Origin of the sequence: Sphingobium sp. EP60837, from assembly GCF_001658005.1 — a bacterium.
GTDB classification, from domain to species: Bacteria; Pseudomonadota; Alphaproteobacteria; order Sphingomonadales; family Sphingomonadaceae; genus Sphingobium; species Sphingobium tyrosinilyticum.
The window spans coordinates 2,166,995-2,221,492 of sequence record NZ_CP015986.1; the positions used below are offsets into that span (position 1 = coordinate 2,166,995).

Annotated in this window: 57 protein-coding genes (2 of these 57 only partly in view); 33 read left to right on the forward strand and 24 right to left on the reverse strand. The window is 63.3% G+C overall.

Going from position 1 to position 54,498, the window contains the following annotated elements:
• Together EP837_RS10505 and EP837_RS10510 are read right to left on the reverse strand one after the other, a co-directional pair.
• Window positions 1–906: the 5' portion of a LacI family DNA-binding transcriptional regulator gene (locus tag EP837_RS10505; RefSeq protein ID WP_066529189.1), read on the reverse strand. It extends 84 nt beyond the left edge of the window; the window shows 906 of its 990 coding nt (coding positions 1–906); it begins with the start codon at window positions 904–906; its stop codon lies off the left edge, out of view.
• 271 nt (window positions 907–1,177) lie between these two features.
• A complete protein-coding gene (locus tag EP837_RS10510) occupies window positions 1,178–1,837 on the reverse strand; it encodes a protein-L-isoaspartate(D-aspartate) O-methyltransferase (protein WP_066529194.1) in 660 nt (219 codons plus the stop codon).
• A 222-nt stretch (window positions 1,838–2,059) separates the two neighbouring features.
• Between EP837_RS10510 and EP837_RS10515 the strand changes: the two genes are divergently transcribed.
• The gene (locus tag EP837_RS10515) at window positions 2,060–4,720 is read left to right on the forward strand and encodes a GAF domain-containing protein (RefSeq protein WP_066527211.1); all 2,661 of its coding nucleotides are present in this window, start codon (window positions 2,060–2,062) and stop codon (window positions 4,718–4,720) included.
• A gap of 41 nt (window positions 4,721–4,761) precedes the next feature.
• Here the strand turns inward: EP837_RS10515 and EP837_RS10520 are convergent, their stop codons facing one another.
• Both EP837_RS10520 and EP837_RS10525 read right to left on the reverse strand, forming a co-directional pair.
• Window positions 4,762–5,508, reverse strand: coding sequence for a FadR/GntR family transcriptional regulator (locus EP837_RS10520; RefSeq protein ID WP_066529196.1), 747 nt, complete (start codon window positions 5,506–5,508; stop codon window positions 4,762–4,764).
• A 99-nt stretch (window positions 5,509–5,607) separates the two neighbouring features.
• Window positions 5,608–7,410, reverse strand: a complete 1,803-nt coding sequence (locus EP837_RS10525) for an IlvD/Edd family dehydratase (protein ID WP_066527212.1) — start codon at window positions 7,408–7,410, stop codon at window positions 5,608–5,610.
• Between the two features lie 138 nt (window positions 7,411–7,548).
• Between EP837_RS10525 and EP837_RS10530 the strand changes: the two genes are divergently transcribed.
• Window positions 7,549–8,451, forward strand: a complete 903-nt coding sequence (locus EP837_RS10530) for a 2-dehydro-3-deoxygalactonokinase (RefSeq protein ID WP_066527215.1) — start codon at window positions 7,549–7,551, stop codon at window positions 8,449–8,451.
• Entirely contained in the window at window positions 8,448–9,074 is a 627-nt protein-coding gene (locus tag EP837_RS10535) for a 2-dehydro-3-deoxy-6-phosphogalactonate aldolase (protein WP_066527218.1), read from the forward strand. Before EP837_RS10530 ends, EP837_RS10535 begins: the two co-directional genes overlap by 4 nt.
• A gap of 154 nt (window positions 9,075–9,228) precedes the next feature.
• On the opposite strand, the gene EP837_RS10540 is transcribed toward EP837_RS10535, so the two are convergent.
• Window positions 9,229–11,262: a hybrid sensor histidine kinase/response regulator gene (locus EP837_RS10540; RefSeq protein WP_066527219.1), complete on the reverse strand. Its 2,034-nt coding sequence runs from the start codon at window positions 11,260–11,262 to the stop codon at window positions 9,229–9,231.
• 141 nt (window positions 11,263–11,403) lie between these two features.
• Between EP837_RS10540 and EP837_RS10545 the strand changes: the two genes are divergently transcribed.
• The 5 genes from EP837_RS10545 to EP837_RS10565 all read left to right on the forward strand — a co-directional run bounded on the left by EP837_RS10545 (window position 11,404) and on the right by EP837_RS10565 (window position 14,231).
• A complete protein-coding gene (locus EP837_RS10545; RefSeq protein ID WP_066527222.1) occupies window positions 11,404–12,450 on the forward strand; it encodes a COX15/CtaA family protein in 1,047 nt (348 codons plus the stop codon).
• A complete protein-coding gene (gene cutA, locus EP837_RS10550; protein ID WP_066527223.1) occupies window positions 12,447–12,767 on the forward strand; it encodes a divalent-cation tolerance protein CutA in 321 nt (106 codons plus the stop codon). Before EP837_RS10545 ends, cutA begins: the two co-directional genes overlap by 4 nt.
• A gap of 131 nt (window positions 12,768–12,898) precedes the next feature.
• Window positions 12,899–13,378: a 50S ribosomal protein L13 gene (gene rplM, locus EP837_RS10555; RefSeq protein WP_082919614.1), complete on the forward strand. Its 480-nt coding sequence runs from the start codon at window positions 12,899–12,901 to the stop codon at window positions 13,376–13,378.
• Window positions 13,378–13,905, forward strand: a complete 528-nt coding sequence (gene rpsI / locus EP837_RS10560) for a 30S ribosomal protein S9 (protein WP_082919615.1) — start codon at window positions 13,378–13,380, stop codon at window positions 13,903–13,905. The genes rplM and rpsI overlap by 1 nt, the downstream gene beginning before the upstream one ends.
• A 143-nt stretch (window positions 13,906–14,048) precedes the next feature.
• Entirely contained in the window at window positions 14,049–14,231 is a 183-nt protein-coding gene (locus EP837_RS10565; RefSeq protein WP_066527225.1) for a general stress protein CsbD, read from the forward strand.
• A 49-nt stretch (window positions 14,232–14,280) separates the two neighbouring features.
• Here the strand turns inward: EP837_RS10565 and EP837_RS10570 are convergent, their stop codons facing one another.
• Window positions 14,281–15,687 carry an alanine/glycine:cation symporter family protein gene (locus tag EP837_RS10570; RefSeq protein ID WP_066527228.1) on the reverse strand — a complete coding sequence of 469 codons (1,407 nt, stop codon included), beginning with the start codon at window positions 15,685–15,687 and terminating at the stop codon, window positions 14,281–14,283.
• Between the two features lie 89 nt (window positions 15,688–15,776).
• Here EP837_RS10570 and glmM point away from each other — a divergent pair, with 89 nt between their 5' ends.
• The 5 genes from glmM (at window position 15,777) to EP837_RS10595 (ending at window position 19,566) form a co-directional block, all read left to right on the forward strand.
• Window positions 15,777–17,117, forward strand: coding sequence for a phosphoglucosamine mutase (glmM, locus tag EP837_RS10575; RefSeq protein ID WP_066527230.1), 1,341 nt, complete (start codon window positions 15,777–15,779; stop codon window positions 17,115–17,117).
• Window positions 17,118–17,222: 105 nt separating this feature from the next.
• Window positions 17,223–17,447 carry a DUF1272 domain-containing protein gene (locus EP837_RS10580; protein WP_066527232.1) on the forward strand — a complete coding sequence of 75 codons (225 nt, stop codon included), beginning with the start codon at window positions 17,223–17,225 and terminating at the stop codon, window positions 17,445–17,447.
• Window positions 17,444–18,205, forward strand: a complete 762-nt coding sequence (thiD, locus tag EP837_RS10585) for a bifunctional hydroxymethylpyrimidine kinase/phosphomethylpyrimidine kinase (protein ID WP_066527234.1) — start codon at window positions 17,444–17,446, stop codon at window positions 18,203–18,205. Before EP837_RS10580 ends, thiD begins: the two co-directional genes overlap by 4 nt.
• Window positions 18,198–18,797 carry a ribonuclease HII gene (locus EP837_RS10590; protein WP_066527236.1) on the forward strand — a complete coding sequence of 200 codons (600 nt, stop codon included), beginning with the start codon at window positions 18,198–18,200 and terminating at the stop codon, window positions 18,795–18,797. Before thiD ends, EP837_RS10590 begins: the two co-directional genes overlap by 8 nt.
• Before the next feature lie 139 nt (window positions 18,798–18,936).
• Window positions 18,937–19,566, forward strand: a complete 630-nt coding sequence (locus EP837_RS10595; protein ID WP_066527239.1) for a L,D-transpeptidase family protein — start codon at window positions 18,937–18,939, stop codon at window positions 19,564–19,566.
• Window positions 19,567–20,231: 665 nt separating this feature from the next.
• Here the strand turns inward: EP837_RS10595 and ahpF are convergent.
• From ahpF to EP837_RS10615, 4 genes are all read right to left on the reverse strand, one after another.
• Window positions 20,232–21,815, reverse strand: a complete 1,584-nt coding sequence (ahpF, locus tag EP837_RS10600; RefSeq protein ID WP_066527241.1) for an alkyl hydroperoxide reductase subunit F — start codon at window positions 21,813–21,815, stop codon at window positions 20,232–20,234.
• A gap of 166 nt (window positions 21,816–21,981) precedes the next feature.
• A complete protein-coding gene (gene ahpC, locus EP837_RS10605) occupies window positions 21,982–22,545 on the reverse strand; it encodes an alkyl hydroperoxide reductase subunit C (RefSeq protein WP_066527243.1) in 564 nt (187 codons plus the stop codon).
• Between the two features lie 106 nt (window positions 22,546–22,651).
• The gene (gene betI, locus EP837_RS10610) at window positions 22,652–23,326 is read right to left on the reverse strand and encodes a transcriptional regulator BetI (protein WP_066527248.1); all 675 of its coding nucleotides are present in this window, start codon (window positions 23,324–23,326) and stop codon (window positions 22,652–22,654) included.
• Window positions 23,327–23,462: 136 nt separating this feature from the next.
• Window positions 23,463–23,807 (reverse strand): ArsR/SmtB family transcription factor, encoded by a 345-nt coding sequence (locus EP837_RS10615; RefSeq protein ID WP_066527250.1) that lies wholly within the window; start codon window positions 23,805–23,807, stop codon window positions 23,463–23,465.
• Window positions 23,808–24,094: 287 nt separating this feature from the next.
• Between EP837_RS10615 and EP837_RS10620 the strand changes: the two genes are divergently transcribed.
• Complete coding sequence (locus EP837_RS10620) at window positions 24,095–25,219, forward strand: site-specific DNA-methyltransferase (protein ID WP_066527253.1); 1,125 nt, start codon at window positions 24,095–24,097, stop codon at window positions 25,217–25,219.
• 96 nt (window positions 25,220–25,315) lie between these two features.
• Window positions 25,316–26,443, forward strand: coding sequence for a dihydropteroate synthase (gene folP / locus EP837_RS10625; RefSeq protein ID WP_066527257.1), 1,128 nt, complete (start codon window positions 25,316–25,318; stop codon window positions 26,441–26,443).
• A gap of 19 nt (window positions 26,444–26,462) precedes the next feature.
• Here folP and EP837_RS10630 read toward each other — a convergent pair whose 3' ends face one another.
• Together EP837_RS10630 and EP837_RS10635 are read right to left on the reverse strand one after the other, a co-directional pair.
• Window positions 26,463–27,092 (reverse strand): hypothetical protein, encoded by a 630-nt coding sequence (locus EP837_RS10630; RefSeq protein WP_066529207.1) that lies wholly within the window; start codon window positions 27,090–27,092, stop codon window positions 26,463–26,465.
• An 88-nt stretch (window positions 27,093–27,180) separates the two neighbouring features.
• A complete protein-coding gene (locus EP837_RS10635; RefSeq protein ID WP_066527259.1) occupies window positions 27,181–28,629 on the reverse strand; it encodes a sigma-54-dependent transcriptional regulator in 1,449 nt (482 codons plus the stop codon).
• A 155-nt stretch (window positions 28,630–28,784) separates the two neighbouring features.
• On the opposite strand from EP837_RS10635, the gene EP837_RS10640 reads away from it, so the two are divergent.
• From EP837_RS10640 to EP837_RS10660, 4 genes are all read left to right on the forward strand, one after another.
• A complete protein-coding gene (locus tag EP837_RS10640) occupies window positions 28,785–28,910 on the forward strand; it encodes an aa3-type cytochrome c oxidase subunit IV (protein WP_066527261.1) in 126 nt (41 codons plus the stop codon).
• A gap of 25 nt (window positions 28,911–28,935) precedes the next feature.
• On the forward strand, window positions 28,936–30,054 hold the full coding sequence (locus tag EP837_RS10645; RefSeq protein WP_066529209.1) for an NAD(P) transhydrogenase subunit alpha: 1,119 nt from the start codon (window positions 28,936–28,938) through the stop codon (window positions 30,052–30,054).
• Window positions 30,055–30,469: 415 nt separating this feature from the next.
• Window positions 30,470–31,123 carry a hypothetical protein gene (locus EP837_RS10655; protein ID WP_066527265.1) on the forward strand — a complete coding sequence of 218 codons (654 nt, stop codon included), beginning with the start codon at window positions 30,470–30,472 and terminating at the stop codon, window positions 31,121–31,123.
• A 57-nt stretch (window positions 31,124–31,180) separates the two neighbouring features.
• Window positions 31,181–31,873: an aspartate/glutamate racemase family protein gene (locus EP837_RS10660; RefSeq protein WP_066527271.1), complete on the forward strand. Its 693-nt coding sequence runs from the start codon at window positions 31,181–31,183 to the stop codon at window positions 31,871–31,873.
• Window positions 31,874–31,955: 82 nt separating this feature from the next.
• Here the strand turns inward: EP837_RS10660 and EP837_RS10665 are convergent, their stop codons facing one another.
• Genes EP837_RS10665 through EP837_RS10695 form a run of 7 tightly spaced genes read right to left on the reverse strand, consistent with a single transcriptional unit; the run spans window position 31,956 to window position 39,023 of the window.
• Window positions 31,956–32,945 (reverse strand): type II secretion system F family protein, encoded by a 990-nt coding sequence (locus tag EP837_RS10665; RefSeq protein WP_066527273.1) that lies wholly within the window; start codon window positions 32,943–32,945, stop codon window positions 31,956–31,958.
• 16 nt (window positions 32,946–32,961) lie between these two features.
• Window positions 32,962–33,957, reverse strand: coding sequence for a type II secretion system F family protein (locus EP837_RS10670; RefSeq protein WP_066527274.1), 996 nt, complete (start codon window positions 33,955–33,957; stop codon window positions 32,962–32,964).
• Window positions 33,958–34,015: 58 nt separating this feature from the next.
• On the reverse strand, window positions 34,016–35,299 hold the full coding sequence (locus EP837_RS10675) for a pilus assembly protein CpaE (protein ID WP_066527275.1): 1,284 nt from the start codon (window positions 35,297–35,299) through the stop codon (window positions 34,016–34,018).
• Between the two features lie 2 nt (window positions 35,300–35,301).
• Window positions 35,302–35,943, reverse strand: coding sequence for a CpaD family pilus assembly lipoprotein (locus tag EP837_RS10680; protein ID WP_066527276.1), 642 nt, complete (start codon window positions 35,941–35,943; stop codon window positions 35,302–35,304).
• Window positions 35,944–35,960: 17 nt separating this feature from the next.
• A complete protein-coding gene (locus EP837_RS10685) occupies window positions 35,961–37,481 on the reverse strand; it encodes a type II and III secretion system protein family protein (protein ID WP_066527278.1) in 1,521 nt (506 codons plus the stop codon).
• 1 nt (window position 37,482) lies between these two features.
• Entirely contained in the window at window positions 37,483–38,499 is a 1,017-nt protein-coding gene (gene cpaB / locus EP837_RS10690) for a Flp pilus assembly protein CpaB (protein WP_066527279.1), read from the reverse strand.
• A gap of 50 nt (window positions 38,500–38,549) precedes the next feature.
• Window positions 38,550–39,023 carry an A24 family peptidase gene (locus EP837_RS10695; protein WP_066527280.1) on the reverse strand — a complete coding sequence of 158 codons (474 nt, stop codon included), beginning with the start codon at window positions 39,021–39,023 and terminating at the stop codon, window positions 38,550–38,552.
• 49 nt (window positions 39,024–39,072) lie between these two features.
• Between EP837_RS10695 and EP837_RS10700 the strand changes: the two genes are divergently transcribed.
• The 3 genes from EP837_RS10700 (at window position 39,073) to EP837_RS10710 (ending at window position 41,784) form a co-directional block, all read left to right on the forward strand.
• Entirely contained in the window at window positions 39,073–40,029 is a 957-nt protein-coding gene (locus EP837_RS10700) for an alpha/beta fold hydrolase (RefSeq protein ID WP_066527283.1), read from the forward strand.
• Window positions 40,026–41,129, forward strand: coding sequence for an NAD(P)/FAD-dependent oxidoreductase (locus EP837_RS10705; protein ID WP_066527285.1), 1,104 nt, complete (start codon window positions 40,026–40,028; stop codon window positions 41,127–41,129). The genes EP837_RS10700 and EP837_RS10705 overlap by 4 nt, the downstream gene beginning before the upstream one ends.
• A 289-nt stretch (window positions 41,130–41,418) precedes the next feature.
• On the forward strand, window positions 41,419–41,784 hold the full coding sequence (locus tag EP837_RS10710; RefSeq protein ID WP_066527290.1) for a UrcA family protein: 366 nt from the start codon (window positions 41,419–41,421) through the stop codon (window positions 41,782–41,784).
• Window positions 41,785–41,820: 36 nt separating this feature from the next.
• On the opposite strand, the gene rnhA is transcribed toward EP837_RS10710, so the two are convergent.
• From rnhA to ispH, 3 genes are all read right to left on the reverse strand, one after another.
• Entirely contained in the window at window positions 41,821–42,267 is a 447-nt protein-coding gene (rnhA, locus tag EP837_RS10715; RefSeq protein ID WP_066527292.1) for a ribonuclease HI, read from the reverse strand.
• Window positions 42,268–42,340: 73 nt separating this feature from the next.
• On the reverse strand, window positions 42,341–43,315 hold the full coding sequence (thrB, locus tag EP837_RS10720; RefSeq protein WP_066527294.1) for a homoserine kinase: 975 nt from the start codon (window positions 43,313–43,315) through the stop codon (window positions 42,341–42,343).
• Between the two features lie 4 nt (window positions 43,316–43,319).
• Window positions 43,320–44,267: a 4-hydroxy-3-methylbut-2-enyl diphosphate reductase gene (gene ispH, locus EP837_RS10725; protein ID WP_066527300.1), complete on the reverse strand. Its 948-nt coding sequence runs from the start codon at window positions 44,265–44,267 to the stop codon at window positions 43,320–43,322.
• Between the two features lie 154 nt (window positions 44,268–44,421).
• Between ispH and EP837_RS10730 the strand changes: the two genes are divergently transcribed.
• The 9 genes from EP837_RS10730 (at window position 44,422) to tatC (ending at window position 51,725) form a co-directional block, all read left to right on the forward strand.
• On the forward strand, window positions 44,422–45,030 hold the full coding sequence (locus EP837_RS10730; protein WP_066527303.1) for a hypothetical protein: 609 nt from the start codon (window positions 44,422–44,424) through the stop codon (window positions 45,028–45,030).
• Between the two features lie 159 nt (window positions 45,031–45,189).
• Complete coding sequence (gene argS, locus EP837_RS10735) at window positions 45,190–46,917, forward strand: arginine--tRNA ligase (RefSeq protein WP_066527305.1); 1,728 nt, start codon at window positions 45,190–45,192, stop codon at window positions 46,915–46,917.
• Window positions 46,918–46,937: 20 nt separating this feature from the next.
• The gene (locus EP837_RS10740; protein WP_066527307.1) at window positions 46,938–47,648 is read left to right on the forward strand and encodes an SPOR domain-containing protein; all 711 of its coding nucleotides are present in this window, start codon (window positions 46,938–46,940) and stop codon (window positions 47,646–47,648) included.
• Window positions 47,649–47,758: 110 nt separating this feature from the next.
• A complete protein-coding gene (gene nagZ, locus EP837_RS10745; protein ID WP_066527315.1) occupies window positions 47,759–48,772 on the forward strand; it encodes a beta-N-acetylhexosaminidase in 1,014 nt (337 codons plus the stop codon).
• A gap of 67 nt (window positions 48,773–48,839) precedes the next feature.
• The gene (locus EP837_RS10750) at window positions 48,840–49,622 is read left to right on the forward strand and encodes a segregation and condensation protein A (protein WP_066527317.1); all 783 of its coding nucleotides are present in this window, start codon (window positions 48,840–48,842) and stop codon (window positions 49,620–49,622) included.
• A complete protein-coding gene (scpB, locus tag EP837_RS10755; protein WP_066527319.1) occupies window positions 49,619–50,212 on the forward strand; it encodes an SMC-Scp complex subunit ScpB in 594 nt (197 codons plus the stop codon). Before EP837_RS10750 ends, scpB begins: the two co-directional genes overlap by 4 nt.
• A gap of 29 nt (window positions 50,213–50,241) precedes the next feature.
• Window positions 50,242–50,481: a twin-arginine translocase TatA/TatE family subunit gene (locus EP837_RS10760; protein WP_066527325.1), complete on the forward strand. Its 240-nt coding sequence runs from the start codon at window positions 50,242–50,244 to the stop codon at window positions 50,479–50,481.
• 30 nt (window positions 50,482–50,511) lie between these two features.
• The gene (gene tatB, locus EP837_RS10765) at window positions 50,512–50,943 is read left to right on the forward strand and encodes a Sec-independent protein translocase protein TatB (protein WP_066527332.1); all 432 of its coding nucleotides are present in this window, start codon (window positions 50,512–50,514) and stop codon (window positions 50,941–50,943) included.
• Window positions 50,940–51,725 (forward strand): twin-arginine translocase subunit TatC, encoded by a 786-nt coding sequence (gene tatC / locus EP837_RS10770; protein ID WP_066527334.1) that lies wholly within the window; start codon window positions 50,940–50,942, stop codon window positions 51,723–51,725. The genes tatB and tatC overlap by 4 nt, the downstream gene beginning before the upstream one ends.
• A 53-nt stretch (window positions 51,726–51,778) precedes the next feature.
• Here tatC and EP837_RS10775 read toward each other — a convergent pair whose 3' ends face one another.
• Together EP837_RS10775 and EP837_RS10780 are read right to left on the reverse strand one after the other, a co-directional pair.
• Window positions 51,779–51,907: an entericidin A/B family lipoprotein gene (locus EP837_RS10775; RefSeq protein ID WP_066527336.1), complete on the reverse strand. Its 129-nt coding sequence runs from the start codon at window positions 51,905–51,907 to the stop codon at window positions 51,779–51,781.
• Window positions 51,908–52,248: 341 nt separating this feature from the next.
• The gene (locus EP837_RS10780; RefSeq protein ID WP_066529214.1) at window positions 52,249–53,178 is read right to left on the reverse strand and encodes a cell wall hydrolase; all 930 of its coding nucleotides are present in this window, start codon (window positions 53,176–53,178) and stop codon (window positions 52,249–52,251) included.
• A gap of 161 nt (window positions 53,179–53,339) precedes the next feature.
• On the opposite strand from EP837_RS10780, the gene EP837_RS10785 reads away from it, so the two are divergent.
• Both EP837_RS10785 and EP837_RS10790 read left to right on the forward strand, forming a co-directional pair.
• Window positions 53,340–54,335, forward strand: coding sequence for a cysteine synthase A (locus tag EP837_RS10785; RefSeq protein WP_066529219.1), 996 nt, complete (start codon window positions 53,340–53,342; stop codon window positions 54,333–54,335).
• 41 nt (window positions 54,336–54,376) lie between these two features.
• Window positions 54,377–54,498, forward strand: the 5' portion of a protein-coding gene (locus EP837_RS10790; protein ID WP_066529216.1) for a hypothetical protein. The gene runs 184 nt beyond the window's last position; only the first 122 of its 306 coding nucleotides appear in the window; it begins with the start codon at window positions 54,377–54,379; the stop codon falls past the right edge of the window.

The following is a 54,498-nucleotide window of genomic DNA, read 5'->3' on the forward strand; positions in this document are numbered from 1 at the left end:
GTCGATCACAGCCGCCCCCATTTCGGCGAGCGGCTGGCGCACCGTGGTAAGCGGCGGCCAAGCGGTGAAGCTAGCCGGCGTGTCGTCAAATCCGACCACGGACAAATGTTGCGGCACATTCAACCCCCGGCGGCGCGCCAGCGCCAGAAGGCCAAGCGCCATATCGTCATTGGTCGCGAAGACAGCCGTCGGTGGCTTCGTTAGGCCGAGCAGATGCTCGCCCGCCGCGATGCCGGACGCATAGTCGAACCCACCCTCAACGAACAGGCTCTCCTCGCGAGGAAGGCCCGCAGCCGCGAGGCCGTCGCGGAAGCCATCGACCCGGCAGGCGGCTGCGCCATGGCTAGGCGGCGGCGTGATAATGCCGATGCGCCGATGACCGAGCGCGATGAGATGATCGGCTACCATCCGGCCTGCAGCCCGTTCGGGCGTGGGAATGTTGAGGCCCTGCGCGCTCACCGAACCGGCGATCAGGGCGCAGGGCAGTTTCCGCTCGGACAGCCACTGCAGCACTGCCGGATCGTCCGACAGCGGCGGGGCCAGGAACACGCCGTCGGGGCGCAGCGCGGCCACAAGCCCTTCCAGAATCTCGAACCGCGCCTCACCCTCCAGCGGGATCAGCTCGACCACCAGATGATAGCCGAGGTCCCGGCACCGGTTCACCGCGCCCGCCTGGATACCACTGATATAGCTGGCCACGGGGTTGTTGTAGAGGAAAGCGATCATGAAGGACCGCCCGCCTGCCAGCCGCCGGGCCGACTGATTGGGCCGATAATCCAGCTGACGGATCGCTGCCGTCACCCGTTCCCGCAGTTCCGCACTGACATTGGGCGCCTTGTTCACCACCCGCGAGACGGTTTTGATCGAAACGCCAGCGACCGCCGCTACGTCATGGATGCTCGGCATGAAGATCCTGCCACGCGATCCGCGGCTGCTCGCTGTATCCACCTCTCATGATGAGCGATCCTTGGCACGGAAAAGTGGGAGAAAACAAGCATTCGCGGCCGTCATTTGGCCGAAAAATTATAATCGATCATCCTGGGTCAAAAAGGGCTTGATCGATCAGACTAAATCTTTAAAAGTCCAAGACAGCGTTGTCATTCTTCGAATGGCAATGACGTCATCCCGGACGGTTTCGGACTAACTGCACAAGGACGCGGCCGTCCGGGATGCGCTTTCATCGCGCCTTCGTATCATGCCAGCCATGAGCGCCGATCAGAGGCACGAAGCGCACCGCCTCCAGCTTCTGTGTTTCGAACGCTTCCTCGCCGGTGCGGGTTATGCGCATAAGTTGCTGCTCTCTCGCTTCGCCCACCGGGATTACCAGGCGCCCGCCGATCGTCAGCTGTTCGCGCAGCGGCGGCGGCACGGAAGGACCGCCTGCCGCGACCAATATGGCGTCGAAGGGCGCTTGTTCCGGCCACCCCTCCGTACCGTCGCCGGTGCGGATCGATAGATTGTCATAGCCCAGTCGTTCCATCCGCCCGCGCGCGAGTGCGGCCAGTTCGCCCAGCCGGTCGATCGCAAAGACATGCGCGGCAAGGCGGCTCATGACCGCGGCGGCATAGCCCGACCCGACGCCGATCTCCAGCACCCGGTCGCTTGCGCGGATCGCCGCAGCCTCGATCATTCGGGCGACGATATAGGGCTGCGAAATCGTCTGGCCCCCCTCGACCGGCAGCGGCCTGTCTTCATAAGCGAAGTCGCGCAGCTCTTCTGGAACGAAATTCTCGCGCGGCACCTGGCGCATGGCCGCCAGCAGGCGTGGGTCGCCGACGCCGCGGCGGGCGATCTGCCGCTCCACCATCATCTGGCGCAGGCGCTCGCTGTCCGCCATGCCGCCTCCGGGCCATTGATCGGAATGACGCGACTCGGCCGCGCCGCCAGCGTCACCATAGCCCTTTGCCGCCCGTTGCGCCCTGACCTTTATCAATGCCCCCTGGTGCCGCAAAGGTTGACCGACTTTTCACCATCTTCCCCACGATGGAGGAGTTGGCTGTTCAAAAACAAAGCGTTATGGTAGCTGGCACAGCTTTCCCCGAGGTTGCCCCCGTTGGACATGATGCTGCCGGACCATGAGGCGTCCCTGCGTTGGACGCCGCTGTTCGCAGCCGCCGAGCGGCTGGCGAACGCCCGATCGCTCGGCGATGTCGTGGAGGTCGTGCGGACGGCTGCGCGCAGCATTGCGGGTGCGCAGGGCATTACGGTCGTGTTGGGCGAAGGCGACGAATGCTTTTATGTCGCCGAAGATGCGATTGAGCCGCTGTGGGCGGGCCAGCGCTTTCCACGTTCGTCTTGCGTGTCGGGCTGGGTCATGACCCATGGGAAACCGGCGATCATCTCGGACATCTCCGCCGATCCACGCGTTCCCTACCATCTCTACAGCGCCACTTTCGTCCGCAGCATGGTGATGACGCCGGTCGATACGGGGTCCAAGCCGATGGCGATCGGCGCCTACTGGGCGGAGGTGGACGCCCCCGACGAACTATCCGTCGAAATGTTGAGCCAGTTGGCTCGGCTGGTCGGCGCGGCGATTCGCAACGTGTCGCTGCAAACCTCGTTCGAAATCGTCAACCGCATGGGCGCGGCCGTTGCGGCGGAACAGAATCTGGATGTCGTCGTCCAGACGATCACCGACGCCGCCGTCGAACTGACCGGCGCGGAATTCGGAGCCTTCTTCTACAATCTCGTCGACCAGAAGGGTGAGAGCTACATGCTCTACAGCCTTTCCGGCGTTCCGCGTGAGGCGTTCGGCAATTTGTCCATGCCGCGCAACACCGCCGTGTTTGGCCCGACCTTCGCAGGGGAGGGGATTGTGCGGTCGGACAATATCCGGGCGGATCCCCGCTATGGCCACAACGCTCCGCACAAGGGCATGCCGCCTGGCCATCTGCCTGTCACCAGCTATCTTGCCGTGCCCGTCGTATCGCATAGTGGCGAAGTCCAAGGCGGCCTGTTCTTCGGCCATCATCTGGCGGGCCGCTTTACCGCTGAACATGAAAAGATCATGGCGGGCGTCGCGGGGCACGCATCCATCGCGATCGACAATGCGCGCCTCCACCACAAGGCGCAGCGTGAAATCGCGGCCCGCACCGTGGCCGAAGGGGAATTGCGCCAACTCAACGCCACGCTGGAGCAGCGGATCGAGCAGCGTACGGAGCAAATCCGCGCAGCCTTCCGCGAACTGGAACAGAGCGAGCGGCGCTTCGGGCTGCTGGTCCAGGGCGTCACCGACTATGCGATGTGCATGCTCGATGCTACGGGCACGATCACCAACTGGAATGCGGGCGCGGAACGGATCAAGGGCTATTCCGCGCATGAAATTGTCGGCCGGCATTTCTCCTGCTTCTACACTGAACCCGATCGGGAAGCGGGCATGCCCGCCCGCACGCTGGAGGTTGCCACCACGGCTGGCCGGTTCGAAGCCGAAGGGTGGCGCGTGCGCAAGGACGGCACGCAATTCTGGGCCAATATCATCGTCGATGCGATCCATGACGAACAGGGACGGTTGATCGGCTTTGCCAAGGTAACCCGTGATCTCACCGAAAAGCGCGCGGTGGAGGAACAGCTTCGCCAGGCGCACAAGATGGAGGCCGTTGGCCAACTGACCGGCGGCATCGCACATGACTTCAACAATCTGCTGACCGTCATCAACGGCAATATCGAACTGGCCGAGCGGGGCCTCACCAATGGCGGCGATCCGGCTAAGGCGGTGCGCGCCATCGCAAACGCCCGGCAGGGGGCGGAACGTGCCGCCGCGCTGACCCAGCGCCTGCTCGCCTTTTCCCGGCGCCAACCTCTGTCACCCAAGCCGCTGCATCTTGATCGCGTGGTGGAAGGGCTATCCGACCTGCTGAAGCGGGCGCTAGGCGAACTGATCCAGCTCAAGACGGTCAATGCCCCGCATCTCTGGCCGGTAGAGGCCGATCCCAACCAGATCGAAAGCGCGCTGCTGAACCTTGCTGTCAATGCGCGGGATGCCATGGCAGATGGCGGAACATTGACGATCGAGACCGCCAACGCTTATCTCGACAGCGATTATGCCGCCGCTTGCGGCGATGTCGCGCCCGGCAATTATGTGATGGTCGCGGTCAGCGACACCGGCACCGGCATGGCTCCCCCGGTACTGTCGCGCATCTTCGAACCTTTCTTCACCACCAAGGAGATCGGGCGCGGGACCGGGCTTGGCCTCAGCCAGGTCTATGGGTTCGTCAAGCAATCGGGCGGGCATGTGGAAGTGCTGTCGGAACAGGGGCAGGGCACCACTGTCAAAATCTACCTGCCGCGCTTCACCGGCGATGCGGAGGGGACGCAGGAGGACCGAGTGACGGCCCACGACCTCTCGGCTTCAGGCCAGACCATTTTGGTGGTCGAGGATGATGATGCCGTGCGCGCCTATTCGGTCGAGACTTTGCGGGAATTGGGCTATCGAGCGCTGGAGGCGGCGGATGGCCATGCCGCGCTGCGCCTGATTGAGGCGGATGGCCAGTCGATCGACCTTCTCTTCACCGATGTCGTGATGCCCGGCATGTCGGGCAAGGATCTGAGCGAACGCGCGCGTACGTTGAAACCCGACCTCAAGATTCTCTACACCAGCGGTTATACCCGCGACGGCTTCCTGCGCGACGGAAAGCTCGACCCGGGCATTGCCCTGCTGCCCAAGCCCTTCACCCTGCAAGACCTGGCCAGTCGCCTCCGCGACATCTTGGACCGAGTCTGAAGGCGGCGAGGCTCTCCGGGCGAAAAGCTACCGCCCACCTCTCAAGGTTCAGTAAGCGCGATATCCATATCCGCGAGCGCCAGCCGCAACAGCTCCGTCATCGCCGCTCGCGCCGCCGCCGTGTCGCGGGAGGCAATCGCCTCGAAAACCGCGCGATGATCCGGCAGCGGATCGCGCGGCGGCGCTGACTTCCGCTGCTTGAACATGGTCGTCCAACTGACCGCCGCGCCCACGGAGCTTGCCAGCGCCGCCAGCGCTTCATTCTGCGTCGCGGCCAATATCGCATTGTGGAACTGCTGATCCGCCGCGCGCCCTTCCTCGGTCGCCAGCCCATGCTCGCCCATCGTCGAGAGCGCTGTCTCCATGGTCGCCAGTTGGGCATCGGTCCGCCGCCGCGCCGCGAGTTCCGCAGCCGATGGTTCGATCAGGCCGCGCAGTTCGAACAGGTCGCGCACAAAGGCGGGGTCCGGCTCGCCCGCGAACATCCAGGCCAGCATCTCCGGGTCCAGCACATTCCATCGGCTGCGCGGCAGCACGCGGGTGCCCGCCTTGGGGCGGCTTTCCAGCATGCCCTTCGCGATCAGGATGCGCACGGCCTCGCGATAAGCGGTGCGGGACACGCGAAGCCGCTCGGCTGCCTCGATCTCGCCTTCGAACAGCTCGCCGGGTCTGTATTTTCCCGCGACGATCGCGCTGCCCAGCTGCCGGGCGATCGCCTGGTGGATGCGAAGGCCGCCCTCCTCATGTCCGAACATGCGTTCAGCTGAATGCTTGCCTTCGCTGCCCAACGCTCGCTCCTTGCCAGTCATCGAACGCCAGCCGTACGGCAATGCCGCTCTCAAAGAAAGTCGCCCGCAGCCGCCGTCCGCCGATGCTCGCCTGACCGCTCAATGATTGTCGCGCGGCAGGCCCTTGGTCTGGGCGATACGCTGATATTTCTCCGCCCCTTCCAATATCGCGCCGCTGTCGAGTTGCCCGACCAGCGCGCGCTGAATCTCCTGCCATGGCGTCTGCGAGGCGGGGTAGGGGTAGCCCCCCTCGGCCAGCAGAGCCGATCGCCGCGCAGACAGTTCTTCATCCGAAATCAGCACATTCACCATGCCTGCATTCAAGTCCATCCGCACCCGATCGCCGGTCCGCAGCAGCGCCAGGCCACCCGTGGCCGCCGCTTCTGGCGAGGCGTTCAGGATCGAGGGACTGCCGCTGGTGCCTGATTGCCGCCCGTCGCCGATGCAGGGCAGGGCGCTGATGCCCTCCGTGATCAGATATGCGGGCGGCCGCATGTTCACCACCTCCGCCGCGCCGGGATAGCCGATCGGCCCCGCGCCGCGCATGAACATCAGCGTGTCGGCCGTGATGCCCACCGCCGGGTCATCGATCCGCGCATGATAATCCTCCGGCCCGTCGAATACGACCGCAGGCCCTTCAAAGGCATTGGGATCATTGGGATTGGACAGATAACGCTGGCGGAACTCGTCGCTGATGACGCTGGTCTTCATGATCGCCGCGTCGAACAAATTGCCGGAGAGGACCAGGAATCCCGCCTCCTCCTTGATCGGCTGGGCGAAGGGCCGGATGACCTTCTCATCCTCGATCGCGGCGTCCCGGCAATTCTCGCCCATGGTCCTGCCGTTGACGGTCATCGCCCCCTCGCGGATCAGGCCCTGGCCGATCAACTGCCCGACCACCGCAGGCACGCCGCCCGCATGATAATAATCCTCGCCCAGATATTCGCCCGCCGGCTGGAGGTTCACCAGCAGCGGGACCTTATGCCCCACTGCCTCCCAGTCCTTGAGCGGCAGTTCGACCCCGGCATGGCGCGCGATCGCCGCCAGATGGATCGGCGCATTTGTCGATCCGCCGATCGCCGAATTCACCACGATCGCATTATGGAATGCGTCCAGCGTCAAGATGTCGGAAGGTTTCAGATCCTCCGCCACCATTTCGACGATGCGCTTGCCGGTGCGATAGGCGGCCTCCTGCCGATCGCGATAGGGCGCAGGGATCGCCGCCGATCCGGGCAGCATCATGCCCAGCGCCTCGGCGAGGCTGTTCATCGTCGTCGCCGTGCCCATGGTGTTGCAATAGCCGGTCGAGGGCGCCGACGACGCCACCAGCTTGATGAAGCCCTCATCGTCGATCTTACCTGCCGCCAGCAACTGCCGCGCATGCCAGACGATCGTGCCCGATCCCGTCCGCTCGCCCTTGTGCCAGCCGTTCAGCATCGGTCCCACCGACAGCGCGATCGCGGGGATATTGACCGTCGCCGCCGCCATCAGCAGCGCGGGTGTCGTCTTGTCGCAACCAGTGGTCAGCACCACGCCGTCGATCGGATAGCCGTACAGCGCCTCGACCAGCCCCAGATAGGCGAGGTTCCGGTCCAGTCCCGCGGTCGGCCGCTTGCCCGTCTCCTGGATCGGATGAACGGGAAATTCCAACGCGATGCCGCCCATCTCCCTTATGCCCTCGCGAATCCGCTCCGCCAGCACCAGATGATGACGGTTGCATGGCGACAGGTCGCTCCCGGTCTGCGCAATGCCGATGATCGGCCTGCCGCTCCGCAATTCCTCAAGGCTGAGGCCGAAGTTCAGGTAGCGCTCCAGGTAGAGTGCGGTCATGTCGATGTTGTCGGGGTTGTCGAACCAGGCGCGGCTGCGCAATTTCCGGTCGGCAGGGAAGGATACGGCCATGAGAACATCCTGAAAAGCTAGGGCTGTGCAACAGATTGACGTCTTCGCTCGGTCAATATACTCATACAAATAGACAGACAAGGATGGATTGCATTCTCCCGTGAAACCGTTAGCCCAGCAGCACACAGGTCCCCAGATATGAGCGGTTATGACGTCGTCGGCGATTGGGGCACGAGCCGACTGCGCCTGTTCCGCATCGAACAGGGTGAGGTTATTGCGCGCCTCGAGGGTCCCGGCATTGCTGCGGTCGGCGCGAATGCGGAAGCAGCCTTCGCAGACAGCATCGCGCCTTGGCTCGACGGTGGCATGCCCGGCAGCATTCGCCTCTGCGGCATGGCCGGTGCGCGCGACGGCTGGGTGGAGGCGCCCTATGCCGATTGTCCCGCTACTTCCAGCGACTGGCGCTCCGCCGCAGCCCGGTTCGACTGGCGCGGCGTGCCCGTCACCATCCTCGCCGGGCTCGCCTGCACCAGCAGCGATGGCGTGCCGGACGTCATGCGGGGCGAGGAGACACAGCTGTTCGGCGCCATCAACCGCCACCCCCATCTGGCCGATGGCCGCCAACTGATCGTCCTGCCCGGCACGCACAATAAGTGGACGCTGGTCGAAGATGGCCGCATCCTCACCTTCCGCACGGTTCCCACTGGCGAACTCTACGCGCTGCTGCATGGCCAATCGACGCTGGGCGCCAAGTCGAAACCGCACAATCCTGCCGAAGAAGGCGATGGCTTTGCCGAAGGTCTTGGCCGCGCTGGGCAGGGCGGTCTGCTCACCAGCCTCTTCGCCGCACGGTCGATGCGGCTGCGCGCCGGACGGTCTTCCGATTGGGCGGCTGCCTATCTTTCCGGCCTGCTGATCGGATGCGAGATTGCGGAGGTCACCGCGATGCTCGGGGAGGCAGGCAACATCACCCTGATCGGCGATCAGCGCCTTTGCACCCACTACGCGCAGGCGCTGGAAGCGCAGGGCCTTACCACCCATATGCTGGACGGCGACGATTGCGTGCTCGCCGGCCTCACCCTTCCGGAGAATGACGCATGACACTCGACGCCCTGCTCGCGGATGGCGCGCCCCCGATCGCCGCCATCCTGCGCGGCCTGCGTCCCGAAGAAGCCCCCGCGATCGGCGCGGCGCTTATCGATGCGGGGATCCAAATTCTCGAAGTGCCACTGAATTCACCCGACCCGCTGGAGAGCATCGGTGCACTTCAGCAAGCTTTCGGAGCTAAGGCTCTGATCGGAGGCGGCACGGTGCTGACGGTCGATGCGGTGGAGGATCTGCACCGCGTCGGCGGTCGCATCATGGTCACGCCCAATACCGACGCAGCCGTGATCGCGCGCGGCGCGGAACTCGGCCTTGAACTGCTGCCCGGCTTTCTGACCCCCAGCGAGGCATTCGTGGCCGTCAAAGCAGGCGCCCGCCGCCTGAAACTTTTCCCCGCCGCGCAGCTCGGCCCCGCCTATGTTAAGGCGGTGAAGGACGTTCTTCCCCGCCATGTCGGCCTCTGGGCGGTAGGGGGCACCGGCGCAGATACGATCGGTCAGTGGCTCGCGGCGGGCTGCGAAGGCATAGGCGTCGGCGGCGCTCTATACCGCCCCGGCGACAGCGCGGATGTGGTCGGGGAACGTGCCGCAGCCTTGGTCGCCGCCTGGCGCGCGATTTAGCGGATAAGACCTCCTACGCCTCCCCGTTCGTATCGAGCGAAGTCGAGAAACGTGAAGCGCGCGCTCTAATCCGTTTCTCGACTTCGCTCGATACGAACAGAGGTTTGTGGCCGTCACGTATCTCAGTCAATTTGTCGAGGGCCAAGCCCGCCCATTACCCCACCTGCCGCGTCTCTTGCCGGTCCAGCATTTCCCGTACCTTTCCCGCCAGATCGGCATAGGTGAAAGGCTTGGTCAGCAACTCGACGCCCGGGTCCAGCCGCCCGTGGTGGAAGATCGCGTTGCGTGCATAGCCGGTCGCGAACAATATCTTGAGATCCGGCCGCCGAAGCGCCGCTTCCCGCGCCACGTCCGCGCCCGTCATCCCGCCGGGCAGCACCACATCGGTAAAGAGCAGATCGACCGGCGGTGTGGCGCGGTCCAGCGCATCCAGCGCGGCTGCGCCGTTATTGGCCTCTATCACGCGATAACCTAGTTCGTTCAGCACCTCGACGGCATAGGCGCGCACCTTGTCGTCATCCTCGCATACCAGCACCGTTTCATGGCCGCCGCCATGCGGTAACCGTGGGCTTCCCTCCGCCCGGTCATTGGCTGGCACAGGCCCATGATGGCGCGGCAGGTAGATCTTGATGCTGGTCCCCTGACCGACCTCCGAATAGACGCGGATATGACCGCCCGACTGTTTGATGAAGCCATAGACCATCGACAGGCCCAGGCCCGTGCCGCGTCCGACCTCCTTTGTCGTGAAAAACGGCTCGATCGCATGTCGCAACGTATCGGGGTCCATGCCGTGGCCCGTATCCGACATGCTGATCAGCACATATTGCCCCGGCGTCACCTCTTCTTCCTGGGCGGCATAATGGTCGTCGATGTGCGTGTTGGCGACTTCGATCGTCAGCTTGCCGCCACCCGGCATCGCGTCGCGCGCGTTGACTGCCAAGTTCAACAGCGCATTTTCCATCTGGTTGACGTCGATCTCCACCGGCCAGACGCGCGCCGTCTGGATCGTCTCCACCTCGATCGTCTCGCCCAGCGTGCGCCCCAGTAGGTCCGACATGCCACTGACCAGCCGATTGGGATCGGCTCGCTCGGGCGTCAGCGGCTGGCGGCGGGAAAAGGCCAGCAGCCGCTGCGTCAGCATCGCGGCCCGCTCGGCCCCGGCCATCGCATTTTCCGCCGCCCGGCGCAGTCGATCGTTGTTCTTCAGGCCGCGTTGCAAAAGTTCCAGATTGCCGGTCACGACCTGTAGCAGATTGTTGAAGTCATGGGCGACGCCGCCGGTCAGTTGGCCCAGCGTCTCCATCTTCTGCGCCTGCCGTAGCGCCGCCTCCGCCTCTGCCAGCGCCCTGCTATGAGCGCGCTGCTCGGTAACGTCGCGCGCTACGCAATAGATTAGTCCATTGTCGGGCACCGCCGTCCAGCTGAAGTTGCGATAGCTGCCATCCTTCGCCCGAAAGCGATTTTCGAACCGCAGCGTCGGCACCCCTTGCTGCAGCGTCTCCAGTTCGTTGCGTACGCGCGCGACGTCCTCGGGATGCTCCATCCATTCCGACGTCCGGCCGATCAGTTCGTCCTCGCTCCAGCCCAATATGTCCGTCCAGGCGGGGCTGGCCGACAGCCATGTGCCCGTCATGTCCGCCACCAGGAAAGGGTCTCGCGCCAGCGTCCACAAACGATTGCGTTCGGCCAGCATTTCGCGCTCGGCCTTCACGCGTTGCGTGGTTTCGCTGACGATGCACAGCGCGCCGCCGATGGACCCGTCGCTTTCGAATACGGGCGAATAGCTGATGTCGAAAAACACCTCTTCGCCTCGACCGCCGTCACGCTCGATATAAAAAGGGCGGTCCTTTGCATGGACCGTCTCGCCTTTCTCGACGACGGACAGCAGCAGGGGCTCAAGATCTTGCCACAACTCGGCCCAGCCTTCGCGCGCGGGGCGGCCCAGCACGGCGGGGTGCTTGTCGCCAATGGTCGGGGCATATGCTTCATTGTAAAGCGCGCAAAGATCCGGACCCCAAAACAGCACGATCTCGGCCTTGGACGACAGCATCAGTCGCACTGTCGATATCAGGGCGGGCGACCATTGATCGACCGGACCCAATGGCGACTGTTCGCCGATACGGGTGGTCAGTTCGCCTAGCGGGCCTTGCGCCGCGATCATCCCGGCGATGTTGTTCGCCGCCGTCATCGATTATCCTCTGTTAAGAACCGCATAGACAGGGATACGCCTGTCTGTTGAATTGTATCCCGCTCGCGCGGGCCGCTGCGACCTTTTGTCCATGGGTCGCCCTCTTGCAACAATCGGGGCATCGGCGCATGGATCGCCGTCATGACCGCCATCGCTCTCCGTCGCCCGGCCATGTCCGCTCCCCGCCCTGCATCCATCGCCCGCTGGCTGCTTGCTGTCGCGGCGCTGGTTTTCTGCATGGTGGTGGTCGGCGGCATCACGCGCCTGACCGAATCGGGCCTTTCGATCACTCAGTGGAAGCCCATTGCCGGGGCCATTCCACCGATCACGCACGACCAGTGGATGGAGGCGTTCCGCCTCTATCAGCAGATCCCCGAATATCAGCAGCTTCGGCAGGGCATGACCCTGTCCGATTTCCAGTTCATCTTTTTCTGGGAATGGGTGCACCGGCTGCTCGGCCGCCTGATCGGCGTCGCTTTCGCGCTGCCCCTGCTGTGGTTTGCCTGGCGCCGGGCCATCCCTATCGGTTATGGTCTGCGCCTTGTCGCGCTGCTCGCGCTCGGCGGGCTTCAGGGTGCGATCGGCTGGTGGATGGTGAAATCCGGCCTCTCGGTGCGCACCGATGTCAGCCATTACCGGCTCGCCATTCATCTCCTGACGGCGCTCTTCATCATGGGCGGGCTCATCTGGACCGCCCTCGATCTGCGCGCGGTTGCGCGTGATCCATCCGCCCGACCTGCAATCCTGCCGCCATTTGCGCTGCTCGTGCTGCTGGTCCTGTTCGTCCAGCTGCTGTTCGGCGCTTTCACCGCCGGGCTGGACGCGGGTTATGTCTCCAATAGCTGGCCGCTCATGAACGACCATTTGGTGCCTGAGGGCATCGAGTGGCTGGGCTCGCTCTGGGCTACGATCTCCAACGACCCCTATCTCGTCCACTTCATCCACCGTTGGTGGGCCTGGGTCGCAGCCGCCATGCTGATCCTGCTCGCGCGCAAGGCAAAGCGGGCGGGGCAGCGTGGCGCGTCGATCGCGATCAATGCCGCTGTCGGGACGCAGGTTGCGCTCGGCATCGCTACGGTTGTCAGTGGCATCGCTCTGCCGCTCGCGGTGCTGCATCAAGCGGTCGGCGCGCTGGTAGTCGCGTCTGCCGCCTGGGGCTCGCATGCCGTGGGGGCGCGCCGGGCATGAGCGGGGTGGCGCTCGTCTATACGCTGTTCGGTTCGGCCGAAGCCGCCGAGCGCGTCGCGCGCCAGCTTGTTGAGGAGCGTCTGGCCGCATGCGCCAACATATTGGCTCAGGGCACGTCCATCTATGAATGGAACGGCGTCCTGGAAATGTCGGCCGAGGTGCCGGTGCTGTTCAAGACCACCCCGTCGCGCCGCGACGCGCTGATGGCGCGGATCGCCGAACTTCACGACTATGATGTGCCTGCAATCCTCGCTCTGCCGGTCGAAATGGCCGATCTCAGCTACGCAAAATGGGTCGCCGAGCAGATCGCGAAATGACGGGTATTATTTTACCCGTCAGGAAAGTGGCCGAATCTCTTGACTTCTGAAGGTGTGCCGGTCATTAGCGCCCATCTTTGAACGCCCTCAAAACACGTTCAATTCACTATTTCATTCTGGAGATTGGCACCATGAAGGCGCTGATGAAGACCACTAAGCCGGCAACCCCGGCCACGGTCGAAAAGAAGTGGATCCTGATCGACGCGGAAGGTCTCGTCGTCGGCCGCCTCGCCTCGACCGTCGCGAACATCCTTCGCGGCAAGCACAAGACGTCCTTCACCCCCCACGTTGATTGCGGTGACAATGTCATCATCATCAACGCGGACAAGGTGAAGTTCACCGGCCGCAAGCTTACCGACAAGGTCTATTACAAGCACACAGGCTACGCCGGCGGCATCAAGGAAACCACGCCTGCCAAGATTCTGGAAGGCCGTTTCCCCGAGCGCGTCCTTGAAAAGGCCGTTGAGCGCATGATCCCCCGTGGTCCGCTCGGCCGTCAGCAGATGCGCAACCTGCGCATCTTCGCCGGTGCTGAACATCCGCACGAAGCGCAGAACCCCGAAGTGCTCGATTTCGCGTCGCGCAACCGCAAGAACAAGGTGGGTGCATAATGTCCGATAACCGCCAGTCCCTGTCCGACCTCGCGTCGCTGACCGCCAACGCTCCGGCCGCTGCCGATGCCGTCGCTGCTGACGCCCCGATCGCTCCGGTTCAGCCCTCGGCTCCGCTGCGCGCCCAGGAAATCGACAGCCTCGGCCGCGCCTACGCCACCGGCCGCCGCAAGGACGCCGTCGCCCGCGTCTGGGTGAAGCCCGGCACCGGCAAGATCACGGTCAACGGCCGCGATCAGGAAGTCTATTTCGCCCGTCCGACCCTGCGTCTGGTCATCAACCAGCCGTTCGGCGTCACCGAGCGTGAAGGCCAGTATGACGTGATCGCCACCGTCAAGGGCGGCGGTCTGTCGGGTCAGGCCGGCGCCGTGAAGCACGGCATCGCCCAAGCTCTGTCGAAGTACGAACCGGCGCTGCGCAGCGCGGTCAAGGCGGAAGGCTTCCTGACCCGCGACAGCCGCGTCGTCGAGCGTAAGAAGTACGGTAAGGCCAAGGCCCGTCGTAGCTTCCAGTTCTCGAAGCGCTAAGCTTCTACTCGCAAGAGTTTTTGGAAGGGGGCTGGGTTTCTGGCCCCTTTCTTTTTGCCTTATGCCGTTGCGTCCCCGTATCGGTGGCAACCTTTCCTTCCTCCGGGTTGTTGATCTGCCGTAGCTAACGACAGGAGGACCCGATGGGCGAACTAACCGACAAGGCGAAGGCCGCTGGCAACAAGGCGGCTGGCGCCATCAAGGAAAGCGTAGGCCGCAATCAGGGCGATGCCGACCTGGCCGCCGAGGGCAAGGCGCAAAAGGCCAAGGGCACGGCGCAGGATATCAAGGGTTCGATCAAGGGCGCGCTCGGCGACGACATCTGATCGAAACCTTCACTAAACCAAGGGCCTCGCCGGTGGCGGGGCCTTTCTTTTATCCCAAGGCACCCGCCCCGCTGGTCCTCTGCGCCCCATCTTCTGAAGCGCGTAGATAGTCCTGCACATCCCGCCGCAATTCACCCGCGCATAGATAGAGCGCGATGACATTGGGTATGGCCATCAGGAAGAAACTGCTGTCCACAATGTCCACCACCCGGCCCAGATCAATCGCCGCCGCCGGGGGCAGGGCGATGATGTAGAGAATCTTGTAGCTCCACTGCGCCTTCGGCCCGTTGCCGAACAGATAACCCCAAGCCTGCAAGCCATAAAAGCCCCAGGCCACCAGCGTCGAATAGGCGAACAGCACCACGACTACAGCAAGCAGCCAAGGGAACCAGGGTGACACCTGTGCAAAGGCGGCGGAGGTGATGGCTATCCCCTCCAACCCTGACCGCCATGTGCCCGCGACCACCAGGGCCAAGCCGCCGGCAGCGCATACGATCATCGTGCCCAGCAGAGGTTCGAGCAGGGCCACCAGCCCTTCCGACACCGGATGGCGCACCCGCGCCAGGCTGTGCGCCATCACGGCGGAGCCCACACCCGCCTCGCTTGCGAACACCGCTCGCCGCATTCCCGCGACGAACGCGCCGACAGCGCCGCCCGTCGCCGCGGTGCCGTTCCACGCGCCTTGCCAGATCTCGGCCAGCGCGCCCGGAATCGCAGGCGCATGAAATATCAGCACAGCCGCAACCCCGGTGAGATAGACCGCCACCTTAAGCGGCGTGAGCCGCTTCGCCACCTCGCCCAGCCAAGCCGCGCCGCCGAGCGTTACTAACGCAACCGCAGCAGCAAGCAGGACGCCGTAAGCCCAGCCGTTGGACAGCCCCGTCACCACCTTCACCTGGGCAAAGCTCTGATTGACCTGAACCATCGGGATCGCCCCGAACAGCGCGAAAAAGGCATAGAGACCGCCAAGCGCCAGTCCGAAGCGGGGCCATCCCCGCGCCGCGCCCACCGCGCGCAGCACATACATGGGGCCGCCATGCACATGCCCGCGGCTGTCGAAGGTCCGGTATTTGAGGCCCAACGTTACCTCGGCCATTTTCACGGTCATCGCGAACCAGCCGATGACGAACATCCACAGGATCGCACCCGGCCCGCCCATGGTCAGCGCCACAGCGACCCCAGCGATATTGCCTAAGCCAATAGTCCCGGCCAGCGCAGTAGTCAGCGCACCCCATTGGCTAATGTCACCCTTCGCCTGGCCAGGGCCTGGTTGCGTCCGCAAGATGCGCAGCGCTCTTCCAACGGCGCGCACATTGGGAAAGCCCAGCCAGATCGTGAAGAACAGCATCGGCACAGCCAGATAGAGCACGATCAGTTCGATCTGCGCGCCCAGCAGCGGCACCTTGAGAAAGACGGCGCCCGCCAGCGCGTCCACCGCTGCATTGAACCCGTCCATCTGCTAAGGAATGACTGGTCTCCGGTGGAAAGTCGAACAAAGATTGCTATGGATGACGGCAGCTTAGGTCGCTTTGCGGGACGAGAATCATGAGCAGGCGTTATTTCGGCACCGACGGTATCCGGGGCCGCACCAACCAGTGGCCGATGACGGCCGAACTGGCGATGAAGGTCGGTATGGCCGCGGGCAAGCATTTCCAGCGCGGCAGTCACCGCCACCGTGTGGTGATCGGCAAGGACACGCGCCTTTCCGGCTATATGGTCGAAAACGCCCTTGTTGCGGGCTTCACCGCCGTTGGCATGGACGTCGTCCAGTTCGGCCCGATCCCGACGCCTGCGGTGGCGCTTCTCGCCCATTCGATGCGCGCGGACCTGGGCGTCATGATCTCCGCCAGCCACAATCCCTATGCCGACAACGGGATCAAGCTGTTCGGCCCTGACGGATACAAATTGTCCGACGAGGATGAGCTGAAGATCGAGGCGATGCTGGAGCAGGATATTCCGCTGGCGGCTCCTTCCGACATCGGCCGAGCCCGCCGCGTGGAGGACTCGCGCGGCCGCTACATTCACGCCGTCAAATCCAGCTTCCCCGCGGACCTGCGCCTCGACGGGCTGAAGATCGTCGTCGATTGCGCCAATGGCGCAGCCTATCAGGTCGCTCCCTCTGCCTTGTGGGAATTGGGCGCGGAAGTGATCGCGATCGGGGTCACGCCCAACGGCGTCAACATCAACGACGCATGCGGATCGACGTCTCCGCTCCTGTGTCAGGAAACGGTCGTGTCATCGGGAGCCGATATCGGCATAGCCTTGGATGGCGATGCAGACCGGCTGATCGTCGTGGATGAAAAGGGCCAGATCGTCGATGGCGACCAGATCATGGCGCTCATCGCGGGCAATTTCGCTCGCGACGGGTCGCTGCGCGGTGGCGGGCTGGTGGCGACGGTCATGTCCAATCTCGGCCTGGAACGGCATCTTGCGGGCCAGGGCATCAATCTGGAGCGCACGAAGGTCGGCGACCGTTATGTGTTGGAGCGGATGCGCGAGGGCGGCTTCAATGTCGGCGGCGAACAGTCCGGTCATATGATCCTGTCCGACTATGCGACGACCGGCGACGGCACCGTGGCCGCGCTGCAGGTGCTGGCGGCGCTTGTCCGCGCGGGCAAGCCTGCGAGCGAAGTGCTGCATCAGTTCGATCCAGTGCCGCAGCTCCTCAAAAATGTCCGCTTTTCGGGCGGCAAGCCTTTGGAGCATGAGGAGGTGAAGCGCGTGATCGCGCAGGCCGAGTCGGAACTCAACGGCTGCGGCCGCTTGGTCATCCGTCCTTCGGGTACGGAGCCGGTGATCCGCGTGATGGCCGAAGGCGACCGCGAGGATCAGGTGAAGGACGTCGTCGAACGCATCTGCAACGCCGTCGCGAGAGTGGCTGCGTGAGCTTTCCATTCCCTCGTTATCCCAGCGAAGGCTGGGATTTCCTTCGGATGAGTCGTGTCCTTCGTCCAAAGATGCCGGCTTCCGCTGGCATGACGGGGTTCGGCCATGCTTGAAATGCGCCCCGACTGCGAGCGCTGCGGCGCCGACCTGCCCGCCGACGAACCGGGCGCGTTCATCTGCTCCTTCGAATGCACCTTCTGCGCGCCTTGTGCCGAGGTGCTGGACGATCGCTGCCCCAATTGCGGCGGCGAGTTGATGGATCGTCCCACCCGCATGGGCGATGCGCTCGCCCGTCATCCCGCAACCACCCAACGCCGCCATAAGGCATGACGCCCGCACGCATATTGATCATCGCCGGATCGGACAGCGGCGGCGGCGCGGGTATCCAGGCGGATATCCGGACGGTGACGCTGCTCGGCGGCCATGCCATGACGGCGATCACCGCGATCACCGCGCAGAACACGCTGGGCGTGCAGGGCGTCCATGCCGTGCCAACGCCCATGGTGGTGCAGCAGATGGACAGCGTCCTCAGTGACATCGGCGTCGATGCGGTAAAGATCGGCATGATCGGCTCTGCTGAAACCGCGGCCGCAGTTGCGGACCGGCTTGCCCAGTTAGAACATGTGCCGATCGTCTTCGACCCCGTCATGGTCGCGACCAGCGGCTCGGCCCTTGCGGACGAGTCGACGATCGCTGCTTTCGAACAGTTGATGAGCATCGCGACGCTGGTCACGCCGAACATCCCGGAACTGGAAGCCTTGGGCGGGGAAGAGATCGCCCTTCGCTTCGATACCCATGTGCTGGCCAAAGGCGGCCATGGCGAAGGGACGATGCTCACCGATCGGTTGATCGGGCCGCAGGGCGTGCGCAAGGCGTGGAGCAATAAACGGATCGACACGCCGCATACGCACGGCACGGGTTGCACGCTGGCCAGCGCTATTGCGACCGGCTTGGGGCAGGGCTTGGATCTGATCGACGCCATCGATCGCGCGCGCAAATATGTCCGTGAAGCATTGGTCTTGGCGCCCGGCCTAGGGCAGGGACACGGGCCGATGGGCGCGCCGTTCGGATTTCACTTCCATGCCTGATTTCGCGCATGAGCTTCTGCATCATCCCGGCCTCGTCGCTGGGGTGGATGAAGCGGGCAGGGGTCCGCTGGCGGGACCGGTGGTCGCCGCTGCCGTTATCCTCAGGCAGGACGATTGCCCGGACGGCCTCAACGACAGCAAGCAACTGACTGCTGCCCGCCGCGCGGTGCTGGAGGGAGAAATCAAAGCGCGCGCCCTCTGCTGGGGGATTGGCATGGCTTCGGTCCAGGAGATCGACAGCCTCAACATTCTCTGGGCGACGATGCTGGCGATGACGCGGGCGATGGAAGCGTTGAGCCATGACTGCGCCCATGTCCTGGTGGACGGCAACCGCTGTCCCAAATGGCGCTGGACATCGACTGCCGTTGTGGAAGGCGACGCCAAATGCCTGTCCATCGCCGCTGCCTCGATCCTGGCAAAGGAAGCGCGCGACCGGATGATGATCGAGGCGGCTTCCTCGCATCCCCATTATGGCTGGGAAACGAACAAGGGCTATGGCAGCCCGATGCATCTGGCTGCGCTGCGGGAACATGGGCCGACGCCGCTCCATCGCCGCAGTTTCGCTCCGGTTGCCCAATTGATGCTGCTTTAGTTAGAAGGCCGCGCCGCGTCCCATGACGGGATGATCGCCACCACATCGTCGTAAATCCGGGCTGGCACGGCGGCTGCAGATGGTTAAGAAAGACTTAATGCGCTTTCTGCCAGCCCTTGCCCTGCTTAGCATTTGCGTCATGTCGCCGTGGATTAAACCGGCCGAGGCGCAACCAACGGCGATCGATAGCGAGCCGCTGGCAGCGGGTAGTTATCGTTGGCTGGAGGAGGGGCCTTTCGACGGTCCGCTCTACCTGATCATCAGCATCGAGCGGCAGATGGTCCATGTCTATAGTGGCGACCGACTGGTCGGCATGGCCAGCGTATCGACCGGCACGAAGGGGCATCGCACGCCCACTGGCGAATATGCGATCCTGCAAAAACGGGAATGGCACAGGTCGAACATCTACAGCAATGCGCCCATGCCTTTCATGCAGCGTCTGACCTGGGACGGCATCGCGCTGCATGCCGGGCACAATCCGGGCTATCCGGCAAGCCATGGCTGTATTCGCCTGCCGCAAGCCTTCGCGCGCAAACTCTTTGCCCTCACGCAGATTGGAACACTGGTGCGCGTGAATGCGGATGATTTGAGGCCAGCACTGATGCTCGACATGTTGGTGCTTAACGATCCCGGCACGGCTGTCGTGACCTTCACGCCCAATGCCCAGCCTCCGCTTTTGGAGAAAGCTCTGGTGGAATTGGCCACCCGCGACGCGCCGATGCTTGCCATAGACCCCAGCGTGTTCCAACCCCGACTTCGCCGCTGGTAGGGGCATTCTCCCTCTCCCCGTCAGGGGAGAGGGCCGGGGAGAGGGGAGCGCACTATCGCCAACCGGTCTTATAGCGTCCCCGACCTCAACGCAGGCCGCTCGAGACTAGGCGTAACCCAATGGCCACAGGCTTCTAAAAAAACATCCTATTTTCTCAAACAGGCATCCATTTAGCCTGTCCTATTCCGCCTCAGCGCGCCTATCCCGCCCCCTCTTTGAAACGTCTGATAAATCATGCCCTCACGCCTACGCGCGCCCAGGCACGCGCGCGCATACACTGTGAACTTCGGCATAAATCGGTCGCGTGCTGCCGCGCAGCTTGCCCGCCACGAACCCGCCAGATCGGTTCAGGCCGCGTCCCGCAAATCGGCATTGGCGAGCAACCATGCGGGTGGTTTGCCGCCATTTCTCCTGGAACCGTTCGGTTCGAACAGGCTTCGAGCGTGTCGAGAAGCCGTTATCGAGAACCGGTTGCGCAGCGCCATGTTCTCGACAGGCTCAAACCCTTCACTCGAAACGAACGGAACTGATATGCCCGTTCATGGTCGCCAGGGAATATCTGAGGATGAGGGCCATCCCGCGCGTTCCGGCGCAAGACTTAAGAAGCGGCCGCCACCGGGCCTGGGGGCGACCGCTTCCCAACCCCCCGCTCGGGGGTTGTCTTGTTACGCAGCTTCTGCCGTTTCCGCCGAAGCAGGCAAGCGAATGAGATAGTCGAAGGCAGAAAGCGCCGCGGTCGAACCCGCACCCATGGCGATCACGATCTGCTTATAGGGCACGGTCGTGCAATCGCCGGCAGCGAATATCCCTGGCTGGCTCGTTTCGCCACGCGCGTCAATCTCGATCTCGCCATGCGGGGAAAGGGCAACCGCGTCCTTCAACCATTCGGTGTTGGGGACGAGACCGATCTGAACGAAAATGCCCTCCAGCTCGATGTCATGAGCGGTGCCGTGGTTGCGATCCTTGTACGACAGGCCAGTCACCCTCGCGCCGTCGCCCTCCACCTTGGTCGTCATGGCCGAGGTGATGATGCGCACATTGGGCAAGCTCGCGAGCTTCCGCTGCAGCACCGCGTCGGCGCGCAGCTGGCTGTCGAACTCGATCAGCGTCACGTGAGCAACGATGCCGGCAAGGTCGATTGCCGCTTCGACACCGCTATTGCCGCCGCCGATCACCGCCACTCGCTTGTCCTTGAACAAAGGTCCGTCGCAGTGCGGGCAATAGGCAACGCCCTTGTTGCGATATTCCTCTTCGCCGGGCACGCCCATCTGCCGCCAGCGCGCCCCGGTGGACAGGATGACGGTGCGGCCCTTCAGGCTCGCGCCATTTTCCAGCACGACCTCATGATAGCCGCCTTCGGTTTTGGCTGGGACCAGCTTTGCCGCCTTTTGCAGGTTCATGATCTCGACATCATAATCCTTCACATGCGCCTCCAATGCCGAGGCGAGCTTGGGACCCTCGGTGCGGCTGACCGAGATGAAATTCTCGATATCCATCGTGTCGAGCACCTGGCCGCCGAACCGCTCCGCTGCGATGCCGGTGCGGATGCCCTTGCGCGCAGCATATATGGCCGACGCAGCGCCCGCAGGACCGCCGCCGACGATGAGGACTTCGAAGGGGTTTTGCTTACGGATCTTCTCCGCTGCGCGGTCGGCCGCGTCGCTGTCGATCTTCGCGACGATCTGCTCCAGCTCCATGCGGCCGCTAGCGAACGGTTCGCCATTCAGGAAGACGGTCGGCACGGCCATGACCTGGCGTGCATCGACTTCCTCCTTGAACAGCGCGCCATCGATGGCGACGTGTCGGATGCGGGGGTTGAGAACGCTCATCAGGTTCAGCGCCTGCACCACATCGGGGCAGTTCTGGCATGAAAGCGAGAAATAGGTTTCGAAGGTGAAGTCGCCATCCAGATCCTTGATCTGATCGATGACATCCTGCGCCGCTTTGGACGGATGGCCACCGACCTGCAGCAGGGCCAGAACCAGCGAGGTGAACTCGTGGCCCATGGGAATGCCGGCGAATGTCACGGCAATGTCCGTGCCTGCGCGGCGGATCATGAAGCTGGGCTTGCGCTTGTCATGCCCTGCCAGCACCAGCGACACCTTGTCCGACAGCTCGGCGATCTCGTTCAGCAGTCCTTCCAGTTCGCGCGACTTCGCGCCCTCGTCCAGCGATGCCACCAGCTCGATGGGCTGCGTGATGTTCGCCATATAGGCCTTGAGCTGGCCTTTGAGATTTGCGTCCAACATCTTCTCATAGCTCCATTGAATTGACGCACCGGTCCGGGGCGCGCAGGTCCGCTTGCCGGTGCGGTACGACCCCAACGCCCGGCATGACAGCGGTTAAAATGTCAGAGGGAAACCCCCGCCGGGCCGGGGAGTTGCTCGACCCGGCCCGGCGAAAGGTCAGGTAGAGTTAGATCTTGCCGACGAGGTCGAGCGAAGGAGCCAGGGTTTCTTCACCTTCCTCCCACTTGGCCGGGCACACTTCGCCGGGGTGAGCGGCGACATATTGTGCAGCCTTGACCTTGCGCAGCAGTTCGGTCGCGTTGCGGCCGACGCCTTCGGACGTGATTTCCATGAACTGGATCACGCCTTCCGGATCGACCAGGAAGGTGGCGCGGTCGGCCAGGCCTACGCCCGGGCGCATCACGTCGAAATTGTTGGTGATCTGGCCCGACTGGTCGCCCAGCATATAGTAGCTGATCTTGCCGATTGCCGGCGAGGTGTCATGCCATGCCTTGTGGCTGAAATGCGTGTCGGTCGAAACCGAATAGACTTCGACGTTCAGCGACTGCAGCGTCGGGTAGATGCCGGCCAGGTCTTCCAGTTCGGTCGGACAGACGAAGGTGAAGTCGGCGGGGTAGAAGAAGAAGATCGCCCACTTGCCCTTCACGTCGGCGTCGGTGACATCGACAAACTTGCCTTCCTTGAAAGCGGTGGCTTTGAACGGCTTGATAGGGGTGTTGATAAGCGCCATGGGCTTTCCAGTTCCTTCTGAGGGGTTGCTGTTGCCCGGCCTATGTAGGGGCGTGGAGGGGAAGGGGGAAATTGCTTTTCTTCACTCCGCTGATTGAGAAAAGCGATCAACGGCCCAGGTATTGATCGACTGACCCGTCCCTCGGCTTTTGGATGACATAGGTCATAGCTTCCTTCACCATTGCGAGCGCCTCCTCGATCGTGAAGGTCGAGGAATCCAGGCAGAGTTCCAGCCATAGCCCATCGACCATCGCCGTTAGCCCGATCGCGGCGATGCGCGCGTCCGGGCGAGGAATTTGCGGCGCCGCCTCTCGCAGCAGCACCTCCAGACGCTCGCGCGACCCCCCATAGGTCTCGGCATGGGTCGCCGCGATTTTCGGACTGGTCTTCACCAGACTCCAGAAGGAAATCCAGGTCGCGAGCAGATTGGGATCGAGCACTGGCGGCTGAAAATTGGCGCGCAAATAGGCCCATAGCCGGTCCATGGGGTCCGGCCCCGCCGCGGCGACGGCCTGCTCCATGGCAGCCGCGACCTTTTCCCCCACGTCGCGATAGGTCGCGAGGATGAGAGCATCGACACCATCGAAATAATGGGTGAGCAGACCCGCCGAAACTCCGGCGCGCGAGCATATCGCCCGTACGGACGTCGCGCCCACCCCCTTTTCAGCAAGACAGCGCGCCGTTGCTTCTATCAGCGCCTGCCGTCTTACATCGGGCGATTCCCTGACAAAGCGCGCCCGTCCCTGTATCCTGCCCAATCGGCCTGCAGTCTTGTGCTCCACGTCTCTTTTCCCGTCACCATGCCGCGCCCCCTTAGAACAGCCCTCACTGTTCCCTTCCCGCAGCATGGATCACGCAAATGCGATCACCATTTCAGGTCGGCAATGCAAGCGGAAAGATATGGGTAGAAGCAGGTGGTCAGGCTGGCTCGCCCAATTCTTCGAGCGCTGTGAAACGCTGCGACCAGAGCGCGCCGTAGATCGCCATCCACTGAACCACGGGTGCAAGCCCCTTCACTCGCGCGGCATAGAAGGTTTCACGCCCGGCGCGGCGCGCCGTGACGAGCCGCGCGCGCTTTAGCTTCCCCAGGTGACGCGACACCATGGGCTGGGATACGTCGGAGACCGCAGTCAGCGCGTGAACGCTCTGCTCTCCTTCACGCACGAGATGTTCGAGCAGGGCGCGGCGCGTGCCATCGGACAGCGCTTTGAAAAGTTCATCGCAGGCGGCCGATCGGTCGCCACTGGAAAGGGGGTCGCTCATTGCGAACCCATAACCAAATGATCATGAGATGATCAAGAGGCGACCCCTTTGGAAGCCATCTGTCGCCGTTAACCAAAAAAAGTTGGCCGGGTCCAGCGGCTGAGTCTTTTGAGACACACCACCTGATATTGAGTCTATGATGCCGGACGGGACTCAACATGTCGTGTCTACCGCTTTCGTTCTCCGGCTGTTAACCTTTTTGTCAGGCTCGACTCCTAAGCTGTTGATCTTGACGGCGGACTCCCGAGGACTCAACGCTGGGCCTCGAAATGAATGGGGGTCATTATATGGGTGTCATGGAACGCGTCGCGCCGCGGCGAAAAAAGGCGGTTGCGCCGGTCGAGATTGAGGCCGACCGCCTGCTGCGCGGCGACTGCATCGCGGAAATGGCGAAGCTCCCCGACGCCTGCATCGACATGATTTTCGCCGACCCGCCCTATAATCTGCAATTGGGCGGGGACCTCTTCCGTCCGGAAGGCGGGCGCGTCGATGCGGTCGATAATGATTGGGACAAGTTCGACACGCTGGGAAGCTATGACCGCTTCACCAAGGCATGGCTGGCGCAGGCCCGCCGCATTCTTAAGCCCAATGGCTCGATCTGGGTGATCGGCAGCTATCACAATATCTTCCGCGTAGGCACGGCCTTGCAGGATGAGGGTTTTTGGATCCTCAACGACATCATCTGGCGCAAGTCCAACCCGATGCCCAATTTCAAGGGCACCCGTTTCACCAACGCGCATGAGACGCTGATTTGGGCCAGCCAGGGCGAGGACGCGAAATATACGTTCAACTACAAGGCGATGAAGACGCTCAACGATGAGTTGCAGATGCGCTCGGACTGGGTGCTGCCGATCTGCGGCGGGCAGGAGCGTCTGAAGCGCAATGGCACCAAGGCACACCCGACGCAGAAGCCCGAGGCGCTTCTCTATCGCGTCCTCCTCGCCTGCACCAAGCCGGGGGACATAGTGCTGGATCCCTTTTTCGGAACCGGCACGACCGGCGCAGTGGCCAAGCGCCTGGGCCGCAAATGGATCGGCATCGAACGCGAGGACAGCTATATCGAGGTCGCGATGGAGCGTATCGAGGCTGCGCTGCCGCTCGACGAATCCGCGCTCACCATCATGCAGAGCGCCAAGGCCCAGCCCAAGGTGGCCTTCGGCACGCTGGTAGAGACCGGCTATCTGCAACCGGGCACGGTGCTGATGGATACACGGCGGCGTTGGCAGGCGGTGGTGCGCGCCGATGGCTCCTTGAGCGTCGGGGCTGACAGTGGTTCGATTCACAAGATGGGCGCGACGTTGCAGAATGCGCCGAGTTGCAACGGCTGGACCTTCTGGCATTATGAGGCCGAGGGCGGATTGAAGCCGATCGATGCGCTGCGGCAGACCTATTTGCTGGCGAACGAGCCTTGAAGCAGCCCCCCTGACGCGATTGGGGTAAGGCGAAGTCGGGACATGGCGGGCGTGCGGCGTCTCGACTTCGCGCGGAGTGAACGACTAGGGTAATTTATGGCCAGTCTTTCCCAACTCCCCGTCGATGCCAGGCTCTATCTAAAGCCTACATGGTTCGTGCCGTCGCCCATAGGTTTGGCCGACGGATCGGCCGCGCGGATGGGCAATGGCCTGATCTGGTTCCAGGGCTATGAGCTGACGGCGCTGAAGGGGCGAGAGCGGCTTGCGCGGACCATTCTGCCCGTCGCCGGATTTGCCCAGGCGCTCGCAGATCTACCTGACGCGCTTGCCGAGCGCGCGCAACTGCTTGCCGCCAACATCTCCAAGACGCGCCCTCCACTGGCTTTGGGTGACCGTACCATCCGCTTTGATGCGCCGCAGGTGATGGCGATCCTTAACGTCACGCCCGACAGCTTTTCCGATGGCGGCAAGCATATGGACGATCCAGATGCGGCGGCGGACGCGGGCTTTGCCATGGCGGCGGCGGGCGCTGCGCTGATTGATGTGGGCGGCGAATCGACCCGGCCCAAGGCGCCGAAATTATGGGAAGGTGATGAGATCGCCCGTGTCGTCCCGGTGATCGAACGGCTTGCGGCGGCTGGCGTCCCGATATCGATCGACACGCGCAAGGCCGCCGTCATGGAATCCGCTCTGGCCGCCGGAGCGAGGGTCATCAATGATGTGAGCGCGCTTGCCCACGATCCTCGCGCAATGGAGGTGGCCGCTTCGTCGGGACGCCCCGTAATCCTGATGCATGCCCCGTCTGCCGGTGACGATCCGCACGACAATCCCAACGGATATGGCGACGTGGTGGCGGATGTCTTCGACATGCTTGAAGCGCGGATCGACGCCTGTGTCGCGGCCGGTATCGCGCGTGACCGGATCATGATCGATCCGGGCTTGGGCTTCGGCAAGTCGCTCGCTGACAATCTGGCGCTGATCAACGGCTTGGCGGCCTTCCAGGGGCTCGGCGTTCCACTGCTCTTTGCAGGAAGCCGCAAGCGGCTGATCGGGGCGCTGTCCAATGAAGCGCCTGCAGCCGATCGGCTGGGCGGCTCGGTCGCGCTCACCTTCCGCGCTGCGGAATTGGGTGCGCAGATGGTGCGCGTGCATGATGTGAAGGAGAGCGTCCAGGCGCTTCACCTCTGGCGCGGGTTAACGGATGCGGGCCTGAGCGCGGTCTAGCTGGATTGCGCCGGATGCTCTATTCCGCGCCGCTCGCCGCGTTGCCTGCCTCAGGCTGAGCGCCTCCCTCGGCGGTTTCCGACTTCCGCGCGAAGATACGCAGGCTGTCGAGCACCTTTTCGGCGATTGCTTGATATTGCTCGCTTAGCATTTCCGGATAGACGAAGGTCGCCGTGACGATCCCGCCGTCAGGCTGGCGCAGCAGGCGGACGGCCACATTATTACCCTCGCCATCATTCGCCGTGCCACGATATTCATTGTCCCCGACGAAGTCGCCATCGACGCCCTCGGAACCGCTGCTCATGGCTGCTACGACCTGTTGAAGCGTCTGCTTTTCCTGGTTGCGCTGCCAGAAGATGCGCACGTCAGCACCCGCGCCCGGATCCTGATAGACAACGCCATTCATATTGCTGGCGGCCGTGTCCTTTTCCCAGCCTTCGGGGAAAGTGATCGAAAAGCCGCGCTCGACATTGACATAGTTTCGGCTTTCGTTGCTCTCCGCCTTGTCGGCGGCAACGGCCTTGGCCGCAGCGGCATTTGCGGCGGCAGCCAATTCCTCCTGACTGGGCAGGTCCTCGACCGGTTCGGCACGCCCGCAGGCGACCAGAAGAAGGATGGGAAGGCAGGCTGCGAGGCTTGAGCTTTTCATGCCCTTTCCAAAGCATAGGCCAGCCGACATTTCAACGTCGCAACGATAGGCTCGCGACAGGATGAGTGGGGAGCGGCCTGGCCACGGGTCAAGCGGCGCTGTCGATACCCAGTTCGGCAAGCTTGCGATAGAGCGTCGAACGCCCGATGCCGAGCCTGCGCGCTACCTCTGTCATGCGGCCGCGATAATGCCCGATGGCTAGGCGAATGACGTCCGCCTCGATCTCCGCCAGCTGCCGGACATGGCCGTCGCCTTCGAACAGGGTAATCCCCGCCGCTTCCCTATGCGTCTGCGGCACGGCGCGCAGCCGGGGGTGAAGCGGCTCGCCCTCTGCGCGCGAACGGATATGCGCGGCGATCTGCGGGAAATCCTGCGGCGTCAGTGCATCGCCCTCGCACAGCACAGCCGCGCGGAAGAGGGCGTTTTGCAGCTGGCGCACATTCCCCGGCCAGTCATGCTGCATTAGCAGCGCGAGCGCATCATCGGTAAGGCCAAGGCTCCGCAGGCCCGGTTGTATCGCGATTCGCGCCAGCAGATGACGGCAAAGCGCAGGCACGTCGCCGATCCGTTCGCGCAGCGGCGGCACGGTCAATTGGACGACGTTGAGGCGATAATATAGGTCTTCGCGAAACCGCCCCGCCTCGATCTCATCGACCAGGCGCTTATTGGTAGCGGCGATGACCCGAACATCGACATGGATCGGCCGCCGGGCGCCGATCGGTTGCACCTCGCCATCCTGCAAGACACGCAGGAGCTTGACCTGCGCGTCTAGCGGCATTTCGCTGACTTCATCCAGGAAGATGGTGCCCATGTCGGCGGATATGAATTTGCCGACCTGCCGCTCGAACGCGCCGGTAAAAGCGCCTCGCTCATGGCCGAACAGGTCCGATTCGACGAGATTTGCGGGTATCGCGCCGCAATTCACCGTCACCATTGCTTGTTTATGACGGGGCGAGGCGGCGTGGATGGCTTGGGCGATCACGTCCTTGCCAACGCCGCTTTCCCCTTCGATCAGCACGGGAACGCGGGCGCGCGCCGCCTTGGCCGCAATGGCGAGCGCCGCGCGGAACTGAGGTGCTGCGCCGACGACGTCTTCAAAGGAAAGGGCGGCTGAGATCTTTTCCGTCAGCGGGCGCAACTCACCCTTGCCATGGTCTTGGGAGACGGTGGCGTTGAGCGCCGCCAGCAGCCTTTCGGGCGCGACCGGTTTTGCCAGATAATCCGTGGCGCCTGCCCGCATCGCTTCGACAGCGACTGCAACGCTGTTATGAGCTGTCAGGATCATGATAGGCAAGGCGGGGCGGCGGCTGCGCAATTCGCGGATCAGTCCAGCGGCATCATAGCCGGGACTCCATTGATCGAGCAGCACCGCGTCGAGCCGCATGCCGTCCTGCGTGCCGAGCGTTGCGATTGCCATATCGCCGTCATTGGCGAAGATCGTACGCCACCCGGCGCGGGCTGCAAGCGCGGATACGAGCCTACGCTGGGCGGGCTCCTCATCGATCAGCATCAGCATGGGAACGCCGTCGCGCGCCATCTTATCCCTCTTCTTGAACTATGGCGGCAGCCTAGCCCATGGGGGTAAAGGCGCCCTTAACCGGAAAGTTTTTCTTCCTCTGTTTCGAGGTTGAGGGGGGAGGGGCTTGTCGATAAGAGGGGCCCGCTCAAACACAGGCTGACAAGGGAATGGACATGGCGTCAGAAGGAAATATGGAGAGCGCGACCCAGACCTATTCAGGGTTCGTGTCCCTCGTGAAGTGGGGCACCATCGCTAGCGCGCTGCTGGCGGCGGTCGTCGTTGTCCTGATCTCGAGCTAAGATCAGCGCCGCGAGGGGGATGTCGATGAAGATTGCAATCATCAAGGAGCTTGCCGAGGGCGAGCGCCGCGTTGCCGGTACGCCGGAAACGGTCAAGAAGTTCAAGGCGCTGGGCGCCGATGTCGCTGTGGAAGCTGGCGCAGGCCTTTCTGCCGCCATCGCCGACGCCGACTATGCCGCGATGGGCGCGACGATCGCCGATCGTTCGGCCACGGTCGCGGGGGCGGACATCATATTGGGTGTGCAGGGTCCTGACGTGGCCAGCATCAGCGGCGCAAAGCCCGGTGCATGGGTCGTCGCGGGCCTCAACCCCTTTGTCGAGCGCGCGCGCGTCGATGCCTATGCAGCTGCGGGCTACGAAGCGTTGGCGATGGAGTTCATGCCGCGCATCACGCGTGCGCAGTCGATGGACATTCTTTCCTCGCAATCGAACCTCGCCGGTTACAAGGCGGTGCTGGACGCCGCCTATGAATATGGCCGGGCCTTCCCGATGATGATGACGGCTGCGGGGACTGTTTCGCCAGCCAAGGCATTCATCATGGGCGTCGGCGTAGCGGGGCTTCAGGCAATCGCGACGGCCAAGCGACTGGGTGCGCAGGTCTCGGCAACCGACGTGCGTTCCGCGACCAAGGAGCAGATCGAGAGTCTGGGCGCGAAGGCGGTGTTCGTCGAAAATGTCGCGGGTATCGAAGGCGAAGGCACCGGCGGCTACGCCACCGAAATGTCGGCAGAATATCAGAAGGCGCAGGCCGATCTAGTGTCCAGCCACATCGCCAAGCAGGATATCGTCATCACCACGGCGCTGATCCCCGGCAAGCCCGCGCCCCGCCTCATCACCGACACGCAGATCGCGTCGATGAAGCCGGGTAGCGTGATCGTCGATCTGGCGGTCGAGCAGGGCGGCAATGTCGAAGGTGCGGTGCTGGGCCAAGTGGTCGAGCGCCATGGGGTGAAGATCGTGGGTCACAAGAATGTGCCCTCGCGTCTCGCCGCGGACGCATCGGCCCTGTTCGCGCGCAACCTCTATAATTTCCTCTCGGCCTTCTGGAACAAGGAACAGAATGCGCCGGTGCTGGATGAGGAAATCGGCAACGCCATCCGCGTGACGCAGGGCGGCAAGGTCGTCAGCGAACGACTGCAATAATGTGCTTGATCCTCCCTATCGCGAAGCGATGGGGAGGGGCGAGACTAAGGGCGATGGGGGTCGGGGGCGGCAACTGCCTCCTTCCCATCCGCCTGATCCAACTCCTGCGATGCGGAGAAGGACCTCAAGGGGCCGGAATGAACGCGCTTCTCCTCTTCTCCTTTCTCTCTGCCTGCTGCGTGGGCGCCATCGCTGCCTGGCGCGCGTCGTGCGATCGCGTGCAAAGTCTATTAGGCCCGCTTCTCTTACTCTCTTCCGCCGGTATCGCCGGCGCTCTGCTTGTAGCGGCTGAAACAGGGAGCGCCGCTGCGCGCTATTTTGGCCTTGTCGCAGTCCTTCTGGCGAGCGCCGGATTTTGTGGAAGCCTGATCGCCACGCGCCGCCTGGAAAAGGCATCCCGCAACACGCCTCGCCCGTGAGCAACGGTATCGACGCAATCACGTTGGCTTGGGCGATTGCAGTGTTGCTGCTCGTTCTGTCGCTATGGCCGCCCGGCGGCGCATCTGAACGGCTGAGCCGTCATGCGGCAACAGCAGCGATCCTGCTGCTGATGGCCGCCGCATTTGGCGCGATGGACGTCATCAACATGCCTGAGATCATGGGCGCGCTGATCATTGGAGCGGCGGTGGGACTGCTGCTGGCGCGGAAATGGCCGGGCACCCATATGATCATGCTAATGGCCGCTCTTGCCGGGCTGTCCGGCACCGCGGCGATTTGCGCGGCCGCCGCTGCCTGGATCAACCCTTATGCTTTCGGGCTGATCGATGAGGGCGCTAACCGCATTTCGAGCCGCGACATGCTGACGCTGGGCCTGACTTTGTTGACGGGTGGCAGCGCCTGCGCCCTGGCCAGCACCGTGGCGATCAGGCGCAGCATGGCCGGTGCGGCTTCGCTCGCGCTGACGATCGCCATGGCGGGCTGGTCGGCCGCAGCCCTGGCTTTCCTGCTGCAGAATGTCGCCATGATTGTCGCGGGTGGGCTCGCTGGGGCGGCGGGTACAGGGGTCGCGCTGCGCATATGCGGTGGAGCGCGCGGGAAGGGGCTTGCCGATGGGGAGCGCCGTCCGTAACGCTTGCGCGGAAGTTGCAGGGGGATTCCTGCCGGAGCAATTGGGGTAAGGCGCTACATGCAAAAGCTCGGTCTGATCGGCGGTCTCAGCTGGACATCGACGGCGCGTTACTATCAGATCATCAATCAGGCGGTTTACCGCGCCAAGGGCGGTCAGCATAGCGCGCCGCTGCTGATCGAGAGTCTGGACTTCGCCGATATCGGCCGATCCACCACGGATGAGGAGTGGGCCCATGCGGCGCAGGTGCTGACCGCGTCAGCCCGGCGGCTCGAACAGGCCGGGGCCCAGGCGCTGCTGATCTGCGCCAACAGCATGCACCGCGTCTATGATGAGGTTCAGTCAGGCGTGGACACGCCGATCATCAACATCGCCGATGCAGTCGGCCGCAAGATGAAGGCGGACGGCGTACACAAGGCGGCGCTGATTGGCACCCGCAATGTCATGACGGAGAAATTCTATCGCCAGCGGCTGGTCGGTCATGGCATTTCGCTGCTGCCCCCCGACCTGGAACTGGCCGAGCGGATTGACCGGATCGTCTATGAGGAACTGACGATCGGCAAGGTCAGCCGCGATTCCGAACGCTATATGCGCTCGGAACTGACCGACATCGCCAAGGAAAATGTTCAGGCCGCGATCCTCGCCTGCACGGAGCTTGAGATGATCGTCGATGTGAAGGCCAATGTGCTGCCGATCTACGACGGTACGGCGATCCATGCGCGCGCAGGTGTGGATGTGATCCTCGGGGACTAGTAGTCCGGCAGCCACGTTCCCGGCACGAATGGGAATAAAAGAAAGGGCGCCTTTCAGCGCCCCTTCTCCCCCTCTAAATTCGTTAGAACGCCGTGCTTATCGAGCAGGCCGCGGGACCCAGGATCACGACGAACAGCGTCGGCAAGATGAACAGGATCAGCGGCACCGTCATGATCGCGGGCAGGCGCGCGGCCTTTTCTTCGGCGCGCATCATGCGCTCGTGGCGGAATTCCGCCGACAGCACGCGCAGCGCCGAAGCGAGTGGCGTGCCATATTTCTCCGTCTGGATCATGGTCGTGACCACGCCCTTGATCGCGTCCAGCTTCACGCGGCTCGCAAGATTCTCGAAGGCCATGCGCCGTTCGGTCAGGAAGCTGAGTTCGATCGCGGTTAGCTGAAACTCGTCGCCCAGTTCGGGATAAGCCTTGCCCAATTCCTTGGCGACACGAGCGAAGGCGGCATCGACCGTCAACCCGGCCTCTGCGCAGATCACCAGCAGGTCGAGCGCGTCAGGCAAGCCTTTGCGGATCGCGGCGGAACGCTTCTGGACCTTATTGTCGATGAAGATGTCCGGTGCCTTGTAGGATAGCAGCAGCGCGCCCGCGAACGCCATGAAACGTTTGGCGCCGCCCCATTCCGGGAACATGCCGACGCCATAGAGCAGCAAGGCCGCCAGGCCGCCAATCACGATCGGCAGCACCATGCGGCCGAAAATCACGGCGACCGCCCAATCCTTCGACCGGATACCGGCTTGCGCCAGCTTGATCTGCGCCTCTTTAAGCTGATCGTCCTGCAGTACCTTGAAGCTCGTCAGGAACGACCGCATCCGGTCCGTCGCCTGATTCTTCTGGACCAGCTTCGCGCGGCGGCGGCCCGTCGAAGCGGTAATACCGGCCTTCAACTGCTCGCGGCGCTCGTTCAGGGCCTTGACGCGCTTGGTCATCGGATCGCGCACGGTCATGACCGAATAGAGGATGAAGAGCATCGCCAGGGTCGCGACGGCGGCCAGCAATGTGCCGAAGTCGGTGGCGGAAAGGCCGAAGAGCGTGCCGGCGACGGGAGCGGTTTCCATGTCTGTCTCTTCCCCGTCAGATCTCGAAGTTGATCATCTGCGCCATGATGAAGACGCCGATGCCCATCCAGCACATGCCGCCGACGCCGATGACCTGCATCGTCGATAAGCCGAAGACGCCCGCCGGATCAGGCGTGAAGAAGGGCGCCATATATTGGAAGTTGATGTAGCAGATCATGCCGAACACCAGGAACGGCAGCGCCCCGATGATATAGGCCGACGCCTTGGATTCGGACGACATGGCCCGGATCTTGAGCTTCATCTGCGCGCGCTGACGCAGCACCGTGGCCAGGTTCGACAGCGTTTCCGCCAGGTTGCCGCCTGTTTCGCGCTGGATCGCCAGGCTGATGACGAAAAACTGGAACTCCGGCGTACCCAGGCGGTCTGCGGTTTCCTGCAAAGCCTGATCCATGGTCTTGCCGATCTTTATCCGTTCGGTGATCAGCTTGAATTCCTCGCCCACGGGGCCCGGCACTTCGCTTGCGACCACGCCCAGCGTTTCGGTGATAGGCAGACCCGATCGCAGGCCGCGCGTCAGCAACTCCAGCGCGTCGGGGAATTTGGTGGTGAAGTTCTGCACGCGCTTTTTGATGAGACGCCCGACCCACAAATGGGGTAGCGCAAGGCCCGCCGCCAAACTGACCATGATCGCCAGCAGCGGCGCGAAGCCGCGCAGGAACAGCAGCGCGCAGAGCAACAAGAAGATGACGGCGCACGCCGTCATATACTGGCTGACCGTCCACTTCTTGCCGGTCATCCGTATGCGTTTGGCCAGGTTTTCCGGATTGGGCACCAGCGATACGAGCATCTTCATCTCGCTGCCGGTCTGCCGGTTCGAGATGGCCTTGCGCATCCGCGCTTCCATCAGGGCGTCCGTCGAACCGCTATGGCGCTCGCGGATCAGTGCTACCCGCCGCTTGCTCGCCTTGTCGGCGGACGGTCCGCCAAAGGCCATGACGAGCAACCCAAGGAAGCTCGACATCAATATCATCAGCAGGAGGACATTGCCCATGTGATCGCCCGTTCCGTGGAGGGATCACGCCACCCAGGAAGGCGGCGCGATCTTCAAATCAAGCCCTGGTCTTGTCCTTGCGAGCCGGGATCAGGCTTTTGAGATCGCCGATCTTGCCGAGCAGGGAGTCGCCCTTCTTTTTCGAAGCCTTGCCTTCACCAGCCGCTTCACGCTCATCCGCTGCGCCGACCACTGCGTCGAGCAGGGTTGCGCAGGCTGCGCCGACCTTGCTGCCCTTGGCCGTCTCCGCCAGCGTCTTGCCGAGCTTGGCGGATTGAGCGGCTATCCGCAGGTCAAAGGGGATCACGATATCGACCTTGCGTTCGATCGACGTTTCGAAATCCTTGCGGCTGATTTCCGGCACGCCCGCATGTACGCGGTTGGCGACCACCAGCACGCGGGACTGGGGCGCGTTGGTCTTCAGCCAGGACAGGATCCGGATCGAATCGCGGGCGGCGGCCAGCGTCAGTTCGGTCACGACCACCGCGACATTGACGTCGCTCATCAGGTGGGGGTGCTGAATAAGCATGTGGCGCGGCAGATCGATGATGCTGCATTCGAATGCGGCGCGGAACTCTTCCAGCAATTGGTAGAAAGCGCCGCCGTCCGTCAGCATTGGCTGGCTGATCGGCGCTTCCGCCGACAGAATGGCCAGCGTGTCGCTCGCGCGGACCATGGCCCGTTCGATGAAGAGGCCGTCGATGCGGCTTGGGTTATCGATGGCGTCAGTCAGGCCGCGGCCCGGCTCCAGGTCCATCGCCAGCGCATTGGTGCCGAAGTGAACGTCGAGGTCCAACAAAGCGGTCGGGCGCTTCTGCTTTTCAGACAGCAGCCAGCCGAGCGATGTCGCGATGCTGGATGCGCCCACGCCACCGCGCGTCCCGATGACCGCGGCGGTCATGTGCGGACGTTCGGGCGCGGCATCGCGAGGCGCGAAAAACACGGCCTGCGCCTGGGCCAGCGCGTCACGCAACTGGTCCGCGCCGAAGGGCTTGAGCAGATAATCCTGAATGCCGCTGGCGAGCAGGTCGCGGTACAGGCGTACGTCATTGACCTGTCCGGCCGCGATCACGACCGTTCCCGGTTCACACACTTCCGCCAGGCTGTTGATGTCGTTCAGCGGATCGCCGCTTTCGGACATGTCGATGAACAGGATCTGCGGAGATGCGCTGATCGAAAGGCTCTGTACGGCATTGCGCATGCCGCCCTTGTTCACCTTTTCCGGCGCCCAGCCCATTTCAGCCGCGATCTGACTCAACAGATCATGACTATGATCGTCGCACACAAAGGCGTGGAAGGGGTCGCGCTGTCCAGACATGGCAGGTTTCCAGGGTGCGTTCATGATCAGCGTCCTAAGTTCTTGAGATCGCCCGAACCGGTCGGCGTCTTGTCGCGATAGGTCGAAATCGCCCGATTGGATGTTGCGGTGCGCAGGTCGCTTTCGCTGCTCTGGCCACGGACAAAATCCTCCGGGTTGGCGACCATGGCGGCCAGATTGCCGTTGACGCCACAGCCGAAATTGGACGTCGCCCCCAATCGGATATCGGTCTCGCTCTTGCTCGACCAATCGGGGCAGCCGGGAACGCGCGCGGTAGCGCGGCGCACGACCAGACGGACGCTGCCCGCGGGCGCCGCGCCTGCAGCGGCCGAACTGTCTTCGCTCACCAGCATGCCGTGATGGGCCACAACATCGGCGATGCCGTCGCGCAGCGTCGGGCTGTAATAGGCGTCGGTCACGATCGCGACCTGATCGCCATAACCCAGGCCGATGGATGCGAACCAGTCGTCCAGACGGCGCGCTTCGGAAGCGGAAAGGCTGCCGTCCGGCCCGGCCTGCACATCATAGGTGTAGGCGTCGTGGCTGACGACCGGCTGATGGACCGATTCGACGCCGCGATTGACGCTGGTCTTGCAGGCGGCGAGAGGCAGAGCCAGCAGGGCGAGCGCGCCGAGGCGGACGATATTCTTTGCGGACATGGAAGTCATGACGGTCGTCCTTCCGATCAGAAGCTGAAGCCGGGAGCGGCGGCTGATTTGGCCGAACGCTTGCCCTCATCGCGAGATGCCACCGCCGGAAGCGGCGCGGACGCCTGCGGACCAGGGGCGGGAACTGGGCCAGTGGGTTCGCGGCGCGGCATCGGCGCCCGCGCGCCGCTCACCCCGTCATTACCCTGCTGGAACAGTAGGCCCTGGCCGACAGTGGCGTTGCGGAAGCCATCGGTTGGCAGGCGAGCTTCCGACGCATTCATCGGCTTCACCAGATAGGGGGTGACCAGAATAACCAGTTCGGTTTCATGCCGCTGGAAACGGCGCGACTTGAACAGGCTGCCAAGGATCGGGATTTCGCCGAAGCCTGGTGTTTTACTGATCGAATTGGCGGTGTCGTTGTTGAGCAGGCCGGCGATCATGAACGCCTGGCCCGATCCGAGTTCAACCGTGGTTTCGGCCGTCCGGCTCTTGAGCGCGGGGACGGTCGTGTTGACCGAAAAGTCCAGGCTCGACACCGTGGGACGCACGCGAAGCGAGATGCGCCCGTCGGCCAGCACGGTCGGCGTGAAGGCCAGCTGCACGCCATATTGCTTGAACTCGATGCTGTTGCCCTGCGTGCCGTTGCTGACGGTGTAGGGATATTCGCCACCCGCCAGGAAGCTTGCCGTCTCGCCAGACAGCGCGGTCAGGTTCGGCTGTGCAAGGGCAGTCGCAAGGCCGCTGGATTCAGCGAGATCCAGCGCACCGGCAACGTCCATGCCCAGCAGGTTCGCGACGAAGCCAAGCGAAGTGCTGCCATCGGACGGTTGGTTGAAGGTGTACGTGGTGCCAGTGGCGCTTGTGGAGCGCGATACGAAGTTGCGATCAGCGCGGCCGATGCTGTCGATTACTCGGCCAGGGCCGTTCGCGAGCGCAGAGATATTGACCCCGATCTGGTGACCAAGGTCGCGGCTCACTTCGGCGATCTTCACCTGCAGGTTGACCTGAAGCGGCGTCGCGGTGCGCAGGCGGCTCACCACCGTCACCTCCTTGCCGACGAAAGCTTGGGTCAGGCGCTCGGCCTCGGCGGCGTCCTCGGGGGCGGCGACCGTGCCGGTCAGCAGGACCATGCCGTTCATCTTGTTTACCGCAATGTCGGCACCCGGCATCGCCAGCTTCAACATGTCATCGATGCTGGTCAGGTTGTTGCCGACCCGGACCGTGCCGGAAAACAGCACCTTGCCATTGGTTGCGGTGACGAACACGGTGGTTTCGCCCGCCGCCTTGGCGATCAGGTAAAGCTGGTTCTGCGCGCGGACATGGACATCGACCACATTGGGGTCGCCGATCACCACGTCGGACATCTTGGCGTTGAGGTTGATGACCTTGCTGCCGCCCACGGACATCAGGATCGCATTGTCCTGCGTGGAAGCGGGCGCGGCATTGAGGGCCGTCGTGGGCGTCGCAGCCATGGCGACCGCCAGGCCCAGCGCGATCGCGGGGCCGACGAGCGGCTTCACCGCCGCCTTGCCCGCGTGAAGGTTGAAACGCTTCATCTTACTTCCCCCCGACCGGAACAACGGTCACATTGGTGCCGCGCGCCACGCGGATCACTGGTCCGCTGGCCACGCCCGTTCCAGCCGGAGCGCCCCCTGCGGGCACGGCGGCGGCAGCGGCAGTCTGCAGCGGCTTGGCGGGAACGGAGCTGCGCTGGTAGCGAGACACGTCGGCGCCGGTGGAATAGGTGCCGCCCTTATCGACCGGGCGAGCGGCGAGCTTGGCGATGATCTTCTTTTCCGCATTCGGATTGGTCGCATCCGCCATATCGACGTCGGAACCCGCAATAGCGGCGTCGAGGTCGGACGCATTGTCCGCGATCGAGCGCAGCGTCAGCGAGAGCGAGCCGATGGTCTGCGCCACGGCGATCTTCTCTGCGATCTTGGGCGTCACTTCGATGGTGACGTTGGAATAGGTTTGCACGACCGGCTTGCCGTCCGCACCGAGCGCGTCCATGCGCTGGTCGGTGGCGAGCACGCGCAGGTTGCGCAGGATGGTTTCGGAAACCTTGAGCGGTTCACCCTCGCCACCGCCCGAAACGCTCTGCGTCAGCATCAGATCGACGCGGTCACCGGGGAAGACGAAGCCCGCAACCGAATTCTGCGCCGACACCGGCACGGTGACAGCGCGCATGCCCGGCCCGAGTGCAGCGGCGAGGAAGCCCCGCTCACCCGGTTTGATGACCGAACCGACCGTCATCGGCTGACCGGCGGAAATGGCGGTGCGCACGACGCTGCCCACCAGCTTGGTGGGATCGGCCTGGCCTTGGAGATAATAGGCTTGCTCGACCAGATCCTTGGGCCAGGGCTGGAAGCGGAAGCTTTCCGCGTCCAGGATGGTGCCCACCGGCAGCGCCTTGGTCGCGACCAGCACATGGGGCTGATCCGCTTCCACCGGCATGGATGAGGCACTGGCTTGCGGCGCGCCCGACGAACTCAGCATGTTGCGCGCGAGAAGGGCTGTTGTGACCGCTATGATGAGCGCCCCCGCCAGCAGCACGATTTTCTTGCCGTCCATGATGAAATTCGTCTCCCTCAATCAGGCGAGTTGCGCCCGAGCCCCGAATTTTACGCAAAATGGTTAAGATATCGTTCGCCAATCAACCAAAGGGCGGCGACGGATATTGCGATACCGTAAGGAATTTGGGGCTGTCCCAGCGTTCTGGTCATGCGGTGATGGGCCACGGTGATGATCGTCACCACGCCACCGATCAGCGCCATGACCATCAGCATCGACAGCATGGCGGCCCATGGGAACCACAGCGCCAATGCCCCCAATAGCTTGACGTCTCCGCCTCCCATGCAGCCCATGGCGAAGAGCGTCGCGAACAGGGCGAACACCACCAGCGCGACGCCGACCTGCAGCGCCATGCCCGGCCAGACCGGCAGCCCGCTTGCTATCCACCAGAGCGGGGCCAGTGCGGCAATGCCCAGGTTCAGCCGGTTCGAAATGATGCGCGATCGCAGATCCGTCACCGATGCGATGATCAGCAGCAGGCCAAGGGCGCATAACAGCGCCAGTTTGAAATATTCCCCCGTCATGAATCTAAACCCTAGACCCGATGGCTTACCAAACCGTAACCATGCGCCCATGGATTCGCCCGCCTCCTTTGCCCCGGCCTTCGACCGTCGCGCCTGGCCGATGAACGGTCGGCTCGATTATTGGACGGCGCCTGACGGCTGGCGTCTGCGCCGCTACCGTTTGGGCGAGGGGCAGCGGGGCCAATTGCTGATGCTCGGCGGGCGCGGCGACATGATCGAAAAATATCTGGAAGTGATCGATCATTGGGCAGGGCGCGGGTGGGCCGTCACCGCCCTGGATTGGCGCGGGCAGGGGGGATCGGGAAGGCTGACCGGCGATCCGCTTTGCGGTCATATCGACGACTTCGGCCAATGGATCGGGGACCTGAAGGCGTTCGTTTGCGAGTGGCGCGGGCAAGCGCCGGGGCCTTGCGCCATCGTCGCTCACAGCATGGGCGGCCATCTGCTGCTGCGGGCGCTGGCCGAAGGCATGCTGCCGCCGGACGCCGCGGTCGCCATTGCGCCGATGATGGACGTTCGCACCTCGCCCTTGCCCCGCTGGCTCGCGGCGGCGATCACGCGATCTATGTGCGCACTGGGCCTGCAGAGCCGCCAGGCGTGGACGCAGAAGGAAGAGTCGGAGCGGCAGAGGATCATGCGGCAAAAGCGGCTGACGCATGATCCGGAACGCTACGCCGACGAGCTGTGGTGGCGCGACCATAGCCGCGACGTGGCGCTCGGGCCGCCAAGCTGGCGCTGGGTTGCGCAGGCGCTGCAATCGACGCGGGCGTTGGAGCAGGGCGGCAGGCTGGCCCAGATCTCCGTGCCGCTGCTCATCCTGGCGACGGAGATTGACCGGCTGGTTTCCACGCCCGCCATCCGAAGGATCGCTGCCCAAATCCCGGGCGCGCGCCTGCATGTTTACGGCCAGGAGGCTGCGCACGAGATATTGCGGGAGTTGGACCCCGTCCGGCTCGACGCCCTGCGGCGGATCGATGATTTCCTGGATGAAGTAGCGCCCGCATGAACCGCTTTGACATCGTCATCGTCGGCGGCGGTATCGCCGGCGCGAGCCTCGGCGCGGAACTCGCGGGCAAGGCGTCCGTGCTGATCCTGGAGCGAGAGGATAGCGCAGGCTATCACGCAACCGGCCGCTCCGTCGCCTTTTGGGAAGAAACCTATGGCGGCCGCATGGTGCAGCCATTGACCACGGCGTCGGGGCCATTGCTGCGCTCGCCCGCTCCGGACTTCTCTCCGCGCTCCTTTCTCTCGCCTCGCCGTACCTTGCACATCGGCCGTGCTGGGGATGAGGCTGCACGCGACCGGCTGATGGAAGAGTTTTCCGATCATGTTGAACTGCGCCCTGTCGATCCCGCCGCCTTGCTCCCTGGTCTGCGCCCGCAATGGATATTGGGGCTGCTCGAACCCGCCGTGTGCGATATCGACGTCGCGGCGTTGCACCAGGCTTATCTGCGGCGGTTTCGCGCAAGGGGCGGAGAGTTGCGGGTGGGCCTGTCCCTCGAAAGCGCCGGCAGAGGCCCTGCGGGATGGCGGATACAGACCAGCGAAGGCGCGATCGACTGCGGCATCCTCGTCAACGCGGCGGGCGCGTGGGCCGACGATGTCGCGCAGCGCAGCGGCGTGGCGCCCATCGGCATCACCCCCATGCGGCGAACCGTTGTCCAACTGCGCGTTCCCGCCATGCCCTCTGCCGATCTGCCCTTGGTCATGGACCTTTCCGCCCGCTTTTATTTCAAGGCTGCGGGAGAGGGGCGCCTGTGGCTGACTCCCCATGATGAGGAACCCTCGCCCCCCTGTGACGCCGCGCCCGAAGAATTGGCGGTGGCGGAGGCGATTGCCCGTTTCCAGGAAGCCGTCGATTGGCCGGTTGAAGCTGTAGAGCGCAAATGGGCGGGCCTGCGCAGCTTCGCGCCTGATCGCGCGCCCGTCTTGGGCTTCGACGCCCACACCCCAGCCTTCTTCTGGTTCGCGGGACAGGGCGGTTTCGGCATCCAAACCGCTCCAGCGGCTGCCTTGCTTGGCGCCAGTCTGCTGACCGGGGAAGCAGCGGACGATGCTGTGGCGGGGATCGAAGCCACGGCATATTCGCCGAGGCGCTTTGGGTAGCGAACGATGGCGCAGTCCTCCCGCAGTTGGGTGACAGAGTGTCGTCATCCCAGCGAAAGCTGGGATCTCGCCGCCGAGGCGCACTTCGCGGGACGATGAGGAAAGAGGCACAGTTTGACAAATGCGCCGCTCCCGACCCCGGAACGAACCACCCTCCTTCACGTTAAGTCATCGGCCGCCCGCGCGCAGATGTGCAACAATAAAGAAGCGGCCAATCCTTGATTAGGAGGATGCCGTCATGAGAAAGTCGGTATTATCAGCTTCAGCTCTGATCTTATCCGGACTGTTTATGGCAAGCAGCAGCGTCAGCTTTGCTCAGAACAGCGAGGAAATCACTGTCGTCGGTAAAGCGCCGGACAGTGTGCGTTCGCTCTCCCAGGCCGTCAGTTATGCCGATCTCGACCTCAGCACCAAGGCGGGAAGGGACGAGCTGCGTCATCGTTTGTCTCTCACCGCCCGCTTCCTGTGCGAAAAGCTCGGGGAAGCGGACAGCGGCTCGCCGGTCGTACCCTCATGCCGCGATGCTGCGCTGAAGGATGCGACGACGCGAGCAGGGACTATCGAGGAAGGCTTTGCGCCACGTGGCACGACCTGGGTCGCTGGCAATCCTTGGCAGCCGCCCTATCCGGCTGATTGGTCCAAACGCTATCCTTGAGCCATCGCGTGAAGGGGGGCGCAGCCAAGCGCTCCCCTACGCCCGGAAGCTTTCGGCGGCCGCGCAGGCGAGTTGGTCGGCGCGTTCATTCTCCGGATGACCTGCGTGACCCTTTACCCATTGCCAGTTGATCTGGTGCCGTGCTGCCGCGGCGAGCAGCGCTTGCCATATCTCGCCATTTTTCACTGGCTTTTTGTCGGCGGTCTTCCACCCGTTTTTCTGCCAGCCGAAAACCCATTTGGTGATCCCGTCCATGACATATTTGCTGTCGGTGTAGAGCGTCACCCGGCAAGGGCGTTTGAGGGCGTTCAATGCTTCGACCGCCGCCATCATTTCCATCCGGTTGTTGGTGGTCATCGCCTCGCCGCCGGAGATTTCCCTCTCCTTGTCGCCAAAGCGTAGCACCGCGCCCCAGCCGCCCGGCCCGGGATTGCCCTTGCATGCGCCGTCCGTGAAGATTTCGACTTGGGGCAGGTCGGTCATCCCCGCCTCCGTTCGTTTCGAGCGAAGTCGAGAAACGGATGCGCTTGAACCGAACGGAATAGGAAATGGGTTTTCACGCCGCCAGCAACTCCGCACCGGCATCCGCGTAGAAATCGAGCCGCCGCAGATAGGCGAGTGGATCCTTACGCGTCACCAGCGCATCGGGCGGCGTATTGATCCAGTCATAGGCACGCGTCAGCAGGAAACGCAGCGCCGCGCCCCGGCAGAGCGTCGGAAAGGCCGCCCGCTCCGCATCGGAAAGCCCGTGCGCCGCCTGATAGCCCGCCAACAGAGCGTCCGAACGCTCGGCGAAGAACTGCGCCCCGTCATTGCTGAAGCACCAGGCGCTATGCGTCACGGCGAGGTCATAGGCGCGAATGTCGGTGCAACTGAAATAAAAGTCGATAAGGCCCGTCACCTCATCGCCGAGCATCAGTACATTGTCGGGAAACAGATCTGCGTGGATCACCGAATGCGGTAGATCGGCCGGCCAATCGGCGTCCAGGAAGGCCAGTTCCTCCGCGACCCGTTGCCCAAGCCCCGGTGTGATCTCGTCGAAATGCTCCCCGCACTTCGCTGCCAGATCATGCCATCCGGCAATGTCCAGCGCATTGCGCCGTTCGCTTGCAAAGCCTTCCGCCGCGCGGTGCATCTGCCCCAGCGCCGTGCCAGCTGCCCGAGCCTGGGCCGCCGTCGGTTCGGTCAGGGATATGCCGGTCAGGAACTCGATCAGGCAGGCGGGCCGTCCACCCAATTGCTGAAGCCGCTTGCCCTCCCGATCGGCGATGAAGCGCGGCACCAGACAGCCGCGCGCGCCCAAATGATCGAGCAGGTCCATGAAGAACGGCAGGTCCGCCTCATCCACCCGCTTTTCGTAAAGCGTCAGGATGTAACGGTGGCCGCTGCCGTCTGCGCCGGTGGTTTCCAGCAGATAATTGCTGTTCTCCACCCCTTCGGCGATGCCCTTGGCCGAAACCAGCCGTCCGGCGTCATAGCGGCTGAGAAAGGCGTCGATCTCCTCGGCGGGAACATGGGTATAGACCGCCATCGTCTTACGCCGCCTCCAGCCCGCGGGGCAGTTTGAAGGAGATGCTTTCGCGCGCCGTTTCCACCTGCTCCTCCGTTACGTCGAACCGCTCCGCAAGCCGGTCCACGACTTCGCGCACCAGCACTTCAGGAGCGGACGCTCCAGCCGTCAGGCCCAATGTCCGGACATTCTCCAGCCAGGCGAAGTCGATGTCATCGGCGCGCTGGATCAGGCGGGCGGGCGTGCCTTCGCGTTCGGCGACCTCGACCAGGCGCAGCGAGTTGGAACTGTTGGGCGCCCCGATTACATAGAGCGCGTCGCAACGAGCCGCGATGGCCTTGACCGCGCTCTGCCGGTTCGACGTCGCGTAGCAGATATCCTCGCCCTTGGGCGCATGGATCGTCGGGAAACGGCGCTGCAATGTCTCCACTATGGCGGCCGTATCATCGACCGACAGCGTCGTCTGCGTCAGGAAAGCAAGATTGTCAGGGTTGGCGGGCGTGAACGCTTCGGCATCCTCGACCGTCTCGATCAAAGTCATATGGCCGGCATCGACCTGGCCGAAGGTGCCGATGACCTCGGGGTGCCCCTTGTGCCCGACGAACAGGATATGGCGGCCTGCCTCGACCTGCCGTTCGGCCTGCCGGTGGACCTTGCTGACCAGCGGGCAAGTGGCGTCCAGATAGTCGAGCCCGCGTTCTTCCGCCTTGGTGGGCACGGCCTTGGGCACGCCATGGGCGGAAAAGACGACCGGCACGCCATCGGGCACCTGGTCCAGTTCCTCGACGAAGATCGCGCCCTTCGCCTTCAAAGTATCGACCACATATTTATTGTGGACGATCTCGTGCCGGACATAGACAGGGGCGCCATATTTTTCGATCGCCTTCTCGACGATGATGATGGCGCGGTCGACACCTGCACAAAAGCCGCGCGGCGCGGCGATCAGCAGCTTCAAGGGAGAACGGGCGGTCATGGCTGCCGCTTAGGCCAATGTCGCGCCGGAAGGAAGGGGTGAGGGACGGGCGGGCGTTCCTTTCGGTTGCGTGAGCGGCGGGGTGCGGATAAGAAGCCCCAGCCTGTTCCCAAGGGATTGCCTCGTGACCTTTTCTCGACTTGCGCTGACTGGAATGCTCGCCCTTGCCCTCGCAGGCTGTTCGCGCCGGGGGGAAATCGATCCCACGGGCGGCATCGTCGCCGTCCGCTCGGCCTGCCCGGTCGCCGCGATCCCTGCTTATACGGGTGACATCACGCTCTTCAATCCAACGGGCAGCACCGATGCGCGCGCGATCGACGTGGTCGCGGACATCAGCAATCTGCGCTCCACCTGCTCGGAAGGCGCGCAATTCTACAGCGAGGCGACGTTCGCCGTGAACGCCCGCCGCACCGACGCCACCGCCGCCCGGCAGGTGACGCTGCCCTTCTTCTCCGCCGTCGTCCGTGGCGGCAACGCCGTGGTGGCCAAGCGCGTCGGACAGGTCGTGCTCGACTTTCCCGCGGGCCAGTATCGCGCCACCGCCACTGCCAAGGCTGGCTCCTATGTCGATAAGGCCGCCGCCACGCTGCCCGCCGACATCCAGGCCAAGATCACGCAGAAGCGCAAGGCGGGCGATGCCGACGCGGCGATCGATCCCTTCGCCCAGCCCGATGTCCGGGCTGCGCTGCAACGAACCAGCTTCGAGCTGCTCGTGGGTTTCAATCTGACCCAGGATCAACTCCGATATAACGCGACACGCTAAGAGCCCAGCCTACCTAATCCAATGCCGTTCGTGCTGAGTAGGGGCTGAGCGAAGTCGAAGCCCCGTATCGAAGCATGGGTGCGTAGCAGTCCTTCGATACGCCATTCGACAAGCTCGATGGCCACTCAGGACGAACGGTTATGTCAGGACCGTTTGCCCATGTCCCTCTACATCCGCTTCACCGCCCATCTGAACGCCGTGCTCGACGCGCTTGAGGCTGACGGCGCGCTGTCTGCAGGTCTCAACCGCAAGCCCGTCACGGTCGAGCCGCCCCGCGATCCCAGCCATGGCGACCTAGCCACCAACGCCGCGATGGTCCTCGCCAAGCCCGCCGGCACGAATCCGCGCGCGCTGGCCGAACAGATTGTCGCCGGCCTCGAAAAGCTCGAAGAGGTGGAAAGCGCCGCCATCGCCGGCCCCGGCTTCATCAACCTGAAGCTCACCGACGCCATCTGGCGTGCCGAACTCGCCGCCATCCATGCAGAGGCGGATGAGTATGGTCGCTCCGACGCGGGCGAAGGGGTGACGGTCAATGTCGAATATGTCTCCGCCAACCCCACAGGTCCCATGCATATGGGCCACTGCCGGGGCGCCGTGGTGGGCGACGCCCTTGCGACCCTGCTCGAATATGTCGGGCACAAGGTCATCCGCGAATATTATATCAACGACGCAGGCGGCCAGGTCGATGTGCTCGCCCGCTCCGCCCATGTCCGTTATCGCGAAGCGCTCGGCGAGAATGTCGGCGAAATCCCGCAAGGGCTCTATCCAGGGGACTATCTCGTCCCGGTGGGCCAGGCGCTCGCCGCCGAATATGGCGACACATATGTAACCGCCCCGGAAAGCGACTGGCTCGTCCTCTTCCGCACCAGGGCGGTCGCGGCGATGATGGAGATGATCCGCAGCGATCTCGCCCTGCTCGGCATCCATCACGACGTCTTCTCCTCCGAAGCCGAACTTCAGGCCGCCGGAAAGCCCGAAGCCGCCGAACAATGGCTACGCGCGCACGACCTCGTCTATGACGGCGTCCTCGAAGCTCCGAAGGGCGAGACGCCCGAAGATTGGGAGCCCGTCGAACTTCCTCTCTTCCGTTCCACCAAGTTCGGCGACGATCAGGACCGCCCGATCAAGAAATCCAACGGCGGCTGGACCTATTTCGGCGCGGACATGGCCTATCATTTCCAGAAGGCCCAATCCGCGGACCAGCTGATCGACATCTGGGGCGCCGACCATGCGGGCACAGTGAAGCGTATCCAGGCCGCCGTCGCGGCCCTTACCGAAGGCAAGGCGCGCTTCGACGTCAAGCTCATCCAGATGGTCCGCTTGCTACGCGATGGCGAGCCGGTGAAGATGTCCAAGCGCGCGGGCAATTTCGTGACGCTGGCCGATGTGGTCCGCGAAGTCGGCAAGGACGTCGTCCGCTTCACCATGCTGACGCGCAAGGCCGACGCCCAGATGGACTTCGACTTCGCCAAGGTCGTGGAGGCGTCGAAGGACAATCCCGTCTTCTACGTCCAGTACGCCCATGCCCGCATTTCCTCGCTCGGCCGACGCGCGCAGGAGGCCGGAATTGAACTTCCTGCGCCCGATCTGTCCCGCCTTGGGACTGCGGAACTTAACCTGATTAAGTTAGCGGCGCAGTTCCCCCGGGTGGTCGAAGGCGCGGCATCAGCCCGCGAACCCCACCGTATTGCCTTTTATCTCAATGACTTGGCGTCTGAATTCCACAGCTGGTGGAATTTAGGCAATGACAATCCGCGCGCTCGGGTCATCCTGATGGATGATTTTGAGACAACATCCGCGCGCCTTTTCTTAAGCCGCGGAATCGGGCAGATCATCCGTAACGGTCTTGCCCTGATGGGCGTGGCCGCATTGACGGAAATGCAATAGCCAGGCGGAGGCAAGGGAAAATGGGCGACTTTGCGAGGGGGCGGCTCGATCTGGATGACGAGGAGCGTCTGCCCTGGCTCGAGCCCGGTATTGAAGATGAAGAGCAGGAAGGGCTTTCGCCTGTCCGCCTGCTCGGCTTCATCCTCTGCGCCCTTGTTCTGCTCGGCGGCGTGGTTGCGGGTGTCTGGCTGCTCAAGAACCGATCCACCGGCGGCGGTGAGGGCAAGCTGATCGCTGCACCCGCTGCCGATTACAAGGTCCCCGCCAGCGAAGCCGACGCCAAGAAGTTCGAGGGCGAAGGCGACGCCAGCTTCGCCGCCAGCGAAGGCGTTGTCCGTGATGGCCGCATCGATCCCAGCCGCGTACCCGAAGCGCCCGTTATACCGACGGCTCCCGCCAAACCGCGCCAGGCCGCTCCCGGCAAGCCCGCGCAAAGCGTGACCACACGCGTCGCGGACGAAACCAACGTCCGCCCCGCCACCAGCCAGCCCGCCAGGACAGGCGGCGCGGTGATTCAGCTCGGCGCCTATGGCAGCCAGTCCGGCGCCCGTGACGCCTGGACGCGGCTGTCGAAGCGCTTTGCCTATCTCGCGCCGCTCACCATGTCGGTCGAACCCACGGAAGTCGGCGGCAGCACCCTCTACCGCCTCCGCGCTACCGCAGGCGCTCAAGCCAATACCCTCTGCGGGCGGCTCAAGGTCGCCGGAGAAAGCTGCCTGGTGGTGAACTAACCACCTTATGCTCCCTCTCTCCTTCAGGGGAGAGGGAAACAGATCGCGTTTAAACTCCCTCCAAACAACCCCTTCGACAGCACGCTCCTTCGCCGCTACCATCGCGACCCATGAAACCGGTAATCTTCGGCCTCTCCGGCGAAACTCTCACCACCGATGAACGCGCCTTCTTCGCCGACGCGCAGCCAGCGGGCTATATTCTGTTCCGCCGCAACATCGTCGATCGCACCCAACTGCGCGCGCTGACGGACGACCTCCGCGCGCTCCATGGCCGCGACGACCTGCTCATCATGATCGATCAGGAAGGTGGCCGCGTCGCTCGCATGCAGGCGCCGGTCTGGCCCAGCTTTCCGCCCGGCGCCATATTCGATCGCCTCTACGACCTCGCGCCTTCCAGCGCGATCGCAGCCGCCCGCGCCAACGCCCAGGCTATCGCCGTCACGCTTGCCGAAGCCGGGATTACCGTCGATGCGCTCCCCCTGCTCGATGTACGGCAGGAGGGGGCAAGCGACATCATGGGTGATCGTACGTTGGGAGCCGAACCCATGCGCGTCGCTGCGCTCGGCCGGGCGGTCATCGAAGGGCTTGCCGAAGGCGGCGTGGTGGGCATCGTCAAGCATATGCCTGGCCACGGCCGCGCGATGGTGGACAGTCATCACGAACTGCCGATCGTCACCGCCGATGAAGAAGCCCTGACGACCGACCTTGCCCCTTTCCAGGCGCTGAAGGATGCCCCGATCGGCATGACCGCCCATGTTGTCTATACGGCCTGGGACCCGGATCTTCCGGCAAGCCTCTCGGCCTCGGTGATTGATACGATCATCCGCAAGCGTATCGGTTTTGACGGCCTGCTCATGTCCGACGATCTCGATATGAAGGCGCTGAACGGTAGCATCCCGGAACTCGCCGCCGGGGTGGTGGCGGCCGGATGCGACCTTGCGCTCAATTGCTGGGGGCGGATGGATGATATGGTGGGGATCGCCAATCTCCTCCCGGAGATAAGCGCTGCATCCAAAGCCCGCCTGGATCTGGCCATGGTCCGCGCCAGTTTGGAAAAGGACAGCCCGCCGCTCGACCAGCTTCTCGCCATCCGCGACACCCTGCTGGCGCTGGTGCCCGCGTGAATCGACCACTCAAATCCTCCCCTGTAAAGGGAGGTGGCAGGCAAAGCCTGACGGAGGGGTATCACGCATGAACGACCTCTTCACGCCGCCGCCTACGCCGCGCCCCGACATGCTCACCGTCAGCTTCGAAAGTTGGGAAGGGCCGCTTGATCTGCTGCTTGCCCTGGCCCGTAGCCAGAAGGTCGATCTGCGCGAAATTTCCATCCTCGCGCTGGTCGAACAATATCTCACCTATATTGAGGGTGCGCGGAAGCTGAAGCTGGAACTGGCGGCCGACTATCTCGTGATGGCCGCCTGGCTCGCCTATCTCAAATCCTCGCTGCTTCTTCCCAAGCAGGCCCAGCCCGATCCCAGTCCCGAAGAACTGGCGCTCCGCCTTCAATTGCGCCTCCAGCGGTTGCACGCGATGCGGGAGGCAGGCGCGCGGCTGATGGCGCGAGATCGCGTTGGCCGTGACGTATTCGTCCGCCCCCGCCCGGAAGGGCTGCGCCTCGTCCGCAAAGCGAAATGGGCGGCCAGTCTTTATGATCTGATCCAATCCTATGGGCAGGTTCGCGCGCGGACACAGCCGGCCGTCCATATGGTTGCTGTCCGCCCGGTCATGACGCTCGATGAAGCGATCCAGCGCGTCGGTGCGCTCGTCGGCTCGGCGATCGACTGGACGACGCTTGAATCTTTCCTGCCCGATGGTCAGGATGGGCCGATGGCGAAATCGGCACTCGCCAGCAGCTTCGTCGCCGCGTTGGAACTGGCGCGACAGGGGCGGCTGGAAATACAGCAGGAAGGTATTTTCCAGCCCATCTACCTGCGGGCCGCTTTGCCGGATCAGGGCGGAGCACGGCTGCTATGATGCCAGAGCCCGATGATTTCCTCCGTGCAGTGGAAGCGGCGCTGTTCGTTGCCGAGACGCCGCTCACTCCTGCCGAACTGAGGCTGCATGTGGGCGAAGCCGGGGATTTGCCTGCCGCCCTTGCTGCATTGTCGGACCATTATGCCGGGCGCGGCATCAATCTGGTGGAGCGGGGTGGGCGATGGCATTTCCAGACTGCGGCCGACCTCGCCCATATCCTGCGTCGGGAAAAGGACGAAACTCGCAAATTGTCCCGGGCGGCGATGGAGACGCTCGCGATCATCGCCTATCATGAGCCCGTCAGCCGCGCCGAGGTGGAGGCCATTCGGGGCGTCCAGGTCGCCAAAGGCACGCTCGACGTGCTGATGGAGGCGGGTTGGGTCCGCCCTGCCGGGCGGCGCGAAGTTCCGGGCCGTCCGCTCATCTATGCGACCACGCACGAATTTCTGTCACATTTCGGCCTTAGCAGCCGCCGGGACTTGCCGGGTATGGACGATCTGCGCGCTGCGGGATTGCTCGATCCGGTCGATCTTGCGCTGGAGGGCCTGGGTGCCCAATCCGTTCTGGAAAATGATGAGGAAGAAGCTTAGAAAGGGCTTCGATACAGGAGAAAGTCAAAATGGGTTCCTTTTCGCTGATGCACTGGGTCATCGTTCTCCTGGTGGTTATGCTGCTGTTCGGCGGCGGCCGTATTTCCGGGCTGATGGGTGACGTCGCCAAGGGCATCAAGAGCTTCAAGAAGGGCATGGCCGACGATGATGACGGCATCACGCCTGCCAAGCCTGCGACGCGGATCGAAGGTCATCGCGTGCCTGAGCAGGACGCACCGAGCGCCACCGAAGAAAAAACCAAGGCCTGATTATTCTTCACGCCCAAACGGTAGGCGCGCATGTTTGATATCGGTTCGTCCGAACTTCTGCTGATTGTGATCATCGCTGTGGTCGTGATCGGCCCCAAGGATTTGCCGCGCGCGCTTTACAAGGTAGGGCAGATCGTCGGCAAGGCGCGCGGCATGGCGCGCCATTTCCGTACCGGCATCGACGCCATGGTGCGGGAAGTCGAGATGGAAGAACTCGAAAAGAAATGGGCCGATCAGAACCGGCGGATCATGCAGGAACATCCCGCCGACGGGTCGGCAGCTCCGGCAATGGAGCCGCTGGCTTCTCCGGCTACCGCGTCTGCTCCCGGCGCTGACGCATCTCCACCTCCCTTTGTCGCCCAGTCGGCGCCTGCCGCCACGCCTGCGCCCGCGCCTGCCGCAGACGGACCGCCTTATATCGCAGCGCAACCGGCTACGGGTAAGGGTGACGCTCCGGCATGAAGGACATTGATGATACGAAAGCGCCGCTGCTCGACCATCTGATCGAATTGCGGGGACGCCTGCTGAAATGCGTCTGGGCGCTGTTCCTCACAGGAGCCGTCTGCTTCTATTTTTCCGACAAGCTTTTCGCCTTCCTGGTTCACCCGCTGAAGGAAGCCTTTGGGGACGGTGGCGGGCGGCTCGTCTATACAAAGCTGTACGAAGCCTTTTTCGTGCAGGTGAAAGTGGCGATTTTCGGCGCTTTTTGTCTGTCATTCCCGATCATTGCGAATCAGCTCTGGGCCTTTGTCGCACCGGGCCTTTATGCCAAGGAAAAGAAGGCGTTACTGCCTTTCCTGATCATGACGCCGGTGTTGTTCCTGATGGGCGCCAGCCTCGCTTATTACGTCGTCATGCCGATGGCGTTTCATTTTTTCCTGCAATTTCAAGGGAATAGCGGCGGCCTCACGGTCGAGGCTCTACCAGGCACCGACGCCTACCTTACGTTAGTCATGCAGTTCATTCTTGCATTTGGCATCAGCTTCCTCATGCCGGTGCTGCTGATGCTCCTCAACCGCGCAGGTTTGGTCACTCGCGCCCAATTGATCGGCCTCCGTCGGTACATGATCGTCGCCGCCTTCATACTGGCGGCGGTTCTCACCCCGCCCGACGTCGTTTCGCAGCTCATGCTCGCCATTCCGCTGCTGTTGCTCTACGAAATCACCATCCTGGCGATCTGGTTCACCGACCGCAAACAAGCCCGCGAAGCCGCGGCGGCTCAAACAACCGACCTGTCCACCTGACAAAAAAAGGCCCGCCAGAGCGGGCCTGCGAGGGTGGGAACCGTTTACTGCGCCTACTGCGCTGCGTTTTCCACGGCCTGGCCAGCGCTCTGCACGTCTTTGCCAGCGCCTTCCACGGTGTTGCACGCTGCTACCATCAGCGAACCCGTAAGCAGCAGGGCGGCAAGGATCTTCCTGGTCATGATCGTCTCCTTGAAAAACTAATGCCGGACGGCCGCGCTATCCGGCGGCTGGGAGGAGAACCCACAGCCGGGAATTACGTTCCGCAGCCGGAAATATCTCTGATATCAGGAAGATCGCCCAAAAAATCTGAGCCCGGAACGCGTCGGGGGGGGAGATGCGTTCCGGGCTCATGTTTTTTTGGATAGCAAGAGCGGGGGGCAAAAGATTTGCTATCCGGTATGCAGAACCCCTCATCCCGCTATTTGGTTCCGTCCGTTCCGCCGCACGAAAAATTTTTTTATTCTTTTTAGATTCAGCGCCTTGGTCGGATTCCTACGCTCTAAAACAAGAGCCGTGCCGATCAAATAAGTGGCCGTCCGCTGTTGCGATATTCCGGGCGGATGGTGGAAGGAGGCAGGCTATCCTCGACCTCAGGACCGCTCGGTATGGGCAAATCTCTGATCTCGACCGGTGAGGGAGGAGCGTGGCCTCTATAGATTGGCGTCGGCCAGCTTCGAAGAGAGGGTCCCGATTGCCACTCGCGGCCGGCATAGGGCACCCGGAACGCGGCCTCTGTGCCATGAAAGCCGGGACTGCTGTAAAAGATATGCGCGCCGATCACCGCAACGGCGCGCTTGGCCGCTGCCCATCCGGGCCTCACTGCCAAGGTATGATAAAAGGTGGCCAGCCCGACCGGCGCATAGACACGCCCCGCAAGAGCCTGCTCCGCAATGCGGCGTGCACGCGCCCAACTTTGCATATGGCTTGCTCGCCCCATGGAACCGTCGCAACTGAAGGTGAACTGGCAGCGGGAATCACTCCGCTCCGACCCCTCATAGACGACTCCGCACACGCTATGCGGCCAGAGCGGGCTGCGCACACGGTTCAGCACCACCTGCGCGACCGCTCGCTGCCCTTCCTCAGGCTCATTGCCCGCCTCATAATATATTGCTGATGTCAGGCAGTTGACCGCGCGATAGCTATCGAGCGGCGTCAGCCCTCGAAACGTGGTCATTGGCGCTGCCTGGACGGTATCGAGTTTCAGGACATGTTCGCTGTTTCCTGCGACGCTGGGCACATCCTGGAATATATCGTCGGCAAAGAAATAGGCGGAACCCGGGAAATTCTCGCCCGGCCTCTCCGCCACGTTGTTTCTTCGCGTCGCGTCAGCCAGAACGTCAAGCGGCGCGGCTGTGATCAGGCGCGGCACGGCAAGCGCCGTCAGCGCCAGGGCGGCCCACGCCGCATGCCGTAATCGCCCGCCTGCCATATTCCAGCCCGTCAGCCTCATGAATCCTTGCGGCAAATGCGCCGCCGCCATGTGTTAGCGCAAAAGCCTTGCCACTTTCTTCCCATCAAGGCAGCGCGCCGAGAGGCATTGCAACCGGCTCTTTGGGTGGACCAGCATTCCCTTGCTTGGCAAGCGTGCATCTGCTCCGCTATGCGGGAGCAATGCTAGTCCAGAATGATAGCCTCGCCCTGATTGGCAACACGCCGATGGTGCGCCTCGCCGTTCCGTCGGAAGAAACCGGATGCGACATCTACGCCAAATGCGAGTTCGCCAATCCCGGGGCTTCGGTTAAGGATCGCGCCGCGCTGTTCATCGTCAATGATGCCGAGGAAAAGGGGCTGCTGACCCCCGGGGGCACGATCGTCGAAGGGACGGCGGGGAATACCGGAATTGGCCTCGCCCTCGTCGCAAATGCCAAAGGCTACAAGACGATCATCGTCATGCCCGAGACGCAAAGCCGCGAGAAGATGGACACTTTGCGCGCCCTTGGTGCGGAGTTGGTCACAGTGCCCGCAGCTCCCTATTCAAATCCTGGCCATTTCGTCCACACCTCCCGCCGTATCGCGGAAGAGACGGAGAATGCGGTCTGGGCCAACCAGTTCGACAATATCGCCAATCGCAAGGCGCATATCGTCGGCACGGCAGAGGAAATTTGGACCCAACTGGATGGGCAGATCGATGGTTTCACCTGCGCTGCCGGCACTGGCGGAACGATCGCGGGGGTGGGCCTCGGACTTAAAGCGCATGATGAGAATATCACCATCGCGCTGACCGATCCTTACGGGGCGGCGCTCTACAATTATTACGCGAATGGCGAATTGAAGGCAGAGGGGTCGTCGGTTGCTGAAGGGATAGGGCAGGGGCGCATTACAGCCAATCTGGAAGGCGCGCCGATTGATACGCAATTTCGTATTTCGGACGAGGAGGGACTGCACTGGGTTGAGCGACTGCTGGCGGAAGAGGGGCTGTGCCTCGGGCTGTCGTCCGGCATAAATGTTGCGGGCGCCGTGGCGCTGGCGCGGGAGCTTGGCCCGGGCAAGCGGGTCGTCACCATCTTGTGCGACACTGGATTCCGTTACCTTTCGACCCTTTATAACCGCGAGTGGCTGGAATCGAAGGGCTTGACGGTGTTCCCCTGGCTCGCGCACAATCGTTGATCGCCGACAAGGGTCGCGGCGACGATAAAAAGAGCGCTTCGATGGCTGAACATCCCCGCCGGCAGGAAGGGTTGCAGCGTGTCCAGATTGGCCTCACCGGGCTGGCGGGCGTGGTGCTCCTGGTAGGCTTGGCCAATATCGTGATCGACAAGGCGCGGATCGA

What these genes read in the sequence shown, in the direction of transcription:
- EP837_RS10775 (WP_066527336.1), bottom strand. Translation starts at nt 51,907, where the DNA reads ATGACCAGGAAGATCCTTGCCGCCCTGCTGCTTACGGGTTCGCTGATG.
- rpsI (WP_082919615.1), top strand. Translation starts at nt 13,378, where the DNA reads ATGTCCGATAACCGCCAGTCCCTGTCCGACCTCGCGTCGCTGACCGCC.
- EP837_RS10590 (WP_066527236.1), top strand. Translation starts at nt 18,198, where the DNA reads ATGCCTGATTTCGCGCATGAGCTTCTGCATCATCCCGGCCTCGTCGCT.
- EP837_RS10730 (WP_066527303.1), top strand. Translation starts at nt 44,422, where the DNA reads ATGCTCGCCCTTGCCCTCGCAGGCTGTTCGCGCCGGGGGGAAATCGAT.
- nagZ (WP_066527315.1), top strand. Translation starts at nt 47,759, where the DNA reads ATGAAACCGGTAATCTTCGGCCTCTCCGGCGAAACTCTCACCACCGAT.
- EP837_RS10565 (WP_066527225.1), top strand. Translation starts at nt 14,049, where the DNA reads ATGGGCGAACTAACCGACAAGGCGAAGGCCGCTGGCAACAAGGCGGCT.
- EP837_RS10595 (WP_066527239.1), top strand. Translation starts at nt 18,937, where the DNA reads ATGTCGCCGTGGATTAAACCGGCCGAGGCGCAACCAACGGCGATCGAT.
- EP837_RS10640 (WP_066527261.1), top strand. Translation starts at nt 28,785, where the DNA reads ATGGCGTCAGAAGGAAATATGGAGAGCGCGACCCAGACCTATTCAGGG.
- EP837_RS10675 (WP_066527275.1), bottom strand. Translation starts at nt 35,299, where the DNA reads ATGAACGCACCCTGGAAACCTGCCATGTCTGGACAGCGCGACCCCTTC.
- EP837_RS10740 (WP_066527307.1), top strand. Translation starts at nt 46,938, where the DNA reads ATGGGCGACTTTGCGAGGGGGCGGCTCGATCTGGATGACGAGGAGCGT.
- cutA (WP_066527223.1), top strand. Translation starts at nt 12,447, where the DNA reads ATGAGCGGGGTGGCGCTCGTCTATACGCTGTTCGGTTCGGCCGAAGCC.
- rnhA (WP_066527292.1), bottom strand. Translation starts at nt 42,267, where the DNA reads ATGACCGACCTGCCCCAAGTCGAAATCTTCACGGACGGCGCATGCAAG.
- EP837_RS10705 (WP_066527285.1), top strand. Translation starts at nt 40,026, where the DNA reads ATGAACCGCTTTGACATCGTCATCGTCGGCGGCGGTATCGCCGGCGCG.
- EP837_RS10680 (WP_066527276.1), bottom strand. Translation starts at nt 35,943, where the DNA reads ATGACTTCCATGTCCGCAAAGAATATCGTCCGCCTCGGCGCGCTCGCC.
- EP837_RS10570 (WP_066527228.1), bottom strand. Translation starts at nt 15,687, where the DNA reads ATGGACGGGTTCAATGCAGCGGTGGACGCGCTGGCGGGCGCCGTCTTT.
- EP837_RS10685 (WP_066527278.1), bottom strand. Translation starts at nt 37,481, where the DNA reads ATGAAGCGTTTCAACCTTCACGCGGGCAAGGCGGCGGTGAAGCCGCTC.
- EP837_RS10760 (WP_066527325.1), top strand. Translation starts at nt 50,242, where the DNA reads ATGGGTTCCTTTTCGCTGATGCACTGGGTCATCGTTCTCCTGGTGGTT.
- EP837_RS10670 (WP_066527274.1), bottom strand. Translation starts at nt 33,957, where the DNA reads ATGGGCAATGTCCTCCTGCTGATGATATTGATGTCGAGCTTCCTTGGG.
- ahpC (WP_066527243.1), bottom strand. Translation starts at nt 22,545, where the DNA reads ATGGCGCTTATCAACACCCCTATCAAGCCGTTCAAAGCCACCGCTTTC.
- EP837_RS10665 (WP_066527273.1), bottom strand. Translation starts at nt 32,945, where the DNA reads ATGGAAACCGCTCCCGTCGCCGGCACGCTCTTCGGCCTTTCCGCCACC.
- EP837_RS10540 (WP_066527219.1), bottom strand. Translation starts at nt 11,262, where the DNA reads ATGACGGCGGCGAACAACATCGCCGGGATGATCGCGGCGCAAGGCCCG.
- EP837_RS10630 (WP_066529207.1), bottom strand. Translation starts at nt 27,092, where the DNA reads ATGAAAAGCTCAAGCCTCGCAGCCTGCCTTCCCATCCTTCTTCTGGTC.
- scpB (WP_066527319.1), top strand. Translation starts at nt 49,619, where the DNA reads ATGATGCCAGAGCCCGATGATTTCCTCCGTGCAGTGGAAGCGGCGCTG.
- EP837_RS10780 (WP_066529214.1), bottom strand. Translation starts at nt 53,178, where the DNA reads ATGAGGCTGACGGGCTGGAATATGGCAGGCGGGCGATTACGGCATGCG.
- EP837_RS10660 (WP_066527271.1), top strand. Translation starts at nt 31,181, where the DNA reads ATGCAAAAGCTCGGTCTGATCGGCGGTCTCAGCTGGACATCGACGGCG.
- EP837_RS10645 (WP_066529209.1), top strand. Translation starts at nt 28,936, where the DNA reads ATGAAGATTGCAATCATCAAGGAGCTTGCCGAGGGCGAGCGCCGCGTT.
- tatB (WP_066527332.1), top strand. Translation starts at nt 50,512, where the DNA reads ATGTTTGATATCGGTTCGTCCGAACTTCTGCTGATTGTGATCATCGCT.
- rplM (WP_082919614.1), top strand. Translation starts at nt 12,899, where the DNA reads ATGAAGGCGCTGATGAAGACCACTAAGCCGGCAACCCCGGCCACGGTC.
- EP837_RS10635 (WP_066527259.1), bottom strand. Translation starts at nt 28,629, where the DNA reads ATGGCGCGCGACGGCGTTCCCATGCTGATGCTGATCGATGAGGAGCCC.
- EP837_RS10545 (WP_066527222.1), top strand. Translation starts at nt 11,404, where the DNA reads ATGACCGCCATCGCTCTCCGTCGCCCGGCCATGTCCGCTCCCCGCCCT.
- cpaB (WP_066527279.1), bottom strand. Translation starts at nt 38,499, where the DNA reads ATGGACGGCAAGAAAATCGTGCTGCTGGCGGGGGCGCTCATCATAGCG.
- thiD (WP_066527234.1), top strand. Translation starts at nt 17,444, where the DNA reads ATGACGCCCGCACGCATATTGATCATCGCCGGATCGGACAGCGGCGGC.
- argS (WP_066527305.1), top strand. Translation starts at nt 45,190, where the DNA reads ATGTCCCTCTACATCCGCTTCACCGCCCATCTGAACGCCGTGCTCGAC.
- EP837_RS10710 (WP_066527290.1), top strand. Translation starts at nt 41,419, where the DNA reads ATGGCAAGCAGCAGCGTCAGCTTTGCTCAGAACAGCGAGGAAATCACT.
- EP837_RS10695 (WP_066527280.1), bottom strand. Translation starts at nt 39,023, where the DNA reads ATGACGGGGGAATATTTCAAACTGGCGCTGTTATGCGCCCTTGGCCTG.
- EP837_RS10510 (WP_066529194.1), bottom strand. Translation starts at nt 1,837, where the DNA reads ATGGCGGACAGCGAGCGCCTGCGCCAGATGATGGTGGAGCGGCAGATC.
- EP837_RS10615 (WP_066527250.1), bottom strand. Translation starts at nt 23,807, where the DNA reads ATGAGCGACCCCCTTTCCAGTGGCGACCGATCGGCCGCCTGCGATGAA.
- EP837_RS10620 (WP_066527253.1), top strand. Translation starts at nt 24,095, where the DNA reads ATGGGTGTCATGGAACGCGTCGCGCCGCGGCGAAAAAAGGCGGTTGCG.
- EP837_RS10785 (WP_066529219.1), top strand. Translation starts at nt 53,340, where the DNA reads ATGCTAGTCCAGAATGATAGCCTCGCCCTGATTGGCAACACGCCGATG.
- EP837_RS10535 (WP_066527218.1), top strand. Translation starts at nt 8,448, where the DNA reads ATGACACTCGACGCCCTGCTCGCGGATGGCGCGCCCCCGATCGCCGCC.
- EP837_RS10530 (WP_066527215.1), top strand. Translation starts at nt 7,549, where the DNA reads ATGAGCGGTTATGACGTCGTCGGCGATTGGGGCACGAGCCGACTGCGC.
- folP (WP_066527257.1), top strand. Translation starts at nt 25,316, where the DNA reads ATGGCCAGTCTTTCCCAACTCCCCGTCGATGCCAGGCTCTATCTAAAG.
- EP837_RS10700 (WP_066527283.1), top strand. Translation starts at nt 39,073, where the DNA reads ATGGATTCGCCCGCCTCCTTTGCCCCGGCCTTCGACCGTCGCGCCTGG.
- EP837_RS10515 (WP_066527211.1), top strand. Translation starts at nt 2,060, where the DNA reads ATGATGCTGCCGGACCATGAGGCGTCCCTGCGTTGGACGCCGCTGTTC.
- EP837_RS10580 (WP_066527232.1), top strand. Translation starts at nt 17,223, where the DNA reads ATGCTTGAAATGCGCCCCGACTGCGAGCGCTGCGGCGCCGACCTGCCC.
- EP837_RS10750 (WP_066527317.1), top strand. Translation starts at nt 48,840, where the DNA reads ATGAACGACCTCTTCACGCCGCCGCCTACGCCGCGCCCCGACATGCTC.
- ispH (WP_066527300.1), bottom strand. Translation starts at nt 44,267, where the DNA reads ATGACCGCCCGTTCTCCCTTGAAGCTGCTGATCGCCGCGCCGCGCGGC.
- ahpF (WP_066527241.1), bottom strand. Translation starts at nt 21,815, where the DNA reads ATGTTGGACGCAAATCTCAAAGGCCAGCTCAAGGCCTATATGGCGAAC.
- tatC (WP_066527334.1), top strand. Translation starts at nt 50,940, where the DNA reads ATGAAGGACATTGATGATACGAAAGCGCCGCTGCTCGACCATCTGATC.
- glmM (WP_066527230.1), top strand. Translation starts at nt 15,777, where the DNA reads ATGAGCAGGCGTTATTTCGGCACCGACGGTATCCGGGGCCGCACCAAC.
- thrB (WP_066527294.1), bottom strand. Translation starts at nt 43,315, where the DNA reads ATGGCGGTCTATACCCATGTTCCCGCCGAGGAGATCGACGCCTTTCTC.
- EP837_RS10525 (WP_066527212.1), bottom strand. Translation starts at nt 7,410, where the DNA reads ATGGCCGTATCCTTCCCTGCCGACCGGAAATTGCGCAGCCGCGCCTGG.